This window comes from Pseudactinotalea sp. HY160, from assembly GCF_009372055.1.
In the GTDB taxonomy this organism is placed as follows: Bacteria; Actinomycetota; Actinomycetes; order Actinomycetales; family Beutenbergiaceae; genus HY158.
The window spans coordinates 1-41740 of the sequence record NZ_WHMT01000025.1 but is presented as its reverse complement, the minus strand read 5'-3'; the positions used below and the strand labels follow the sequence as shown (position 1 = coordinate 41740).

Here is a 41740-nt window from a genome sequence, read left to right as displayed (position 1 = left end):
CGCTCCAAACGAGCCGGCATGCACTGGACCATCGCCGGCCTCGCCCCCGTCCTAGCCCTACGCACCCTGCACCAGTCCAACCGAGACCAAGAACTCTGGCCCGCAACACAAACCTGACGCACACCCCCACATCCCGCCCTCCCCCTGCGCCTGTCGGCGCCCCACAGTAGGCTGAAGCCATGAACTTGAGTGATCTCGCGGCCCTTCTCGGTGCTGACGACCCGGAGTCCGGCGACTCCGAGCTGGAGGTCGCGAACGTCTCCCACAACGCCCGGTGGGTCCAGGCCGACGGCGCCTACGTGGCCATCCGTGGCGCCCGGAGCGACGGTCACTCGTTCATCCGCGAAGCACTCGGGAACGGCGCCGTGACCGTGATCGGCGAGGGCCTGCCCGAGGACGCCGAGTGCGACGTTCCGTATCTGCGCGTGGACGACGCACGCACCGCCCTCGCGGACGCCGCCACCGCGCTCGCCGGCTACCCGAGCCACGACTTCAACGCGGTCGGCGTGACCGGCACCGACGGGAAGACGACGACCACCTGGCTGATCCGGCACCTCCACCGGCACTCCGGGCTGCCCACGGGCCTGCTCTCGACGGTCGGCTACGAGCTCCCGGACGGCGAGCTCGAGCAGTTCCCCGCGCATTTCACCACCCCCGAGGCGCCCGAGTTGCAGACCATCCTCGCCGAGGAACGGGACGCCGGCGCGCACACCGTGGTCGTCGAGGCCTCCTCCCACGCGCTCGCGATGAAGCGCCTGCGCGGAGTCCAGTGGGACACGGCGGTCTGGACCAACCTGACCGCCGAGCATCTCGACTTCCACGGCACGATCCACGACTACTTCGAGGCGAAGGCGACCCTCGTGCGGGAGGCGCGCTTCGCCGTCCTCAATGCGGACGATCCCTGGACCGACAAGCTGCGGGGAGAGGCCTCCGCGGGCGAGTGGACCTACTCGGCCACGGGCGGGGATGCGGACTGGGTGGCACGCGGCATCGAGGACGAGGAGCGGGGCATCCGGTTCACGGTCGAATCCCCGCTCGGGTCGTTCTCCCTCATACTGCCGATGATCGGGCGCTTCAACGTCTCGAACGCACTCGCCGCCCTCGCGGCCGGCGCGCGCACGGGGCTGCGGGTGCCGGAGCTGGTCGCGGGCGTCGAGTCCTTCCCGGGCGTGCCGGGGCGGATGGAGATCGTGCCGAGCACGCCGGAGGACCCGCGGGTGATCGTCGACTTCGCGCACACGCCACCGTCGCTGGAGAAGGCGCTGGCGACCGTCCGGGCCACCACGGCGGGATCGCTGTGGGTGGTGATCGGCTCGGCCGGCGGCCCGCGCGACCCGTATAAGCGGGCCCCGCTCGGGGAGGTCGCGACCCGGCTGGCCGACCACGCCGTGTTCACGGAGGAGGACCACCGCGACACGCCGCTGCAGCACATCCTCACCGAGATGGCCGCCGGCGCGGGCGAGCGCACGAACTTCCACAGCATCGGCGACCGCGGCGAGGCGATCCGGTTTGCGATCTCGAGCGCCGCCCCGACCGATACGGTGGTCTTGGCCGGGAAGGGTCCGGAGCCGACCCTGGAGAGGGACAACGAAACGATTCCATGGAACGAAGTCGAGGAAGCCTCAGCCGCGCTCCGGCAGCGGCAGGAGTAGCCTGTTCTCTCGCGCCATCGCAAGGAAGGTGACCCGAATGCCCCCGGAACCGCAACCGATGAGCCCCAGCGTGGGTGAGCTCTTCACACGAATCACGACGAAACTCACGTCCCTGCTGCGCGGCGAGATCGAACTCATCAAGACCCAGCTCAAGGAGAAGGTCTCCCGGTTCGCGATGGCGATCGCGCTCTTCGCCGTGGCCGGGGTGCTCGCGCTCTACGGCCTCGGTTGGCTGTTCTTCGCGGCGTACGCGGGCATCGCGGTGGCGCTGCCGGCGTGGCTCGCCGCGCTCATCGTGGGCGGCGGGCTCCTGCTCATCGTGGGGCTGCTCGCGCTCCTGGGCAAGGGCCAGATCAGCAAGGCGAACGCTGCTCGGATCAAGGCCGGCGAGAACGTCAAGCTCGACCTCGAAGCCGTCAAGGAAGGCGTGAGCCGGTGAGTGAACAGACCGAGGAGGCCGACAAGGCCCCGAAGAAGCCCGCCCGCACCGTGGCGGAGATCGAGGCCGACCTCGCGGCCCAGCGCGCGGAACTGACCGCCGCCGTGGACGACCTGACCCGATCCCTCGATCCCCGCACCCAACTCGCGGAGTTCAAGGAGCAGGCGGCGACCGTGGTCGCCAACGCCGCCGGGCAGGCGAAGGACCTGGGCGACCGGGTCCGATCGAAGGAGCCCGGTGCCATCCGGATCGTCGGCGCGGCGGCCGCCGGGCTGCTCGCCCTCGGCGCACTCGCCGTCGTGGCACGGCGCCGCTCACGCCGAGAGTGATCTTTCTCCCGATTCCCCCGCGGTCGAGACGCCATCCGCGGGCGATCGCACCCTCGCGCCGTTTTGCGACGGATCGGGTCGAGATTTCCGGCAAAGCCGGTCAGATCGTCTCACATGCTGATATCGCGCTTGTTCACCGGTTCGCTCGGGACCCCGCGGGCGGGGTACGGTTGCACCACGACACATGACCAATTCCCGGTCCACTACGCGCCAGCGGTGTGGATCCGGCACTTAAGTGGAGGGGGTCACGCCATGGGGCGCGGCCGTCAGAAGGCGAAGCAGACGAAGGTCGCTCGGCGACTCAAGTACTACAGCCCGGAGACCGACTATCAGGCTCTCGAGCGGGAACTCACCGGCTCGAAGACACGAACCGATTATGCGGATTCGCATGAGGTCCCGCCTGCCGAGGACGACGATTGGGATGATCACTCCTCCCGATGACGCCCTGTGATCCCCCGCGGGTCACAGGGATCGCTCACGCCTTGAGGTAGACACGACCTCGAGTGCGGGATCTCGTGGAGATCAGGTCCGTCGACCTCCACGGGATCCCGCATTCGCGCGCCGTCGGGCCGCTGGGGTACCGGCGGGCATCGCCACTCACCCGGGTGCGGTCGTTCCCCTCACGCGGTGCGGTAGGCCCCCTGCATGAGCACGGCCCCGGCGTCGACGCCCTTGGTGCCGCTCACGAGGTCTCCGGCGGCGCCGTCGAGCTCGGCCGAGTCCCGCACGACTCCCAGCTCCCAGGCATCCAGGCCACGCGACCTGGCCGCGGCACGCACGCGGTCCGCCGCCTCGGCCGGCACGATCGCGACCATGCCCACGCCGAGGTTCAGGGTGTTCTCCAGGTCGCCCCACGGCACGGAGCCGAGCCGGCGCACCACGTCGAAGACCGGGGGCACGGCCCAGCCGGCCCGGTCCACCTGCGCGGTGAGGCCGGCCGGCAGCACCCGGGCCAGGTTCGCCGCGAGCCCTCCACCGGTCACGTGGGTGTAGGCGTGGACGTCCCCGCCCGCGGCGAGCGCGAGGCAGTCACTCGCGTACACCCGGGTCGGCTCGAGCAGCTCCGCCCCGAGGCTCCGCCCGAAGTCGGGCACGTGCCGGTCGAGTTCCCAGCCGGCGCTCGCCACGACCCGGCGCACGAGGGAGTAGCCGTTCGAGTGCAGCCCGGAGGAGGCGAGCGCGATGAGCACGTCCCCGGCCTCGACCCGGTGCGCACCGAGCATCTCGTCGGCCTCGACCACCCCGGTGCACGCACCGGCCACGTCGTATTCGTCGACGCCGAGCAGCCCGGGGTGCTCGGCCGTCTCCCCGCCGACCAGCGCGGTGCCCGCCACGGAGCAGGCCGCGGCGATGCCGCGCACGATGTCGGCGATCCGCTGCGGCACCACGGAGCCGCACGCGATGTAGTCGGTCATGAACAGCGGCCGCGCACCGGCGACCACGATGTCGTCGACCACCATGCCCACGAGGTCGAATCCGATCGTGTCGTGGACGTCCATGGCCTGGGCGATGGCGACCTTCGTGCCCACCCCGTCGGTCGAGGTGGCCAGCAGCGGCCGCCGGTAGCCGGTGAGCTCGGAGGCGTCCCACAGGCCGGCGAAGCCGCCGAAGCCGCCGACCACCTGCGGCGTGTGCGTGTCGCTCACCGCCTGCCGCATGAGTTCGACGGCGAGATCCCCCGCCTCGGTGTCCACCCCGGCGTCGGCGTAGGTGATCGGGTGGGCGGGCTGGCGGCTCGTCGGCTGCTGAGTCACGGGTGGTCCAGGGCTCCTTGGGCGCCGGTGGCCACGGTGAGGCTGGTCAGCCCGTCCGCGGGGTCCCCGGCCCTCGTCGAGGTGGGATGCGGGGCGATGCCCGCGGGATGGGGGATCGGGTACTCGCCCGTGAAGCAGGCGGCGCACAGCCGGTCGGGCGGGATCGTGGTGGACTCGATCATCCCGTCGATCGAGATGTGGCCGAGGGAGTCCGCGCCGAGGGAGGAGCACACCTCGGCGGTGTTGAGGCCGGTGGCGATGAGCTCGGCCCGGGTGGCGAAGTCGATCCCGTAGAAGCAGGGCCATTTGACCGGCGGGGAGGAGATGCGCACGTGCACCTCCGCGACTCCCGCCTCGCGCAGCATCCGGATGAGCGCCCGCTGGGTGTTCCCGCGCACGATCGAGTCGTCGACCACCACGAGGCGCTTGCCGCGGATCACCTCCCGCAGCGGATTGAGCTTGAGCCGGATCCCCAGCTGCCGGATCGTCTGGGACGGCTGGATGAAGGTGCGCCCCACGTACGCGTTCTTCGTCAGCCCCTGCGCGAACGGGATACCGGATTCGGTGGCGTAGCCGATGGCCGCGGGCGTGCCCGATTCGGGCACCGGGATCACCAGGTCCGCGTCGGCGGGGTGCTCGCGCGCGAGCCGTCGGCCCATCTCCACGCGGGAGGCGTTGACCGACCGGCCGGCGATCGTCGTGTCGGGGCGGGCGAGGTAGACGTATTCGAAGACGCAGCCCTTCGGGGTGGGCTCGGCGAAGTGGGTCGTGCGCAGCCCGTCCTCGCTGATCGCGATGAGCTCGCCCGGCTCCACCTCGCGCACGAACGAGGCGCCGATGATGTCGAGGGCGGCGGACTCCGAGGCCACGACCCAGCCGCGCTCGAGCCGGCCGAGCACGAGCGGGCGCACCCCGTGCCGGTCGCGGGCGGCGTAGAGGGTGTGCTCGTCCATGAACACGAGCGAGAACGCCCCCACGAGATGGGGCAGCACCTCGGCCGCCGTGTCGAAGAGGTCCGTGTGCTCCTCCCACGCGAACAGCGCGGACAGGATCGCCGTGTCGGAGGCGCAGCCGCCGGCGTAGTTGCGCACGGTCAGGTTCCGCTCGGCCGCGAGCGCGAGCAGTTCCTCGACGTTCGTGAGATTTCCGTTGTGACCGATCGCGACGGTCCCGCCGGCGGTCGGGCCGAGCATTGGCTGGGCGTTCTCCCACGTGCCCGAGCCGGCCGTCGAGTAGCGCGTGTGCCCCACGGCGATGTGCCCGCTCAGCGTCCGCAGCGACCGGTCGTCGAAGACCTGCGAGACGAGCCCGAGATCCTTGTACACGAGGATCTTCTCGCCGTCGGAGGTGGCGATTCCCGCCGACTCCTGGCCACGATGCTGGAGTGCGTAGAGCCCGAAATAGGAGAGCTGGGCCACCTCCTCACCGGGTGCCCAAACACCGAAGACGCCGCATTCGTCCTGCGGCCCCTTCTCGTTCGGGAGGAGGTCATGGGTCAATCGTCCGTCGCCGCGCGCCACAGGTGCAATGGTGCCACACCCGGCGCGAGCGTATGGACGGCGTCCCTCGCCCACGTGGGCACGTCGCCGGTCCTGTGGTGGGCGGGCGGGTCACGCGCGGACCCCGTGGAGTCTCAGCGGCGGCGGTTGTTCCGGCGGTCGAGGACCATCGCGACCACGCCGCCGACGATGGCGCCGAGCGGCACGAACACGAGGGCGAGCACGAGGGTCAGATCCGTGCGGCTGTACCCGGTGCCGCCGCCGTCCGGGACGTCGCCGATCTGGGCGAGCACGAGCGTGACGAGGGCGCCGAGCAGCACCCCCACACCGATGAACCGGCCGTACTTCGGGGTGCGTCGCACCTGGGAGCGGCGCACGTAGATGAGGTCGTCGTCCTCGCGTTCGAGGGAGCTCCCGCTGTCGGTGGGCCCGTCGGGTTGCTCGGCTGCCCCCGCTCCCCCGCGGCCCGTGGGCCCACCGGAAGCACCGGCCCGGTCAGCGGCGGCGGTCGCATCGGGCGCCGGCCCGCCGGCGCGGGACGGCCCGGATTCATCGCGACCTCGGGTCGCGTCCGAGTGCTCGGCCGTGCCGGTGTTCCGCTCGAGGCTGCTGGATTCCTCGTCGGTGAATCCGGTCGAGGTGTCAGGACGCTTCTTCTCCACAGGCCGACCGTATCCCACCGACCCCACCGATCCGGTCTCCCCGGCACGCGCGCCCGGGTGCGCCTCCCGGCTCCAGCCCGCTCCCAGGCGGGTCAGGTGGCGCTCTTGGGCCCCGGCGGTCCTCAGGCGGTCGGGATCCGCAGCGGCAGCAGGGCCCCGAGGTCCGCGCGCCGGCCCGAGGCCGCGACCCGGCCGGTGGCGAGCCCGTCGGCCCAGCCGAGGGCGCCGGTGGCCAGTTCCAGCCACGTGGCCATATCGGTCTCGACCGTGTTCGGGGGCGTGCCGCGGGTGTGCCGGGGCCCCGGGATCACCTGCACGACCCCGGCCGGCGGCACGCGCACCTCGACCGATCCACCCGGTGCGGCGTCCGCGAGCAACTCGAGGGTGTACCGCACGGCGGTGCGCTGCTGCGCCGCCGATGCCTCGCCCCGGGACCAGCACCGCAGCGCCGCGATGCCCTCGGCGGGCGAGATTCGTCGTCGTGCCACGCCCCCACCCTAGGCCGCGGCCGCGCGTGGGGCGGCCGCCACTGCGGATCGGCGAGCCCAGCGCGGATGCAGGCGGACACGGGTGCGGGCGGGGAGATGGCCTCCCCGCCCGCGTCCTAGCGGTGATTCACGCGGTCACTCGCCGCCGCCTCCCTTCACGCTGCGCCGCCGGCTCGCCAGCACCGCGGCACCGGCCGCGATGAGGGTGAGGGTGGCGAGCGCCATGAGGGCCGGATCGACACCGGTGTCGGGGAGCGCGCCCGGACCGTTGCCGTTGCCGCCGGCGTCGGCGTTGCCCTCATCGTCGGCCCCGCCACCGGCACCGGCGCCCGCGTCGATCGTGATCGCGACGGTGGCCGTGGTGCCGAGATCGTCGGAGAGCACGAGCTCGTAGCCCGAGACTCCGTCGCCGGCGACCTCCGGCAGGGTGAACGTCACGTGCGCCCGGCCCACCTCGTCGGTGCCGTCGACGATCGCATCGTCCACGTCGAAGGTGCCGAGCACCGCGTCGCCGAGGCTGACGGTCAGGCTCGCCGGCTTCGGCTCGTTCGTGGAGAACGCCCACGAGGAGACGTCGAAGGTGACCTCGTCGCCCGCGCTGTAGGTCGCGGCCGGATCGCTCACCCAGGAGACGCCCACCGCACGCTGGCGGTAGTCCGGGCTGGCGACCGTGTTCTCCTTGAACCAGTCGACCGTGGCTGCGAGGTCCGTGCGACCGGTGTCGGCGGGGTCGGCTCCCTCGGCCAGGACGGTGAAGTTGTCGCCGCCGGCCATGAGGAAGGAGTTCCCGATCACCACGTACTCGCCGGCCGGGTCGAGGGGCGCGCCCTCGAACCACACCTGGGTGATGTGCTCACCCGCGGGCGCGTCCGGGTCGTAGGTGTACGTGAGCGCCTCCGAGACCCCGAGCTTGAGGAACGCCCGGGAGGCGTCCGCCGGCTGCCACTGCTGTTCGAGCACCGCGATGATCTGCTCCCCGGTGAGGGTGGCGGTCATCAGGGTGTTGGCGAACGGCTGCACCTCGGCGGCCTCCTGGTAGGTCACGAGGCCGTCGGCGTCCCCGGTCACGCCCTCCTGGGCGTCGTAGAGCAGATCCGCGCGGATCCCGCCGGGGTTCATGAACGCGATCTGGGCACCGGCCTGCTCGCCGGCCCACAGGTGCACGTCCGCGATGAAGTTGCCGATGGTCGACTCCCCGCCGCGGTTCTCCGACCCGTCGGACTGTCGGGCCCGGTTGAAGTCGGCCGTGATCTCACCGACGGGCACGGAACCGAGTTCGTCGGCCTCCTCCTGCGCCGCCGCCACGATGTCGGCGACGTTCCCGGGCATGTCGGTCACCGGGGTGCACTCGATCGGGTCGGTGCTCGTGCCGAGCGAGATCATCTCGAACTCGTTGCCCACGACCTGGCCGTTCTCCACGTTGAAGGTCAGGTGGCCGAGGTTGGCCCCGTACGAGCCGGTCTGGGTCACCCACATGCCGTCGACGTCCGTGAAGTACATCTTGTGCGTGTGGCCGGAGATGACCGCGTCGAAGCGATCGCCGGCATTGTCGAGCAACTCCCCGAACGAGGTGTCGCCGATATCCGAGAAGTCGCCGGAGGCGGCCCCGTCGTGCACGACCGGGATGATGAGATCGGCCGCGCCGTCGGCGATGAGCTGATCGGCCACCGCGTTGATCGACGCCGAGAGGTTGCGGATGTCCAGGCCCTCGATCCCGTCGGGGTTGACGAGGGAGTGCAACTCGGTGGTGATCCCGCCGATGAACGCGACCCGGATCCCGTCGACCTCCTCGATCACGTACGGCTCGTAGGCGTGGGCGGCGTCGGGGCCCGTGCCGTCGAAGATGTTCGCGGCGAGGTAGTCCCAGTCGGCGGCCGGGATGATCCGGTCGTTCAGGTCGGACTGACCCTGGTCGAATTCGTGATTGCCGATCGCCGAGGCGTCCAGCCCCATCTCGTTGAGCACGTCGATCGTGGGCTGATCCTGCTGGACCGCGGAGACGAACGTGCTCGCGCCGACATTGTCACCGCCGGAGACGAAGAGCATCTCCGGGTTGTCGGCCCGGGCGTTGTCGACGACGCAGGCCATCGCCTCGGCCCCGCCGCCGTCGTACGGGCTCGCCTCGATCCGGCCGTGGAAGTCGTTGATCGAGTAGATGTCGATCGGGCCGGTGTACGGGAGCACGAACGCCGGGACATCCACCCCGACGATCGCCGGGTTGTGGTCGGAGGACCGGAAGGGGTTGTCGCCCTGGAACAGGTCGCTCTCGGTGTAGTTGTACCGCGAGTACTCGCCCAGCACCGACTCCTCGGCGTTGATCGCCCAGATGTCGGAGCCCGTGACCCGGTCCATGGCCGAGTCGTTGGCGAGCACGTGGTCGAGCGAGCCGATCTTGCCGTCGTAGACGTAGCTCGTCTCGCCGTTGTCGATCACGTCGTAGCCGTCGTCGGCGAAGGCGAGGATCGGGTCCTCCATCGTGTAGGAGTTGAAGTCCCCGGCGAGGAAGACGTCGTCGACGCTGTGGTCCGCGGCGTAGGCATCGGAGAAGTCCGCCATCGCCTCGGCCTGGGCGACCCGGGCGTCGTTCCAGCAGCCCTCGGGCCCGGCTTCGACGCCGTCGGGGCAGCTGCCCTTGGACTTGAAGTGGCTCGCGACCACGGCGAACTCATAGTCCGGGTTCCCCACATGGGAGAACACGGCACCCTCGGGCTCACGGGCGTTGCTGAACGCCGCGGAGCCGACGAGGATCGTCGAGGTCTCCGTCTCGAGGTTGAGCGCCGCCGGCTGGTAGATGAAGGCCGGACGGATGACGTCCTGATCGTCCAGCACGGGCTGGTCGGCCGGTGCCGGCGAGGGCACGTAGTCCCACGTTCCCGCCCCGGCATCGGCATTCAGTGCCGCGACGAGCTGGGCGAGGGAGTCGTCCCGGGTGGTGCGGGTCGCATCGTTCAGGGTGGCGGCATCGTTCTCGATCTCCTGCAGCACGACCACCTCGGCGCCGAGGCCGTTGATCGCGTCGACGATCTTGCCCTCCTGCCGATCGAAGCTCGCCTCGTCCCAGGCACCCCGGGGAGCACATCCGCCTCGAACCGTGAGCGGGTTGCCCGCCCGGTCGGTGTAGGCCGTGCATCCGGGAACATCCTCACCGAGGGTGGTGAAGTAGTTGAGCACGTTGAACGTCGCGATCTGGAAGTCCCCGCCGACGTTCTGCGGCGCGGCGTTCGCGGCCCGGGTCTCCCCGCCCACGGTGCTCAGCCAGGGGGCCGCACCGATCTGCGGAGCCGTCGGCTGGAAGTTCCACTGGAAGCGGTAGTCCACGACGACCGGCTGGTCGAACTCGACGCCGACTCCGGTACGGATGTCATGCGTCGTCGCCGACAGATAGGGGACGAGGCCCGTTCCGGTCCGCTCGGACCGTCCGTCGTCGAGCGTGACGGCACGGGCCGCGTTGTCCGCGACCACGGCGGCGAACTCGGGCGTGCCCACGCGGGCGACGTCCGTCTCCTGGATGAGCGGACCGCCGTGCCCGAGCAGCAGGGAGCCGAAGCCGTTATCGCCCCAGCCGCCGAGGTCGTAGGTGTCCGAGATGACATAGCCGGTCGGGGTCACGAGCATGTTCTGGAACACGATCCGGTCGGCCTCGTCGGCCGGCATGACGAAGTCGGGGATCGGCACGACCGCCTCGAACGCCTCGTCGAGCACGGTCCCCTCGCCCGCGGCGACGGTGATTTCGCGCAGCCCGCTGTACTCGCTCAGGTCACCGGTGACCTCGACGAGGTCGCCGATCGCGACGTCGTCCACGGTGCTCGGGGAGTACACGAAGATGCCGTCCGAGGCGGTGCGCGCACTCAGGTCGGTGTCGCCGCCCGTTCCGGCGGTCTGGATCGTGTAGCCGTTGAAGCCGCCGGTCGGGTACACCGCCGTGACGACGCCGCGCGTGGTCACGTGCGGGCTGTCGGCCAGGTAGGTGTCCCAGTTCGCGTTGATGTCGCCGAGACTGCCCTCGACCGGCTCACCGGGCTCCCCGCCGCCCCCGTCGTCCGCAGCGTTGAGCACCCCCTTGCTGTTCTCGAGCGGGCCGGTCCAGACGCCGTCGATCCGCTGGAGGGATTGGCCGATCGGGGTGGAGCCCGGCTCACTCACGCCCACATCGGTCGAATCGATGCCCGCGGCCGGGCCATCACCGGCGGTGATGGATCCCTCGTAGGAGAGGAACTCGACGACATCCCCATCCGCGTCGACGAGAGCGATGCCATCGCTCTCACCGTTCTGGATACCGTTGGCCGGGTAGTCGACCACGACGACACCGGCCGCGGGGATCGGGCTCGGCAGCGCATCCGTGCCGTAGAGGATCGCCGCGTCTGGAGCATTCGACCCGTTGTAGAGCACCAGGGACCAACCGGTGAGGTCGGTGCCGACCGGCCCCTGCACCTCGACGAACTCGTCGACGTCCGTGCTGGCGTTGTCGTAGTGGAACTCGCTGATGAAGACCGAGTCCGGCTCGATCGGATCGACCATCTGCATGGGGACGGCGCCCGCGGCGCTCGTCGTGGCCGGCCCGGCGGTGGCCGGGCTGGCAAGAGCGGGTGTCACGAGCCCGAGGGTCGCCACGGCACATGTTGCTGCCATCGCGACGGACCTGGCTCGACGCACCCCCGGTGCGGTTCTAGACATGTCTTCCTTCGTCCTTGTAGGAAATGGGGGTCTACCAACGTAGGACACCCCGTCGCCCTACGGGTGGAGTTTGCGTAACGAATTTCCCGCATGGGCCCCTCGGCCGCAAGGGATGTCCGCGACTGTTCATCGAGTCGCCCGACACCGTTCAGACATGACGACGGGCGGGTGAACATGTTCACCCGTCCGTCGTGGCCCACCCAGCGTGGAGGGTCGCCCACCCGCGCGGTGGCCATCGGCCCTCACGGGGAGAAGACGGCCGGAGCGGTCGGTGAGCCGACCCCGGGGAGGCGCGCTCCGTCGTCCTAAATCACTCCCAGGGCGATCATCGCGTCGGCGACCTTCGTGAAGCCGGCGATGTTCGCACCGAGCACGTAGTTGCCGGGCTGACCGTACTCCTCGGCGGTCTGCCAGCAGCGATCGTGCAGCCCGGTCATGATCTCGGCGAGCCGGTCCTCGGTGTGCTCGAAGCTCCACGAGTCCCTGCTCGCGTTCTGCTGCATCTCGAGGGCGGAGGTGGCCACGCCGCCGGCGTTGGCCGCCTTCCCCGGGCCGTAGAGCACCCCGGCGTCCTGCAGCAGGTGGGCGCCGTCGGCCGTCGTGGGCATGTTCGCGCCCTCGGCCACGGCGATCACGCCGTTCTTCACGAGGGTGGCCGCATCCTTCTCGTCGAGCTCGTTCTGCGTGGCGCACGGGAGCACGACGTCGGCGGGCACGTTCCAGATCGACCCCTCGCGTCCCAGGTGGGAGCCCGGGCGGCGTTCGACATAGTCGGCCACCCGGCCGCGGTGGCGTTCCTTGATCTCCTTGAGCAGTTCGAGGTCGACCCCCGCCTCGTCCACGACGTAACCGGAGGAGTCGGAGAAGGCCACGACCTTCGCGCCGAGCTGGTGCGCCTTCTCGATGGCGTAGATCGCGACGTTCCCGGAGCCCGAGACCACCACGCGCTTGTCGGCGATAGTCTTTCCGGAGGTGCGCAGCATCTCCTCGGCGAAGAGCACGGCGCCGAAACCGGTGGCCTCGGTGCGCACGAGCGACCCGCCCCAGCTCAGGCCCTTGCCGGTGAGCACGCCGGACTCGTAGCGGTTGGTGATGCGCTTGTACTGGCCGAAGAGGTAGCCGATCTCGCGGCCGCCCACGCCGATGTCGCCCGCGGGCACGTCCGTGTACTCCCCGATGTGCCGGTAGAGCTCGGTCATGAACGACTGGCAGAAGCGCATGACCTCGGCGTCGGTGCGTCCGCGCGGGTCGAAGTCGGAGCCGCCCTTGCCGCCGCCGATCGGCATGCCGGTGAGGGAGTTCTTGAAGATCTGCTCGAAACCGAGGAACTTGACGATGCCGAGATAGACCGACGGGTGGAACCGCAGGCCGCCCTTGTACGGGCCGAGCGCGGAGTTGAATTCGACGCGGAAGCCCCGGTTGATCTGCACCTGGCCGGTGTCGTCGACCCAGGGAACGCGGAAGATGATCTGGCGCTCCGGCTCGCACAGCCGCTGGAGCACGGCGGCGTCCGTGTACTCCGGCTTCTTTCGGAGCACCGGACCCAGAGACTCGAAGACCTCTCGGACGGCCTGGTGGAACTCGACCTCGCCGGGATTGCGGCGGAGTACGAGCTCGTAGACCTTGCTCAAGCCAGCTTCCATGGGATATCCCTCCTTCTGTGCTGCGCGGGACTCTGGAACCAACGCGTGTTCAGCGTTCACAGAATAAACCGTGGAAGACTCCCTGTAGACCACTTGTCCACGGAATGATCAGACTCCCTTGACCCTCCCATGACCTTCGGGGCGGCGCGATCGAGCGGGGAGGATCGGCCACCCACTGCCTGGACCGGCATCGCACCCGGCCCGATGCACGCCCGGCGCGCGCTCGGTCAGCCGAAGATTCGCTCGAGCACGCCCTCGTTCGCGGCACGGAGCTCGGCCACGGTGAGGCGGAACTGCCCCTGGACCTCGAGGGCCGGGTCGCCGCCGGCGTCGTCGGTCACGCCGACGCGCAGGGCCGGGAAACCGCGGGCGCTGCACATGTCCGTGAACCGCACCTCCTCGGTCCGCGGCACCGCCACGAGCGCGCGCGCCGCCGACTCGGAGAACAGGGCGGTCGGGGCGTCGAGCCCGTCGCGGGCGAGGAGCTCGTCGAGCACGATCCGGGCGCCCACACCGTGGCGCAGGACGCCGTCGACGAGGGCCTGGATGAGGCCCCCGCTCGAGAGGTCGTGGGCCGAGTCGACCAGGCCGTCGCGGGAGGCCGCGATGAGGATCTCGGCGAGCTCCTTCTCGGCGGCGAAGTCGACCGCCGGCGGGCGCCCACCCAGATGCGTATGGACGGCGCGCGCCCACTCCGAGCCGGAGAGCTCCTCGGCCGTCGTGCCGAGCAGGTAGAGGGCGAGCCCCTCGGACTGCCAGCCGGACGGGGTCGCGCGGGTGACGTCGTCGAGCACCCCGAGCATCGCCACCACCGGGGTCGGGTGGATCGAGGCGTCGATGTGGCCCGGACCGACCCCCTCGGACTTCGTGGAGTTGTACAGGGAGACGTTCCCGCCAGTCACGGGCACACCGAGTTCGGCGCAGCCGTCGGCCAGGCCCGTGATCGACTGCACGAGCTGCCACATCGCATCCGGGTCCTCGGGGGAGCCGAAGTTGAGGCAGTCGGAGATCGCGAGCGGCTGGGCCCCGACACACGCCACGTTCCGGTAGGCCTCGGCGAGCGCGAGCTGGGCGCCGGCATAGGGGTCGAGCTTGGCGAACCGGCCGTTCGCGTCGGTGGCGAGCGCCACGCCGAGCCCGGTCTCCTCGTCCACGCGGACGACGCCCGCATCGTCGGGCATCGCGAGCGCGGTGTTGCCCTGCACGTACCGGTCGTATTGGCTCGTGACCCACGACTTGGAGGCGAGGTTCGGCGAGGAGATGAGCGTGAGCACCTGCTCGCGGAGCTCGTCGGGGCCCGCGGCACGCGGCAGGTCCTCGGCCCGGTCGGCGCCCAGGCCGTCCTGCCAGGCGGGCTTGGCGTAGGGGCGGTCGTAGACGGGGGTTCCCTCGCCCGCGACCGTGCCCGGGTCGACGTCGACGATCCGCCGCCCGTGGTGGTCGATCGTGAGCCGACCGGTGTCGGTCACCTCGCCGATGACCGCGGTCTCGACCTCCCAGCGACCCGTGATGGCGAGGAACTCGGTGAGCTTGGCCGGAGAGACGACCGCCATCATCCGCTCCTGCGACTCGCTCATGAGGATCTCGCCGGCGGTCAGGGTCGGGTCGCGCAGCAGCACGGTCTCGAGGTCGACGTGCATGCCGCCGTCGCCGTTCGCGGCGAGCTCGGACGTGGCGCAGGAGATGCCGGCGGCTCCCAGGTCCTGGATCGCCTCGACCACGCCCGCGGCGTACAGCTCGAGGCAGCACTCGATGAGCAGCTTCTCCATGAACGGGTCGCCGACCTGCACGCTCGGCCGCTTCGAGGGCTTGTCCGCGTCGAAGGACTGGGACGACAGGATCGAGGCCCCGCCGATGCCGTCGCCGCCGGTGCGGGCCCCGAAGAGCACCACCTTGTTGCCCGCGCCCGAGGCGTTCGCCAGGTGGATGTCCTCGTGCCGGAGGGCACCGACGCACAGGGCGTTGACGAGCGGATTGCGCTGGTAGGCGGGGTCGAACTCGGTCTCGCCGCCGATATTTGGCAGGCCGAGGCTGTTCCCGTAGCCGCCGACGCCCGCGACGACGCCGTGGACGATCCGCTGGGTGTCGGGGTGGTCGACGTCGCCGAAGCGCAGTTGATCCATGACGGCGATCGGGCGCGCGCCCATCGAGATGATGTCGCGCACGATGCCGCCGACCCCGGTCGCGGCGCCCTGATATGGCTCGACGAAGGAGGGGCTGTTGTGGGACTCGACCTTGAACGTGACCGCCCAGCCGTCGCCGATGTCGACGACGCCGGCGTTCTGGCCGATTCCCACGAGGAGCTTCTCGCGCATCTCGTCGGTGGTCTTCTTCCCGAACTGGGCCAGGTGCCGCTTCGAGGACTTGTACGAGCAGTGCTCGGACCACATGACCGAGTACATCGCCAGCTCTGCGGCGGTCGGGCGGCGCCCGAGCAACTCGCGGATCTGCTGGTACTCCCCCTCGGCCAGGCCGAGTTCGCCGTAGGGCTGCGGCTGGTCGGGGGTGTTCGCGGCGTCGGCGACGGTGTCGATCTGGGAGTCGACCTCGCGATCGGTTCGGGGGTCAACGGCTGGGTCGATGCTGGGCACGATCTTCCTCACTGGCAACGGCGGACGACGGTCCCAATCTACCGGGCCGCACCGACGTGCCCGGCCCGCGTCTCACCGTTCACCGTTCCACTCGGTCCGCTCTACGTGCGCTGCCCGCCTCGGCCCGCTCTGCCCACTCAGCTCGCCTGGAAGGCCTCGATCCGCTCGAGCGCCTCCGTGACCGCTTCGGCGCCGGCGGCGAAGGAGAGCCGCACGAACTCACGGCCGTCGACCCGGTCGAAGTCGGTGCCGGGCACGAGCGCGACCCCGTGCGTCTCGAGCAGCGCCGCGCACCACGCCTCCGAGTCCTCGTACTGCCCGAGCGGCACTCCGGCGTAGAGGTAGAAGGCCCCATCGGCCGGGGCGATCGGATCCCAGCCGAGGCGCCGGGCGCCGGCGAGCGCGATCTCCCGCACCCGCGCGAGCTCGGCCACGCGGGTATCGGCCTCCGCGTACGAGGCGCGCCGGAAGGCGGCGACGGCGGCGGCCTGCGCGGGAGCCGGCGGGCACAGGGCGATGTTTCCGGCGAGGGCGTCCACGGGGGCGCGCAGCCGCTCGGGCAGTATGAGCCAACCGACCCGCCAACCGGTCATCCCCCAGTACTTCGAGAACGAGGACACGACGATCGCGTCCGGCTCGAGCGCGAGCGCGCACACGCCCTTGGGCCGCTCCGGATCCCCGGAGGCCTCGGGGCTGCCGTGCCCATAGGTGATGCCGTGATAGATCTCGTCGGAGACGATCTGCACGCCCCGCCTGCGGCTCCACTCGACCAGGGCCGCCATCCGGGCCACGTCGATCATCGTGCCCGTGGGATTCGCGGGCGAGGCGAGGACCAGGCCGGCGAGCTCACCCGAGGCGGCCACGGCGTCGTCCAGAAGCGTGGGAGTGGGCTGGAAGCCGACCTCCGGCCCGCAGTCGAGCTCGACCACCTCGCATCCGAGCGCCGTGAGCAGGTTGCGGTAGGCGGGGTAGCCCGGCCGGGCGAGCGCGACCCGGTCACCGGGATTGAACGCGGCGAGGAACGCGAGCAGGAACCCGCCGGAGGAGCCGGTCGTCACGGCGACGGCCTCGGTCGGCACCCGCAGTCCGTACCAGAGGCGGTAGTGGGCGGCGATCTCCTCCCGCAACTCCTCGATGCCGAGGGCCGGGGTATAGGAGAACTCGGCCTGGGCGCGGTGCAGCTGGGCGGCTCGCCGGTGCACCGCCCCGGGCGCCCCACCCGCGGGCTCACCGGCGCACAGCGAGATGACGGAACGCCCCTCGGCGCGCAACTGGGCCACGCGGTGCAGGATGCGCATGACCTCGAACGGGGGTACCTGGGCGCGGGCCGAGGCCTGCCGGGAAGTGCTCACCCGCCTAGGATACGAACAACCGCCACACCGACCGACGGGAGCATCGATGCTCGAGGTAGTCACGTCCGCCGTGATGAGGACCAATTCCGTGGTGATCTCCCACGGCGACGACGTCATCGTGGTCGACCCCGCCTGGACGACCGCCGAGTTGGACCGGCTGGCCGCGCACCTGCGCGGCCGCAGGGTCGTATGCGGCTGGTCGACCCACGCCCACCACGACCACATGCTCTGGCACCCCGGCCTGGGCGCGGGCCCCCGGTACGCCACGCCCGCGGCCGCCCGGCTCGCGCTCGAGCACCAGCCGAAGCTGCAGCAGGCCGCCACGGCGCACGTGTCCTGGGAACTCGTGCCCCTTGTCGGCCGGGTCGAGGTGTACGAGGGGCGGACCCTCGACTGGGACGGGCCGCGCGTGGAGATCGTGACCCACGACGGGCACTCCCCCGGGCACGGCGCGCTGTGGCTGCCGGCCGAGCGCGTGCTCGTCGCGGGCGACATGCTCTCCGACGTCGAGATCCCGCTGCTCGCCGAGACCGGCCCGGCGGCCTACCGCGAGGGCCTCGCCCGCCTCGAGCCGTACGTGCGCGCGGCACTCGAGGTCGTTCCCGGGCATGGCGGGCGCTGCACGAGCGGGGTGGCCGACTCGCCGATCGCGCGGTGGGAGGCGGACCTGGCCTACCTCGACGCGGTCGAGGCCGGTCGGGGTCACGACGACCCACGGCTCGGCGCCGGTCCGGCCTGGCTCTGGGATGCCCACACGGAGAACCTGCTCGCGGCCGGCCGGCGGCCCTGACCCCTCCGGGCTGCCACGGATTCCCGCGGGGTGCCCCGCGTCGCCGTCGTGCCCACCACCGGGCCTCTGCCCTTCTATCCCGGGTGATCTCGGCGGGTCTACGCTCGACAGTGGTTGGAGGAGTGATGAAGGTAGCGATCATCGGGGCCGGCGTCTCGGGCAGGGCGATCGCGCGGGAGCTGACCGGGCGCGGGGTCGACGCCCGGACGTACTCCCGCTCCAGCGGATTCGACGTGACGCAGGCCGGCACCGCCGCTCGCATCCCCGCGGTCGACGCCGTCGTCGAGGCCACCGGCACGGTCGCGATGGGCGGTCGCGCCGCCGGGGAGTTCTTCACCGCCTCGACCCGGACCGCGGCGGCGGTGGCGCGGGCCTCGGGGGCCCGGCACGTGCTGCTCTCGATCCTGCACTGCGACGCCCCGGCCGTGCGCGGCTTCGGCTACTACGCGGCGAAGGCGGCCCAGGAGCGGGTGGCGCGACAGGAGAGCGAGAACCTGACGATCGTGCGCACCACCCAGTGGTTCGAGTTCGCGCGCCAGACGCTCGCGCGGTCCCGGATCGGGCCGCTGGCGTTCGTGCCCGCGATGCTCGTCCAGCCGATCGCCGTCGACACGGTGGCCGGCGTGATCGCCGACGTGGCGACCGGCGCCCGCACCGGCCCACTGCACGAGATCGCCGGTCCCGAGGTGATGACCCTGCGCGCCCTCGTCGGCCGGTTGCCGGCGCCCGTCGACGGGGAGCATCTGCTGCGCGTGCCGGTTCCGCTGCCCGGCCGGTTCGGCCGCGCGTTCCGCACCGGCGCGCTCATCGCGGCCGCCGACACCGAGATCCTCGGTCCCACGCTCGCGGAGTGGCTGGCCACGCAGGCCGATTGAGCGACGCCGCTCCCGCCGGGAGACCAGTGCGCGCCGGCGACCCGTCTCACCCGGTCTCGACGCCGGCCCGCGCGAGGCGAGCGGGCGTCGTCCTTGATCAGGCGGAGCGCGCCCGGACGTGCTTCTCGAGGATCGGCTCCCCGCCCGAGGCCCGCAGCCGCCGCTGGTACTGGCGCGCCTCGGACTGGCGCTCCGCCTCGACGCCGGTCCCGATCGGGGCGCCGATGTGGGCGGGGCTGTAGCCGAACGCGTCGACGAGGTCGAGGGCGTGGTCGCGCAGGCGCGGCAGCAGCCGGTTGATATAGGCGGTCACGGCGGCGGCCCGCTGGGCGGAGAGGCGCCCGTGGATGAGGTACCAGTCGAGGTGCTCCTCGATGAGACCGAGCCCGAACAGGTCGCGCAGCCAGGTCATCACCTTCCGGGTCGCGGGGTCGGCGATCCCGTTGAGGGCCTCGGTGAACGCCTCCCACTGGAGCAGTTCCCCGTGTGCGCGCGCGGCCGCGATGAGCGCGTCCTGGTGGGAGTTGAACATCGCGGCCGCCTCCGCCGCGGGGGCGCCGGAGACGGTGCGCAGGTCGCCCGCGATCTCGGCGATCATCGCCTCGACCCGGTCCTCGAGCAGTTCGCGCTGCACGCCCGCGTCGCGCACCTCGTTGACCGACCGGGCCGCCGAGCCCCAGTCCTGCATCGACTGGGCCGCGCGCCGCAGCGGGGTGCGGTGCAGGGTCATGTCGGCGGCGCGGTCCGCGACATACCGGACGGCGCCCGCCACGTCCATCGTCGCCATCGCCCGGCCGTAGTCGGTGAGCAGGCGCTTGCCCACGAGCTGGAGGAGCACGTTGTTGTCGCCCTCGAACGTGACGTAGACGTCCATGTCGGCGCGCAGGCCCGTGAGCCGGTTCTCGGTCATGTAGCCCGCCCCGCCGCATGCCTCGCGGCACTCCTGCGTGACCTCGAGCGCGAGCCAGGTACTCAGCGGCTTCGAGGCGGCCGCGAGGGTCTCCACGTCCTGCCGGTCCTCGTCCGTGTCGTGGATCCCGGCGAACACGTCGTGGAACCGCTCGAGCAGCTGGTTGTGCATGAACTGGGCCGCGTAGGTGCGCGCGACGAGCGGCAGGAGCCGGCGCTGGTGGCGCTGGTAGTCGAGCAGCACGGTCTCGCTGTTGTCGTCGGCGCCGGCGAATTGACGACGCTCGCTGCCGTACCGTACGGCCGTCGCCAGGGCCATCTTCGCGGCCACCGTCGCGGCCCCGGAGAGTGAGACGCGGCCCTGGACGAGGGTGCCGAGCATCGTGAAGAACCGGCGGCCCGGGCTGGCGATCGGCGAGCTGTAGGTGCCGTCCGGGGCGACGTCCCCGTAGCGGTTGAGCAGGTTCCGGCGGGGCACGCGCACGTGATCGAATGCGAGCCGGCCGTTGTCGATGCCGTTGAGCCCGCCCTTGAGCCCGTCGTCCTCCGCCTGGACGCCGGGGAGCAGGTCGCCGACCGTGCCGTCGGCGGCGAGCTGCCGGATCGGGACGTAGAACGCGTGGACCCCGTGGTTGACTCCGGCGGTGACGAGCTGGGCGAAGACGACCGCGGCGGCCCCGTGGACCGCGGCGTTGCCGAGGAACTCCTTCCACGCCGCCCGGAACGGGGTGTGGAGCACGAATTCCTGCGCGGCCGGGTCGTAGGTGGCAGTCGTGCCGAGGGAGGCGACGTCGGATCCGTGGCCGATCTCGGTCATGGCGAACGCCCCGGGCACCCGCAGGCTCATGATGTCCGGCAACAGGCGGTCGTGGTGCTCCGCCGTGCCGAGATGGAGCACCGCGGAGCCGAACAGGCCCCACTGCACGCCCGCCTTGATCTGCATCGACGGGTCCGCGACGGCGAATTCCTCGAAGCCGGCGATGTTGCCGCCGTGGTTGTCCTCGCCGCCGAGGTGCGTGGGGAACGCCCGGGCCACGAGCCCCCGGTCCACGAGTTCGTGCAGCTGGTCGAGCACGCGTTCGCGGTAGTCGTCGAGCGGCTGCCCCTCGATCTTGCGCAGGGACTCCCCGAGGCAGACGTCGCGGATCTCGCGGCGCTGGTCGGCCCAGCGCCCGTCGAGCAGGTCGGACAGCTCCCGATGGTCGAGGTGGTCGAGGCGGGCGGTCCGCGGCTCAGGCATGGTCGGCTCCATTCGAGAGGCTCGAGGGGGTCGAGGTGGACGAGGGGACCGAGGGGGTCGAGGGGACCGAGGGTGCCGGCGGCTGGGCGGTCCCCCACCACAGCCACGCGGTGATGTGATCGGTCAGCTGCTCGGGACTGCTGCGGTAGCGGGTCGGCTCGGCGAGCCAGGCCTCCCCGGCTCCGCGCACGAATCCGACCATGCCGGCGGCCCACATGTCGGCCAGCCCCGCGTCGTGCCCGGCGCCCGCGAGGAGGGTCGCGAGCGGCTCCGCCACGAACGCCGTGACCCGCGACAGGAAGGTCTGCATCGCCGACGGCTGGGAGTCCGGATGGGTCACGAAGCGGTACACGTTCGGGGAGTGGGTGAGCATCTCGACGTAGACGCGCACCATCGCGGCGACCTGGTCGCGCGGGGCCGGGGACTCCTGCGCCGCGCTGGCGAGCGCGTCGGCGAACTCGTCGAGCACGTCGATCCCGACGGCCGCCCGCAGACCCGTCTTGTCCGTGAAGTAGCGGTAGACGATCGATTTCGAGGTGCCCATGGCCGCGGCCATCTCGTCCATGGACAGGTCGGGCCCGCGGTGGTGCACGGCCCGGCGGGCGGCGCGGCAGAGGTCGGCGCGCCGCTCGGCGCGGTGCGTGGCCCAGCGGGTGGAGCGGCCATCGCGGTCGGCATCGGTGACGAGGTTCACAGACCGAGAGTATCAGGTACCAGCGGTCCCATGAAGGTGCCGGGCGGGCGCCGACGCATCGTCGACGGCCTGTGGACACGCGCCCCGTGAGACGCGCCGTCCCGAACCTCGGACCGGCCCGCGCGCTATGCACATCCTGTGGATAACCGTGTGGACAACTTGTGCACGCAGATGGTCGGGCGTCTAGAGGTCAGGCCGGACGGCAACCGGTGGCGCGGCGTAGGGTGGGCTGTTCCGAGAACCGAACCGCGGGGGTAGTCCGTGAGAATTCGATCAGTCGCCGCCGGCCTCCTCGGGGCGAGCCTGAGCCTCGGGGCGACCCTGACGCTCGCCGCATGCACCGAGACCAGTGGACCCGAGCCCGGGCCGAGCACGCCCGAGACCGCGCAGGCACCGGTGCCCGCGGCCGTCGCGCAGTTGCCGGACGAGCCGTACACGGTCGTCGCCGCGTCGGGATCAGACTCCGACGACCCCGAGGAACCCGAGGAGCCCGATCAGCCCGATGCAGCCGCCGAGGCCGCCGCGATCGAGGCGGCACTCGCCTCGAGCCGGCTCCTCTTCGCCTCCGCCGAGGTCGCGCTCCTCGCCCCGGCCGGCGATCCGGTCGCGACCCTGCGCGCCGGGGCGACCGCCGCCGCGCTCGGGGCGCCGCTCCTCCTCACCCCGCAGGCGGGCACGTCGGCCCCCGAGCAGGACGGCGGCACCTCGCCCACCGAGCCCAGCGGGCCCAGCGGGCCCAGCGGGTCCACCGAGCCCAGCGGGTCCACCGGGTCCACCGGGTCCACGGAATCCACGGAGGCCACGGAGGCCACGGAGGCCACGGAGTCCACGGAGTCCACGGAGTCCACGGAATCCACCGAGCTTGCTGACCTCGCAGCGGAGCTCGATCGACTCGGGGCCGGTTCGCTCCTCACGTTCGGCCAGGCCTTCGGTGTGGCGACCGCCGCCCTCGGAGACGGTCGGAGCATCGCGGCCGCGCCGACCGACACCGGCGAGCTCGCCGCCACGCTCGGCCTCGACCTGAGCGAACCGGCACCGGGCGACGCCGACCCGGCCCCCGCCGATGGCCTGGCGGCCCTGACGACCCTCGCCTCCCTCGAGGAGGGCGAGGTGCCGGCGGCCGGGCCGGGCGCGAGCAACCAGGCCGCCGATCCGACGAACACAGCCGGCCAGAACGACAAGACCCATCCGAGCGGCCGGGCCGACCTGAACGGCCCGGCCGACCTGCCCGCACTCCTTCCCGGCGAGCGCGTCGACGGGCTCGAGGTGCTTGTCGACGACGATCCGGCCCAGGTGGGCGCGCTCGCCAACGCCCGGGCCGCGGGCGCCGCGGTGGCGATCGTGCCCGGCGACCCCCGGGGATCGGCGGCACGGATCAGCGCCCTGGGGGAGGCCGCCGCCGTCGTCGGCTTCGGCGACGGCTACGGCGACACCGAGACGTTCGCGTGGCAGGTCGCGACCGCCGCCACGGGAGTCGAGCTGCCCGGCGGGGGTCAGCTCGTGTTCGATCACAAGCGCTACGTCGCCCTGTACGGCAGCCCTCATTCCGACCAGCTCGGGATCCTCGGCCATCAGGACCTGCCGCACACCATCGACCTGGCGGCCGACTACGCCGCGAAGTACGAGGGCCTGACCGACGAGGCGATCGTGCCCGCACTCGAGGTGATCGTCACCGTGGCCTCGGGTTCCGCGGGCGGCGACGGCAACTACTCGAACGAGTGGCCCGCCGAGGACTACCTGCCGATGATCGAGGCGGCCGCGGAGGCCGGACAGTACGTCGTGCTCGACTTCCAGCCCGGCCGCACGAACTTCCTCGACCAGGTCCGCGACTACTCCGAACTCCTCACCCACCCGAACGTCGGGATCGCGCTCGATCCGGAGTGGCGCCTGAAGAAGGACCAGGTGCACCTGCGCCAGATCGGGACCGTGACCGCCGCCGAGGTCAACTCGGTGATCGACTACGTCGCCGACTTCGTGCGCGAGCGCGACCTCCCCCAGAAGATGGTCGTGCTCCACCAGTTCCAGCGCCGGATGGTCTCCGACCGCGCCGACCTCGACCTGAGCCGCTCCGAGGTGGCCGTGCTCGTCCACGCCGACGGCCATGGCACGCCCGGGGCCAAGCTCGCCACGTGGGAGAACATCCGGTCCGGCGCCCAGCCCGGCCTGCACTGGGGCTGGAAGAACTTCCTCGAGCGGGACACCCCGATGCTCACGCCCGCGCAGACGTACGCGATCGACCCGACCCCGGACTTCGTCAGCTACCAGTGACCCGGTTCACAGACCGCCGGTACCGGGTACCATCGGTCTCAGGAATACCCGGAGTGCCCCGAGCGAGTGAGGAACGCCATGTCAGTTGTCACCCCACCGAGGCGCGCAGCGATCCTCGGCGGAAATCGGATCCCGTTCGGCAAGGCCGGGGGCGCCTACGCCGGCGCCTCGAACCTCGACCTGCTCACCGCCGCGCTCGACGGGCTCATCGCCCGCTTCTCCCTCCAGGGCGAGCGCCTCGGCGACGTGAGCGCGGGCGCGGTGCTCAAGCACAGCCGCGACTTCAACCTCACCCGTGAGGCGGTGCTCGGCACGACCCTCGACCCGCACACCTCGGCCTTCGACGTGCAACGCGCCTGCGCCACGAGCATGGAGGCGGCCTGGTCGGTCGCCAACAAGATCGCCCTGGGCCAGATCGAATCCGGGATCGCCGGGGGCGTCGACTCCACCTCGGATGCGCCGATCGTCGTGAGCGACCGGCTCCGCCGCGCCCTGCTCAAGCTCTCCCGCGCGACGACCCTCGGCCGGCGCGCCCGGGTCCTCGCCACGATCTCCCCGCGGGACCTCGCCCCCGTGGCCCCGAGCGTGAACGAGCCGCGCACCCACCTGAGCATGGGCGAGCACCAGGCGCTCACCACCGCAGCCAAGGCCATCACCCGCGCGGACCAGGACCAGCTCGCCCTCGACTCCCACCGCCACCTCGCCGCCGCCTACGAGCGCGGCCTCTTCGACTCCCTACTCACCCCCTACCGCGGCCTCACCCGCGACGAATCGCTCCGGGTGGACACGTCGATGGAGAAGCTCGCGACGCTCTCCCCCGTCTTCGGCACGTCGGGCGAGGACCCGTCGATGACCGCCGGGAACTCGACCCCGCTCTCGGACGGCGCGGCGACCGTTCTGCTCGCGAGCGAGGCCTGGGCGCAGGCGCGGGGCCTGCCCGCCCTCGCCTACGTCGTCGACGCCGAGGCGGCCGCGGTCGACTTCGTGCACGGGTCCGAGGGTCTGCTCATGGGCGGGGCCTACGCCGTGCCGCGGCTGCTGCACCGCGCCGGGCTCACCCTCGCCGACTTCGACTTCGTCGAGATCCACGAGGCCTTCGCCTCGACCGTGCTCGCCACGATCGGGGCCTGGGCCGACGAGGACTTCAACCGGCGCGCCTTCGATGCCCCGGCGCTCGGTGAGCTGGACCGCAGCCGGCTCAACGTCGCCGGCTCCTCCCTCGCCGCCGGCCACCCGTTCGCGGCCACCGGCGCCCGCATCCTCGCCACGCTCGCGACCCTACTCGCCGAACGCAAGGCCACGGGCCCAGGCGCGCCCGATCGGCCCGTGCGCGGGCTCATCTCCGTCTGCGCGGCGGGCGGTCAGGCCACTGCGATGATCGTCGAGGCGGCATGAGCGACACGTACCTCGACCTCGTCAACTCCGGTCCGGCCGCGAAGCTCGCCAAGGCCCTCGGCCTCCCCCGCCCCGTGCCGCTGCGCCGGCAGGGATTCGACGCCGGCCCCGCGCGGCCCGCGGCCGACGGCCCGGTCGTCGTGCTCGGCTCCGGCGACGACGCGGACTCGGTCGCGACCATGCTGCTCGACCGGGGCCTCGACGTGCGCCGCACGGCCCCGCAGGACGGCTCGCCCCGCGTGGCCGCGATCGTGCCGGTGTTCACCGCGTTGTCCGCCCCGCAGGAGGCCGGGGAGACCACCCTCGCGATCGGCGGGATGCTCCGCTCGCTCGCTCCGCACGGCCGGATCGTCTCGATCTCCCGCGATCCCGCCGACGCCCAGGGCGACGCGGCTCCCACGTGGGCCGCCGCCCAGGGCGGGGTGGCCGGCATGCTCCGCTCGCTGGCGAAGGAGCTGCGCGCCGGCGCGACCGCGAACGGGATCGTGCTCGCCGCCGGCGCCTACACCGACTCCCCCTCGGTGTCCGCCACGCTCGCCTTCCTCCTGTCCACCCGCTCGGCGTTCGTCGACGGCCAGCTGCTCGAGGTGTCCACCGGCCGGGGGCACGAGCCTGCGGACGACGCCCTCCCCCTCGCCGGGCGCGTCGCCGTGGTCACGGGCGCGGCCCGGGGCATCGGCGAGGCGATCGCGCGCGTGCTCGCCCGCGATGGGGCCCACGTCATCGGCGTCGACGTGACGGCCGCCGGGGAGTCGCTCGCCGCCGTGATGAACCGGATCGGGGGCACCGCGCTCCAGCTCGACATCACCTCCCCCGAGGCGGGTCGGCGGATCGCGGACCTGGCGAGCGCTCGCTACGGGAGGCTCGACATCGTCGTCCACAATGCCGGGGTGCTACGCGACAAGCTGCTCGCGAACATGAGCGCCGAGCAATGGGATGCCGTCATCGGCGTGAACATCGCCGCACAGCTCGCGATGAACGAGCACCTGCTCACGCGCACCGACCTCGCCCCGGACGGGCTGCGGCTCGCCGCGCTCGCCTCGACCTCGGGGATCGCCGGCAACCGCGGCCAGACGAACTACGGCTATTCGAAGGCGGCCGTCATCGCGATGACCGAGGCGCTCGCGCCGCGGCTGGCGGGCACCGGCGGCACCGCGAACGCCGTGGCCCCGGGGTTCATCGAGACCGACATGACCGCGAAGATCCCGCCGATCCCGCGGCAGATCGCCCGGCGCGTCAACTCCCTCCAGCAGGGCGGCCGGCCGATCGACGTGGCCGAGGCGGTCGCGTTCCTCGTCTCGCCGGGCGCGGGCGGCATCACGGGGCAGACGCTGCGGGTGTGCGGGCAGAACCTCGTGGGGCGGTGACGGCCGGTGGACACGAACGGCCGGACCGGCACACCCGGGACGGGCGGCGCGAGTGACACCGTGCTCCCGGCGCTGCCGAGCCTCGCCTCCCTCTACGGCGGGGCGCTCGGGCGCTCGGCGCGCGCGGCGATGCTGCGCACCGACCGGCCGCAGCTGCTGCCGAACGTGGTCTACCGCGTGGACGACGTCGGCGTGGATCCCGCGCGACTCACCCGCTACCAGCACCTGGTGGGCGAGTCGGGCCGGGACGTGCTGCCGGCCGGGTTCGTGCACGTGCTCGGCTTCCCGCTCGCGGTGCAGGTGATGGCCCGGCACGACTTCCCGCTGCCGCTGCTGGGGATGGTCCACATCGCCAACCGCGTGGAGGTCGCCCGACCGCTCGACCTGACCGACGCGCTCACGGTGCGGGCGTGGTCGCGGAACCGGCGGCCGCATCACCGGGGCACGCAGGTCGATCTCGTGGTCGAGGTGACCGAGACGGGCGACACCGATCCCCAGCCCGCGTGGCGCGGCGTCTCGACCTACCTGGCCAAGGGCGTGCGGCTCGAGGGTCTCGAGGCGGCGCCGGAGCCCGTGCGTCAGGCGCCGGGCGAGCTCCCGGTGACGGCCCGTTGGGAGCTCGGGGCGGGGGTCGGCCGCGAATACGCCAGGGTCTCCGGCGACGTCAACCCGATCCACCTCTCGTCGCTGTCGGCCAAGGCGTTCGGGTTCCCGCGGGCGATCGCGCACGGCATGTACACCGCCTCCCGGGCGCTCGCGCTCGTGGGTCCGCGCCGGGGCGAGTCGTTCGCGTGGACGACCGAGTTCGCCGCTCCCGTGCTCCTGCCCGGCCGGGTCGAGGTGAACGTGACCGAGACCCCGGACGGGTTCACCTACGCGGGGTGGGGCCGGAAACCGAACTTCACGGGCGCCGTCCATAGGCTTCGACCGCACTGAGGGTGCCGGCGCCGACGACCCGGCGGGCGTCGGCACTCGACCTCAGGCCCGAACGCGCCCGGTTCAGGTCGGCAGGTCACCTGGATTCGACGGTGAGCAGATCACCGGAGATCGCATCGACCACAAGCCGCTCATCCAGAGACGCATTCAGGTGGACCTCGAGCAGATCCTGGCAGTCGCCGCTGCCCGAGCCACCGAAGGTCCGTGTCGAGACGACGGCCACACGGACCGCCTCATCATCCTCCTCCAGGAGGTCGACCTCAGGGCCCTCGTTGCAGGTGTCGACCACGAGACCGAGGACCTCTGGTTCGAGGAGGCTCGCTTGAACCACAGGCACCCGGGCACGCCAGGCGACGCCAACGGTCAACACGTACGTGCCTGCAACCACGAGGCCGATGACTAGCAGGCCGGCCGAGCCCCACCACAGCCGTCTACGTCGCCGCCGTGGGCCGGTGTCGCCCGTTCGAGATGGAGGAGACATCAGTTCGTCGCGATGTAGATCCCGAGGGCGTTGTCGATCCGGTCGGCGCGCGCGAGTGCAGACCATAGGCAGTATTGCCCCAAGAGATCGGGCCACCGCTGTCACCACCGGCCGCGAGACGTTCTCCGTGACCCCTGCCCGTGACACCGGGACCTCCTGGCGCGTGCTCACTCCATGACGACGAGGAAGTACTCGTCCTCGCCCGCACAGGCGGACGGAACGTCGAAGGAGTCGTGTGGCGGCTGGAAACCGCCGCCGAACGCGACCCCGTCCCCCGGGGCGAGACGGCCCGGGCGGGGATCCTCGACGTCGAAGACGGGAATGGCCACGGATCCGTCGAGTTCGCTCTCGACCGCCAGGCAGCCGTCGCGATCGACGATCCGCCCCTCGAGCAGCGCGCCGTCGCCGACACCCGGCGTGCCTCCGCCCGAACGGGGAACCTGCAGCCCGTTCGGCAACTCGGTGCCGCCCGCCGAGGACGCCTGGCAACCGGCCGCGACGAGGACGAGTGCGGCCGCCGTGAGGAGCCGGCGCGCCCACCCGATCGGAATGACGCTGACGACCATGGCGACTCCTTCGCCGTAGTGCTCGGTCCGGTCAGGCTACGCGAGGCGTGGTCGGCCGCGGGCCGAGCCCACCTAACGATCCGGACACGACGACGCGGACGAACGGACCGCGGCACCTAGGAGCGGCGGATCTCGTCGACGCCGAGGTTGGCGAGTTGGTCGGCCCGCTCGTTGCCGGGGTCGCCGGCGTGGCCCTTGACCCAGGTCCAGTGCACGTCGTGGAGCTCGACGAGCTTCTCGAGCTCGCGCCACAGCTCGGCGTTCTTGACCGGCTGCTTCGAGGCGGTGCGCCAGCCGTTCCGCTTCCAGCCGTGGATCCACTTCGTCATGCCGTTCATGACGTAGGAGGAGTCGATGTGCAGCTCGACCCGGCTCGGCCTCGTGAGGGACTCGAGGCCGCGGATGACGGCGCTCAGCTCCATCCGGTTGTTCGTGGTCACGGCCTCGCCGCCGAAGAGTTCCTTCGTGTGCCCGCCGTAGCGCATGAGCACCCCCCAGCCGCCGGGGCCGGGGTTGCCCTTGCAGGCGCCGTCGGTCCACATCCGAACCGAGGGCGTGGCCTCGGATCCGGACGGGGCGGGACCGTCCGGATCGAGCGCCGAGGGGGCCGGTTCGCTCACGCGTGGGCGAGGAGGGAGTCGAGGACCGAGGTGAACACCCGCAGCCCGTCGGTGCCCGGGCCGAAGCCGGGCTCGATCGCGTGCTCGGGGTGGGGCATGAGGCCCACGACGTTCCCGGCGGCGTTCGTGATGCCCGCAATGTCGTTCCGGGAGCCGTTCGGGTTGTCGACGTAGCGGAAGACCACGCGGCCCTCGCCCTCGAGCTCGGCGAGGGTCGCCTCGTCCGCGATGAACTGGCCCTCCTGGTTCTTCAGCGGCACCACGAATTCGTCGCCGAGCGTGAAGTCGCGGGTCCACGGGGTGTCCGCGTTGTCGATGCGCAGGCGCTGGTCGCGGCACAGGAAGGAGAGCTTCTCGTTGTTGACCATGGCCCCGGCGAGCAGCCCGGCCTCGCACAGGATCTGGAAGCCGTTGCAGATGCCGAGCACGGGCAGGCCGCCGCGGGCCGCATCGATCACCGAGCCCATGATCGGGGTGAGGCTGCTGAGCGCGCCGGCCCGGAGGTAGTCGCCGTAGGAGAAGCCGCCGGGCAGCACCACGGCGTCGACCCCGGCGAGGCCGGAGTCGGCGTGCCACAGGTTCACGGCCTCGGCGCCGGCGAAGCGCGCGGCGCGGGCGGCGTCGCGATCGTCCAGCGTGCCGGGGAAGGTGATGACCCCGATGCGGGCCGTCACTGCTCGACCTGCTCGTACACCGCGACCACGTCCTCGATCACGGGGTTGGAGAGCACCTCTTCCGCGGCGCGACGGGCGGTGGCGAGCAGTTCCTCGGTCACCTCGCCGGCGACCTCGAGCTCGAACCGCTTCCCCTGGCGAACCGAGGCGAAATCGGCGAAGCCGAGGCGGGGCAGCGACCCGGCGACCGCCTTCCCCTGCGGGTCCAGAATCTCCGGCTTCGGCATGACCTCGACGATCAGACGGGGCATTGAGGGCTCCTGCGTTATGCGTTTTCGGTGGGCGCGCCCAGCCTACCGCCGCGGGCTACGGGGGCGGGCTCGTCGTCCATGCTCCGAGCCGTTGGAGCCGAACCGCCTACGCTGGGCGCATGTTCCCTTCGCTGCGGCCGGGCGACGCCCCGGTGACGACGACGTCCGGCGGGCTTCGGATCACGAAGATCGCCGTGGACTACGCCATGAACAACAACGCCTACCTGCTCGAATGCGTGCGCAGTGGCGAGCGGGCGCTCATCGACGCCGCGGCCGAACCCGACGTCCTGCTCGAGCTGATCGGGCTCGGCGCGCTCGCGACCGTGGTCACGACGCATGCGCACTGGGATCACCACCGCGCGCTCGCGGCGGTCGTGCGGGCGACGGACGCCGCGGTCGTCGCGGGCGCGGCGGATGCGGCGGAGATCACGGCCCAGACCTCGGTCATCGTGGATCGGGCGGTCACCGGCGGTGACGTGGTCATGGTCGGCGAGGTGCCGCTGGCGGTCGTGAGTCTCGTGGGCCACACGCCCGGGTCGATCGCGCTCGTGCACCGGCCACGCGGCGCCGCGCCCCACGCGTTCACCGGCGACTCGCTCTTCCCGGGCGGGGTCGGCAACACCCATGGGGACCCGGCGGCGTTCGCCTCGCTGCTCGCGGGCGTGCGCGCCACGCTGTTCGATGCGCTGCCCGACGAGACCGTGGTCCATCCCGGGCACGGCGACGACACGACCCTCGGGGCCGAGCGCGGATCCCTGGACGAGTGGGAGCGACGCGGCTGGTAGGGCTGTGCGCCGGTCGCGGGCTGCTAGCGACCTCGGCGCGCGAGCGTGAGGACGACGGTCGCACCGGCGAGCGCGGCCAGGCACGCCGTCCGCCGGGCGTGCGGCCCGGGCCTCGCCTCGCCGAGCACGCCGCCGACGCCGCGGCCGGCCATGACGGCACCGACGCCGAGGTTCGACATGAGGGAGGCGACGCTCAGGTTGCTCGCGATGCTCAGCAGCGAGAGCGAGGACCCGATCGAGCACACCGAACCGGCCGATCCGACCGACCCGATCGAGAGCACCGACCCCCGGCTCCCGATGCTCAGGAACGAATCCTCCGACCACAGTGACCAACGTGACATGCCTCCAGGATGCGCCATGCTCGTCGCGCTGAGAAGCCGAACGGTGGATTCGGCACCCCGATCCGGTCGCCGAGGGGCCGAATCCACCGTTCGCCGGCCCGGGAAGCCTTAGAGGGGAAGGGGTGAGCCCGTGATGCGCTCGTACGCCTCGAGGTAGCGGGCGCGGGTCGCCTCGACCACGCCGGCGGGAAGCTCCGGCGGCGGGGTCTCGCTCGCGCGGTCCCAGCCCGAGTCGCGGGTGAGCCAGTCGCGCACGTACTGCTTGTCGAAGGAGGGCTGAGCACGGCCCACCTGCCACTGATCCGCGGGCCAGTAGCGGGACGAGTCTGGCGTGAGCACCTCGTCGCCGAGGAGCAGGGAACCGGTGGCGTCCATCCCGAACTCGAACTTGGTGTCCGCCAGGAGGATGCCCCGCTCGGCCGAGATCTCGGCCGCACGCGTATAGACGGCGAGCGTCACCTCCCGCAGCCGGCTCGCCAGCTCCTCGCCCACCCGGGCGGAGACGACCTCGAAGGACACGTTCTCGTCGTGGTCCCCCACGGCGGCCTTCGACGCGGGGGTGAAGATCGGCTCGGGAAGGCGAGCGCCGTCGTCCAGACCCTCCGGCAAAGCGACCCCGCACACGCTCGACGTGGCGCGGTACTCGACCAGGCCGGAGCCGGTGAGGTAGCCGCGGGCGACGCATTCGATCGGCACCATGTCGAGGCGGCGGCAGATCATCGCGCGCCCGGCCACGGCGGCCGGCACGTCGAGGCTGAGGAGGTGGTTGCCGATGATCGGCTCCATCCGCTCGAACCACCACGTGCTCAACGCCGTGAGCACGACGCCCTTGCCCGGGATCTCGGTCGGAAGGATGACGTCATAGGCGCTGATGCGGTCGGAGGCGACGACGAGCACGACGTCCGCGGGACCGTCGGTCGGCTCGTACAGATCGCGGACCTTGCCGGAGTACACGTGCCGCCAGCCGGGCAGTTGAGGAGCTGTCACGTACAGGATTCTGCCACCGGTGAGCCAGTACGATCGACCGCATGCCCGCAGCCGACCCCGCCCTCATCGGCGCCCTCGCCGCGGCCGTCCGGTCCCAGGCGGACGCGCAGCCCGCCGGTGGAGCGGGCGAGGCGGTCTCGGCGGAGTGGTCGCAGGCGGGCTCCGACCACGCCGGACGGTTGTACACCCCCGCGGGGAGGCACCCCCTCGGTGACGACGCGGTCGAGGCGTTCGGCCGGCTCCGCGAGGCGATGACCTCCCCCGCGCGGGGCGCCTGGCTCAGCGCCCGGATCGACGTGCCCGCCGACGGCCCCGCCGAATTCACGGCGAACTTCGGGCAGCGCCCCTGGTGGAACGCGGCGGGCCCCTCGATGCTCGTGCCCGAAGATCCCGGGCTCGCGCCCCACCCGCCGGCGGAGCACTGGCTCGCCGAGCTGATGCGGCACCCGCGCTCGCGGGAACACTGGCCCACCTGGCTGCCGTGGCAGGATCCGCTGGCCGAATACGCGCGGCTGCGCGAGGCACTCGACCGGGCGGGGGTGCCGCGCGGCGCGGTGCGCCTGCCGGGCGAGGTCCACCCGTACTTCGAGGGCGCCGTGGTGGTCCGGCCGATCGGGCATGCCGTGGCCACGGCGGAGTTGACGGACTACGGCCAGTCCGTGCGGCTGGGCGACGGCACCCCGGCGCAGATGTGCCGTCTGGTGTGGGAGTACGTGATGTCTCCCCTCCCGCCTCCGCTGCCGCTGCCCGCCCCCGATGCGGCCGCCCGGATGCAGGCGGCGGCCCCCGCGCTCTCCGCGCTGGCGGCCCGCATCCGGGCGGCCGGGCCCGGCGGCATCGCGACCGATCTGGCCCCCGGACTCCTCTTCGACCGGATCGGCACGCTCGACGGGCTCTACTTCTACGGTTGGCAGGCTCCGGTCGAGTCCCGGTCGCTGCCCTCGACGGCGACGGGCGTGGGGGCCGCCCGCGTCGTGTTCATCTCCCGGCTCGCGGTTCCGGTGCAGGCCGAACTCGTGCCGCCGTGGTTCGGCCGGCCCGGCGGGGCGCTGCGACTGCGGGCCCTGGACGAGCGGACGACGGTGCGCGGCCTCGTGCGCGGCGGGGCGCTCGTTCCGGTGCGACTCGCGTGAGGTGAGGGGCGGCGGGAAGGATCGGCCACCTCCGCGGGAGATCGACCACCTCCTCGCGGGAGCGTGACCTCCCCCGCGAGGAGGTCACCGCGAGCCCGGGGAGCGGCTGCAGCGCGTTGGATTCTCATTGATCGCGATCCCCCGGGCGTGACATTCTTGAGGCTCCCACCTCCCCGCCCTCGAGGACCGATCGTGTCACTGACCACCAGCCCGCTCACCATCGATCACGCCGGCGAATGGGCGAGCCTGCGCCGCCGGATCAATGAGGTGAGCGGCCTGCTGTGGAAGCCGACGGAGCAGGAGATGGTCGAGGCCCTCGCCCCGAGCTCCACGTTCGACCCGGCCCGCCAGACATGGGGGATGTGGTCCGGGGGCGCACTCGTCGCGTTCGCCACGGTCGCGGTGCGTGATCACCCGCGCCACGACGGTATCAACGCGGCCTACATCGATTCGGGGGTGCACCCGGATCTGCGCGGCCGAGGGATCTCCAGTGCGCTGCTCGAACTCGCCGAGCCGGTCGCCATCGAGCTCGCGACGGCCCGACTTCCGGCCGTGCCACTGGTGCTCACCGCGGTCGCGAGCTCGACCGATCAGCCGAGCATCGACCTCCTGGTCGATCACGACTATTCGGCCGTCCGCTACTTCTTCGAGATGTCGCACGACCTGAGCGGTGAGGCGAACGAGGACTCCCGCACCCGGGAGTTCACGCCGGCCGACTCGGAGGCGACCCGGCTCGCGCACAACGACGCCTTCCGCACGCACTGGGGATCCGGGCCCGCGTCCGCGGAGAAGTGGAACCAGTTCATGACCTCGGCCGGCTTCCGCCCGGACCTGTCACGGATCGTGGAACGCGACGGCGAGGTGCTCGCCTACGGCATGGTCTCGAGCACCGTGCCCGGGGAGGCCTACCTGGAGCTCGTGGGCACCCGCGCCGCGGCGCAGGGCAACGGGCTCGGCCGCGCGGTGCTCAACTCCGTGGTGGCGGCCGTGCGCTCGGCCGGCGGCTTCACCACCCTCGGTCTCGACGTCGACGCCGACAACCCCTCGGGTGCCGGCAAGTTCTACGGCTCGGCCGGATTCGTGAATGCGGCCCGCACGATCACCTACGAGAAGCCGGCGCGGTAGGCCGGCCCCTCGGGATCGGCCTCCGTGCTCGGCCGGCTGCTGCGGCTGGGTACCCGCAGCGCGACCCCACCTGGTCGAAAGGACCCAGATCGGGCGGGCCCTGGAGCTGGGTACGTTCAGCCCCCTCCTGCAGGGGCGAAGGGACCCAGGTCCGCCACCCCCTGGAGCTGGGTACCCGCAGCGCGACCCCACAAGGTCCAAAGGACCCAGGTCGGGCGGCTCCCCGTCAGACGACCTGGGCGGCGATGTCGGTGCGGTACTGCATCCCCGGCCAGTCGATCTCGGCCACGCCCGCATAGGCGGCGGCACGGGCCGCGGCCAGGTCCGCACCGGTACCGACGACCGAGAGCACGCGCCCGCCCGCCGAGCGCACGCTGTCGGCCTCGCCGCCCGCGGTACCTGCGTCGGCACCATCAGCACCATCAGCGCCGTCAGACGCCGTTCCGGCGTGCAGCACGTGCACGCCCGGCAGCGACTCGGCGCGCTCGATCCCGCTGATCACGTCGCCCGTGCGGGGCGCATCGGGATAGCCGGGACTGGCGAGCACGACGGTGACGGCGGCCCCGTCCGCCCACCGCAGCGGTTCGATATCGCCGAGCGTGCCGGTGGCGGCGGCGAGCAGTGGGCCCGCGAGCGGGGTGAGCAGCCGGGCGAGCACGACCTGGGTCTCCGGATCCCCGAACCGGGCGTTGAACTCGATCACCCGCAGGCCCCGCGAGGTGAGCGCCAGCCCGCAGTAGAGCAGTCCCACGAACGGGGTGCCGCGGCGCGCCAACTCCTGCACCGTGGGCAGGGCGACCCGCTCCACCACCTGCTCGGTCAGGTCGTCCGGGGCCCACGGCAGCGGCGAGTAGGCGCCCATGCCGCCGGTGTTGGGCCCGGCGTCGCCGTCCAGCAGCCGCTTGAAGTCCTGCGCCGGCGCGAGCGGGACGACCGTCACACCGTCGGAGAGGCAGAACAGCGAGATCTCGGGCCCGTCGAGGAACTCCTCGATCACGACCCCGCCCTCGAGGCAGCCGCGCGCATGCTCGAGTGCCGCGTCGTGGTCGGAGGTCACCACGACCCCCTTGCCGGCCGCGAGCCCGTCGTCCTTGACCACGTGCGGGGCGCCGAAGGCATCGAGGGCATCGCGGGCCTCCTCCTCGCTCGTGCACACCCGCGCCATGGCGGTGGGCACCCCGGCCGCGGCCATCACGTCCTTGGCGAAGGCCTTCGACCCCTCGAGCCGCGCGGCTGCCCCATCCGGGCCGAACACGGGAAAGCCCGCGGCGCGGACGGCGTCGGCGACGCCTGCCACGAGCGGGGCCTCCGGGCCGATGATCACGAGGTCGGGGCGCACCTGCTCGGCGAGCGCGGCGACGTCGTCGGGCGAGTTCGCGTCCACGGGCACCGCACGGGCCTGCGCGGCGATGCCCGGGTTCCCCGGGGCCGCGACGATCTCGGTGACCGAGGGGTCTCGCGTCAGGGCGTGGACGAGGGCGTGCTCACGGGCGCCGGAACCGATGACCAGGATTCTCACGAGCACCAAGGGTAGTCGCTGGTGTCTCATTTCCTGGACTACGTGTCAGGCTCTGAGACCTCCCGACGCCCGCTCGCACCCGCCCCCGCTCGTCGGCCACGCTGCTCGCCATGACAACCACGACGATCGACCTTCCCGACCTCGCCAAGCAGACCACTGAGCAGCTCGCTGCGGGGGCACCGGCCCGGGTCGGCTTCCGCACGGAATCCCGCCTCACCCCCGGCACGAACACGGCGGTGGACATCACCGCCGGCCGGCACGAGTTCACCATCGACGAGCCGCCGGCCCTCGGGGGCGAGGACACCGGCGCCAACCCGGTCGAGCACCTGCTCGCCGCACTCTCGGCCTGCCAGGTGATCACCGTGCGGGTCTGGGCGGCCAAGCTCGGCCTCACGGTCGACACGGTCGCGGTGGACGCCCACGGCACCCTCGACCTGCGCGGCTTCTTCGGGGTCGACCCCGCCGTCCGCGCCGGCTTCCAGGACATCGAGCTCGACCTGACCCTCACCGGTCCGGAGACCGAGGAGGCCTACGCGGAGCTCATCCGGGTGGTCGAGGCCCAGTGCCCCGTGCTCGACAATCTCACGGCCGGCGTACCCGTGACCACCCGCGCGCACGTCGCCGCGGCGGCCTGACCCACCGGGCAGGTCAGCCGGGCGGGCCGGCCAGGCAGGTGGGCCGAGCAGGCCGGCCGAGCAGGCCGGCCGAGCAGGTCAGCCGAGCAGGTCGTGCCGCACGATCGTGGCCTCGCGGTCCGGACCGACCCCGATCGAGGACATCCGGCAGCCGCTCATCTCCTCGAGCGCGAGCACGTAGTCGCGGGCCGCGGCGGGCAGGTCGTCGAAGGAGCGCACCCCGGAGATGTCCTCGGACCAGCCCGGGAGCTCCTCGTAGATCGGCTTCGCGTGGTGGAAGGCGGTCTGGTCGACCGGCATCTCGTCGTGGCGCACGCCGTCGACGTCATAGGCCACGCACACCGGGATCGTCTGGTGCCCGGTGAGCACGTCGAGCTTGGTGAGCACGAAGTCGGTCAGCCCGTTGACGCGGCTCGCATACCGGGCGATCACGGCGTCGTACCAGCCGGTGCGGCGCGGGCGCCCCGTGGTCACGCCGAACTCGCCCCCGCTGTTGCGCAGGAGGTCGCCCATCTCGTCGTGGAGTTCGGTGGGGAAGGGCCCCTCGCCCACCCGCGTGGTGTAGGCCTTGATCACGCCGACCACTCGGTCGATGCGCGTGGGCCCGATGCCCGACCCGGTGCACGCCCCGGCGGCGGTGGCCGAGGAGGACGTGACGAACGGGTACGTGCCGTGGTCGACGTCGAGCATCGTGGCCTGTCCGGCCTCGAACACCACGTTCTTGCCGGCGTCGAGGGCCTCGTTCAGCACGAGCGAGGTGTCGGCGACCATCGGCCGCACCCGGTCGGCGAAGGCGAGCAGTTCGTCGACGACCTCGTCGACGACGGAGGCGCGCCGGTTGTAGATCTTGACCAGGATCTGGTTCTTCTGGTCGAGGGCGCCCTCGACCTTCTCGCGCAGGATGCCCTCGTCGAAGATGTCGGAGATGCGGATGCCGACCCGGTTCATCTTGTCGGCGTACGTGGGCCCGATGCCGCGCCCCGTCGTGCCGATCTGCCGCTTGCCGAGGAACCGTTCGGTCACCTTGTCGAGCGTGCGATTGTATGAGGGGATCACGTGCGCCGACGAGGAGACGAGCAGCCGGGAGGTGTCGACGCCCCGGGAGTTGAGGCCCTCGAGCTCGGAGAAGAGCACCTCGAGATCGACCACCACTCCGTTCCCGATGACCGGCGTGCAGCCGGGCGAGAGGATCCCCGAGGGGAGCAGGTGGAGCGCGTACTTCTGGTCGCCCACCACCACGGTGTGGCCGGCGTTGTTCCCGCCGTTGAACTTGACCACGTAGTCGACGCGCGAGCCGAGCTGATCGGTGGCCTTCCCCTTGCCCTCGTCGCCCCACTGTGCCCCGAGCACCACTACTGCCGGCATTGATCTTCCCTTCCGGGCGGGAAGATGGAGGTGGCTCCCGCCTGGGACAGCGTAGCCGACGGGGCCGACACCCCTGTTGGGATATCGGCCCCGCCGGCCTCGAGCGTCGGGTTCGTCCTACTTATGGACGACGCCCGCTCGCCTCAGCGTCCAGGCGCGCGCCAGCACGCCCGCACCGATGAGGGCGAGCACCGCGAGGAGCGTCGCCCCCACCGGCGCACCGGTGTCGGGCAGCGGATCGGCGCCGGGGTCGGGCGCGTCGGCGCCGTCGGAGCCATCGGTGCCGTCGCCACCGTTAGTGCCGTCGGAACCATCAGCGCCAGCAGCGCTGTCAGTGCCATCAGTGCCATCGGTGCCGTCAGAGCCGTCAGAGCCGTCCGAACCATCGGAACCATCGCTGCCGTCGGAACCGTCGCTGCCGTCAGAGCCGTCGGAACCGTCGCTGCCGTCAGAACCGGCGCTGTCGTCCGAGCCGTCAGCGCCGTCAGAACCATCGGAACCATCGCTGCCGTCAGAACCGGCGCTGTCGTCCGAGCCGTCAGCGCCGTCCGAACCATCGGAACCATCGGTGCCGTCGGTGCCGTCAGAACCATCGCTGCCGTCGGAACCGTCCGAACCATCGCTGCCATCGGAACCATCGGTGCCGTCCGAGCCGTCCGAGCCGTCCGAGCTGTCAGAGCCGTCGGAACCGCCGTCGGCCGGTTCGACCACGACCGAGACCCGGAGGGTCTCCGGCTCGAACGCCGCCGGCGCGAACGCGGGGGTGTCGAGGCCGCTGCTCACGGTGAGCACGCCCTCATGGGTTCCGGCCTCCTCGAAGCGGGCCGAGGTGGACAGGACCCACGCCCCGTCCTGGCCTGCGACCGTGACTGGGGACGTGTCCCCGGTGCTCCACTCGATCGTGCCCTCGACGGGCACCGCGCCGTCCGCCGGCGCCGGGCCGGAGATCACCGACACGCCCGCGCGGGCGAGGTCCGCGGTCAGGTCCTCCCCCGGCGTGGCGGCCAGGTCCCCGTCGACCAGCCCGGTCAGCTCGAGTTCGGCTCGGAGCGGATCGGAGACCGACGGGATCCGGTCTGCGGGGGCCGTTCCCCAGGTGAGCCCCTCGGGGCTCTCGCTCAGCGTGAACTCGAGCCGGGCGCCGTCCTGAAGCTCGCTCACATCCACCCACGTCGCGGAGTGATCCACGCCGTCGACGGTGAGGGAGGAGATGTAGCGCGGCTCGCTCGAGCTCGCCCCGGGAGCGGCGATCTCGATCGTCGCACCGTTGTCGAGCGTCACGGTCGCCGCCTCGACCCGCGGCGCGTTGAGCGCCATGATCCCCGAGCCGGGCTGCACCGGGTAGATGCCGAGGGAGGCGAGCACGTACCAGGAGGACATGGTGCCGAGGTCGCCGTTGCCGACTCCGCCGCCCGGGGTGTTCGGGAACCGGTTGAGCTGGGAGGCGAGCACGTCGCCCGCCTTGGCGGGCTGGCCGACGTAGTTGTACAGCCACGGCGTTCCGAGCATGGGCTCGTTGCCGGGGTTGTAGCCGATGCTCGAGTAGTAGTCGCTGCCGCCGCGGGCCCACGTCGACGGCGAGGCGCCCGGGTTCTCCCGCAGGGCGGGGATGTTCACGTAGTAGTCGAGCCGCTCGACGAACGACTCCTCACCGCCCATGGCCTCGATGAGGCCGGTCACGTCCTGGGGAACCATCCACTGGTAGTGCCAGGGCGTGCCCTCGTGGAAGCCGCTCTGCTGCACGCTCGACTTCTCGGGGGCGGAGACGAACTCACCCGCGGGGGTCACGGCGTTGACGACACCGGTGAATCCGCCGGTGAGGGAGACCTCGGGGTTCCACAGCCTCGCCCAGTTCGTGCCGCGCTCGAGGAACGCGTCCGCGTCGGCATCGTGCCCGGTGCGGTAGGCGGCCGCGCCGATCGCGGCGTCCGAGTGGGCGAACTCCATGGTCGCCGAGCCGCCGTGGCGGTACTCCTCGTACTCCTGGCCGAGGCCCGGCTCGTTCTCGAAGTAGAACGGGATGTGGCCGTTCTCGAGGTAGAACTCGGCGCTCTGACGCCCGGGGGAGTCGACGTCGGCGGGCGGCGCGGTCGTGGCGTTCTCGACCAGGTAGTCCCAGAACTCCTCGGCGATGTCGTCCGGCACGGTCCCGAGCGCGAAGTTCTCCGCGACCCAGGGGCTGGCCGGGTCGCCGGCCATCACCGTGGTCTCGACCATGTCGAGCGACCAGCGGGGAAGCCAGCCGCCCTCGACGCGGGCCCGGTACATCGACCGGGCGATGTCGGTGGCGCGGTCGTGCTCGAACAGCCCGTGCACCGTGGCCTGGGTCCGGTAGGTGTCCCACAGGGAGAAGCGCTGGTAGTAGGTCCAGCCGTCGGCCTGGTGCACCTCGGCGTCGAGGCCGCGGTAGCGCCCGTCGACGTCGCTGCCGATGATCGGCGACAGGAGGCTCTTGTACGCCTGGGTGTAGAAGATCGGCAGCTGGTCCTCGTCGGGCATCGTGACGTCGAAGCGGCCGAGCGCCTCGTTCCACGCGCCGACGGCCTGCGCGTGGGCCTCGTCGAAGGTGACGCGCTCGCCGCCGGAGACGCCCTCGGCCTCGCGGTTGGCGCGGGCCCCGTCGAGGTCGACGAAGGAGACCCCGACCGTCAGCTCCACCGTGTCGTCGGTGCTCGTGTCGAACGTCGCCACTGCGCCGTTGTTCCCGCCGGCGACCTCACTCGACTCACTGCCGGCGTTGTAGCCGCCGTCGTTGCCCCATGTTCCGACGCTCTCGGCGTCACGGTCGAAGGTGGCGCTGAAGTAGTAGGTGGTCTTCGGGGTGCCCCAGCAGAAGCCGCTCGTGGTGAGCTGCCCCTCGACGGTGCGGTCGTCGACCCAGGTGATGCTGCTCTCGTGGGTCGAGTTGAGGGTCTGGCCCACGTTGATCGAGACGTGACCGCTGTCCCCCTCGCCGAACGTGTAACGGTGCACGCCCGTGCGCTCGGTGGCGGTGAGTTCGGCGGTCACGTCGTTCTCGAGGAGGGCCGTGTAGTAGCCGGCGCTCGCCCGCTCGGTCTCCGCCTGGTTCTTCAGGCCGAGGAAGCGCTTGGTGGTGATCGGCACCTCGGTCGTGCTCGGGGTGACGAGCACCTCCCCGGCGGCCGGGCAGCCCGCGCTGTTGACGTGGCGGTGGCTGAAGCCCCACACCCGGCCGGCGCGGTTGCTGTAGGAGGTCGATCCGTACGTGCTCGTGTTGTCCGGGCTCAGCTGCACCATCCCGAACGGGACGACGGCGCCCGGGTAGGCGTTGCCCTCGTCCTCCGTGCCCACGAACGGGTTGACGAGGCCCGCGTAGTCCCCGTCGCCGACCGTGGCCGCGCTCGTCGCCGGCGCAAGCACCACGCCCGCGACGCCGGTGGCGGCCAGGCCGAGGGCCGCGATCACTGCGAGTCCGCGCCGCCGGATACCGGCGCCCGGCGGGCTCGATTCGGAATATGAATAACCCACTACTGATCTCTCCTCAACACTGAGCCTGGATCCACCGTGCTGGTTTGAGTCTGGGTGGCGTGGGCGCATGAGAATGCCCTTCTGACCTGGGATAATGCGTGTTGTCAACGCACGCAGTCCCAAAAAAGAAGGGCATCTCGTAGATGCAACTATCTCATGTCTCCTCGGTACGGTTCGACGATCCGAATCTGGTCGGCGTGGCGGGTCTTGTC

34 protein-coding genes are annotated in these 41740 nt (G+C 71.7%); 14 read left to right on the top strand and 20 right to left on the bottom strand.

Translation table 11 applies throughout. The annotated features are described in order from the left end of the window. Window positions 1–179 precede the first annotated feature (179 nt). From GCG21_RS15060 to GCG21_RS15045, 4 genes are all read left to right on the top strand, one after another. Window positions 180–1652 (top strand): UDP-N-acetylmuramoyl-L-alanyl-D-glutamate--2,6-diaminopimelate ligase, encoded by a 1473-nt coding sequence (locus GCG21_RS15060; protein ID WP_152910494.1) that lies wholly within the window; start codon window positions 180–182, stop codon window positions 1650–1652. A gap of 70 nt (window positions 1653–1722) precedes the next feature. Continuing rightward, complete coding sequence (locus GCG21_RS15055) at window positions 1723–2091, top strand: phage holin family protein (RefSeq protein ID WP_194165131.1); 369 nt, start codon at window positions 1723–1725, stop codon at window positions 2089–2091. Continuing rightward, entirely contained in the window at window positions 2088–2420 is a 333-nt protein-coding gene (locus GCG21_RS15050; protein ID WP_152910492.1) for a DUF3618 domain-containing protein, read from the top strand. The genes GCG21_RS15055 and GCG21_RS15050 overlap by 4 nt, the downstream gene beginning before the upstream one ends. A gap of 252 nt (window positions 2421–2672) precedes the next feature. Next, window positions 2673–2861 (top strand): DUF3073 domain-containing protein, encoded by a 189-nt coding sequence (locus tag GCG21_RS15045; protein ID WP_152910491.1) that lies wholly within the window; start codon window positions 2673–2675, stop codon window positions 2859–2861. A gap of 179 nt (window positions 2862–3040) precedes the next feature. Here the strand turns inward: GCG21_RS15045 and purM are convergent, their stop codons facing one another. From purM to GCG21_RS15005, 8 genes are all read right to left on the bottom strand, one after another. After that, window positions 3041–4174 carry a phosphoribosylformylglycinamidine cyclo-ligase gene (gene purM, locus GCG21_RS15040; RefSeq protein WP_370517554.1) on the bottom strand — a complete coding sequence of 378 codons (1134 nt, stop codon included), beginning with the start codon at window positions 4172–4174 and terminating at the stop codon, window positions 3041–3043. Then, window positions 4171–5703, bottom strand: coding sequence for an amidophosphoribosyltransferase (gene purF, locus GCG21_RS15035; protein WP_153878900.1), 1533 nt, complete (start codon window positions 5701–5703; stop codon window positions 4171–4173). Before purF ends, purM begins: the two co-directional genes overlap by 4 nt. Window positions 5704–5807: 104 nt before the next feature. Further along, a complete protein-coding gene (locus tag GCG21_RS15030) occupies window positions 5808–6335 on the bottom strand; it encodes a hypothetical protein (protein ID WP_152910489.1) in 528 nt (175 codons plus the stop codon). A 122-nt stretch (window positions 6336–6457) separates the two neighbouring features. Then, entirely contained in the window at window positions 6458–6823 is a 366-nt protein-coding gene (locus tag GCG21_RS15025; protein WP_370517553.1) for a sterol carrier family protein, read from the bottom strand. 135 nt (window positions 6824–6958) lie between these two features. Beyond that, window positions 6959–11452: an ExeM/NucH family extracellular endonuclease gene (locus tag GCG21_RS15020; protein WP_194165130.1), complete on the bottom strand. Its 4494-nt coding sequence runs from the start codon at window positions 11450–11452 to the stop codon at window positions 6959–6961. Between the two features lie 350 nt (window positions 11453–11802). Continuing rightward, window positions 11803–13140, bottom strand: coding sequence for an NADP-specific glutamate dehydrogenase (gene gdhA / locus GCG21_RS15015; RefSeq protein ID WP_152910487.1), 1338 nt, complete (start codon window positions 13138–13140; stop codon window positions 11803–11805). A gap of 227 nt (window positions 13141–13367) precedes the next feature. Continuing rightward, window positions 13368–15731, bottom strand: a complete 2364-nt coding sequence (gene purL, locus GCG21_RS15010; RefSeq protein ID WP_370517552.1) for a phosphoribosylformylglycinamidine synthase subunit PurL — start codon at window positions 15729–15731, stop codon at window positions 13368–13370. A gap of 137 nt (window positions 15732–15868) precedes the next feature. Beyond that, the gene (locus GCG21_RS15005) at window positions 15869–17083 is read right to left on the bottom strand and encodes a pyridoxal phosphate-dependent aminotransferase (RefSeq protein WP_370517551.1); all 1215 of its coding nucleotides are present in this window, start codon (window positions 17081–17083) and stop codon (window positions 15869–15871) included. A 73-nt stretch (window positions 17084–17156) separates the two neighbouring features. Between GCG21_RS15005 and GCG21_RS15000 the strand changes: the two genes are divergently transcribed. Next, window positions 17157–17873, top strand: a complete 717-nt coding sequence (locus GCG21_RS15000; RefSeq protein ID WP_227993932.1) for an MBL fold metallo-hydrolase — start codon at window positions 17157–17159, stop codon at window positions 17871–17873. Between the two features lie 125 nt (window positions 17874–17998). After that, window positions 17999–18748, top strand: a complete 750-nt coding sequence (locus GCG21_RS14995; RefSeq protein ID WP_152910483.1) for an SDR family oxidoreductase — start codon at window positions 17999–18001, stop codon at window positions 18746–18748. 97 nt (window positions 18749–18845) lie between these two features. Here GCG21_RS14995 and GCG21_RS14990 read toward each other — a convergent pair whose 3' ends face one another. Both GCG21_RS14990 and GCG21_RS14985 read right to left on the bottom strand, forming a co-directional pair. Continuing rightward, complete coding sequence (locus GCG21_RS14990; protein WP_152910482.1) at window positions 18846–20909, bottom strand: acyl-CoA dehydrogenase; 2064 nt, start codon at window positions 20907–20909, stop codon at window positions 18846–18848. Beyond that, window positions 20890–21591: a TetR/AcrR family transcriptional regulator gene (locus GCG21_RS14985; protein ID WP_153878908.1), complete on the bottom strand. Its 702-nt coding sequence runs from the start codon at window positions 21589–21591 to the stop codon at window positions 20890–20892. The genes GCG21_RS14990 and GCG21_RS14985 overlap by 20 nt, the downstream gene beginning before the upstream one ends. A 261-nt stretch (window positions 21592–21852) precedes the next feature. Here GCG21_RS14985 and GCG21_RS16410 point away from each other — a divergent pair, with 261 nt between their 5' ends. The 4 genes from GCG21_RS16410 to GCG21_RS14965 all read left to right on the top strand — a co-directional run bounded on the left by GCG21_RS16410 (window position 21853) and on the right by GCG21_RS14965 (window position 27557). Further along, on the top strand, window positions 21853–23859 hold the full coding sequence (locus GCG21_RS16410) for a hypothetical protein (RefSeq protein WP_194165128.1): 2007 nt from the start codon (window positions 21853–21855) through the stop codon (window positions 23857–23859). A 78-nt stretch (window positions 23860–23937) separates the two neighbouring features. Then, window positions 23938–25254, top strand: coding sequence for an acetyl-CoA C-acetyltransferase (locus GCG21_RS14975; RefSeq protein WP_152910481.1), 1317 nt, complete (start codon window positions 23938–23940; stop codon window positions 25252–25254). Further along, entirely contained in the window at window positions 25251–26621 is a 1371-nt protein-coding gene (locus GCG21_RS14970; protein ID WP_152910480.1) for a 3-oxoacyl-ACP reductase, read from the top strand. Before GCG21_RS14975 ends, GCG21_RS14970 begins: the two co-directional genes overlap by 4 nt. Before the next feature lie 6 nt (window positions 26622–26627). Then, the gene (locus GCG21_RS14965) at window positions 26628–27557 is read left to right on the top strand and encodes a MaoC family dehydratase (RefSeq protein WP_370517550.1); all 930 of its coding nucleotides are present in this window, start codon (window positions 26628–26630) and stop codon (window positions 27555–27557) included. A 76-nt stretch (window positions 27558–27633) separates the two neighbouring features. Here the strand turns inward: GCG21_RS14965 and GCG21_RS14960 are convergent, their stop codons facing one another. The 5 genes from GCG21_RS14960 to purS form a co-directional block, all read right to left on the bottom strand. After that, entirely contained in the window at window positions 27634–27945 is a 312-nt protein-coding gene (locus GCG21_RS14960) for a hypothetical protein (RefSeq protein WP_152910479.1), read from the bottom strand. Window positions 27946–28205: 260 nt separating this feature from the next. Then, window positions 28206–28604, bottom strand: a complete 399-nt coding sequence (locus GCG21_RS14955; protein ID WP_152910478.1) for a hypothetical protein — start codon at window positions 28602–28604, stop codon at window positions 28206–28208. 116 nt (window positions 28605–28720) lie between these two features. After that, window positions 28721–29146: a ribonuclease HI gene (gene rnhA, locus GCG21_RS14950; RefSeq protein WP_152910496.1), complete on the bottom strand. Its 426-nt coding sequence runs from the start codon at window positions 29144–29146 to the stop codon at window positions 28721–28723. Window positions 29147–29220: 74 nt separating this feature from the next. Further along, complete coding sequence (purQ, locus tag GCG21_RS14945) at window positions 29221–29898, bottom strand: phosphoribosylformylglycinamidine synthase subunit PurQ (protein WP_153878915.1); 678 nt, start codon at window positions 29896–29898, stop codon at window positions 29221–29223. Next, window positions 29895–30149, bottom strand: a complete 255-nt coding sequence (purS, locus tag GCG21_RS14940) for a phosphoribosylformylglycinamidine synthase subunit PurS (RefSeq protein WP_152910477.1) — start codon at window positions 30147–30149, stop codon at window positions 29895–29897. The genes purQ and purS overlap by 4 nt, the downstream gene beginning before the upstream one ends. A gap of 119 nt (window positions 30150–30268) precedes the next feature. Between purS and GCG21_RS14935 the strand changes: the two genes are divergently transcribed. After that, complete coding sequence (locus GCG21_RS14935; RefSeq protein ID WP_152910476.1) at window positions 30269–30934, top strand: MBL fold metallo-hydrolase; 666 nt, start codon at window positions 30269–30271, stop codon at window positions 30932–30934. Between the two features lie 23 nt (window positions 30935–30957). On the opposite strand, the gene GCG21_RS14930 is transcribed toward GCG21_RS14935, so the two are convergent. Together GCG21_RS14930 and GCG21_RS14925 are read right to left on the bottom strand one after the other, a co-directional pair. After that, window positions 30958–31275 carry a hypothetical protein gene (locus tag GCG21_RS14930; protein ID WP_227993927.1) on the bottom strand — a complete coding sequence of 106 codons (318 nt, stop codon included), beginning with the start codon at window positions 31273–31275 and terminating at the stop codon, window positions 30958–30960. Window positions 31276–31383: 108 nt separating this feature from the next. After that, window positions 31384–32262, bottom strand: coding sequence for a phosphoribosylaminoimidazolesuccinocarboxamide synthase (locus GCG21_RS14925; RefSeq protein ID WP_228759994.1), 879 nt, complete (start codon window positions 32260–32262; stop codon window positions 31384–31386). A gap of 41 nt (window positions 32263–32303) precedes the next feature. Between GCG21_RS14925 and GCG21_RS14920 the strand changes: the two genes are divergently transcribed. Beyond that, the gene (locus tag GCG21_RS14920; RefSeq protein WP_152910473.1) at window positions 32304–33395 is read left to right on the top strand and encodes a glycohydrolase toxin TNT-related protein; all 1092 of its coding nucleotides are present in this window, start codon (window positions 32304–32306) and stop codon (window positions 33393–33395) included. Between the two features lie 192 nt (window positions 33396–33587). Continuing rightward, window positions 33588–34520 carry a GNAT family N-acetyltransferase gene (locus GCG21_RS14915; protein ID WP_152910472.1) on the top strand — a complete coding sequence of 311 codons (933 nt, stop codon included), beginning with the start codon at window positions 33588–33590 and terminating at the stop codon, window positions 34518–34520. 226 nt (window positions 34521–34746) lie between these two features. Here GCG21_RS14915 and purD read toward each other — a convergent pair whose 3' ends face one another. Beyond that, a complete protein-coding gene (gene purD, locus GCG21_RS14910; protein WP_370517549.1) occupies window positions 34747–36039 on the bottom strand; it encodes a phosphoribosylamine--glycine ligase in 1293 nt (430 codons plus the stop codon). A 110-nt stretch (window positions 36040–36149) separates the two neighbouring features. Between purD and GCG21_RS14905 the strand changes: the two genes are divergently transcribed. Beyond that, a complete protein-coding gene (locus tag GCG21_RS14905) occupies window positions 36150–36674 on the top strand; it encodes an OsmC family protein (protein WP_152910470.1) in 525 nt (174 codons plus the stop codon). A gap of 78 nt (window positions 36675–36752) precedes the next feature. Here GCG21_RS14905 and GCG21_RS14900 read toward each other — a convergent pair whose 3' ends face one another. Both GCG21_RS14900 and GCG21_RS14895 read right to left on the bottom strand, forming a co-directional pair. Next, a complete protein-coding gene (locus GCG21_RS14900; protein ID WP_152910469.1) occupies window positions 36753–38039 on the bottom strand; it encodes an adenylosuccinate synthase in 1287 nt (428 codons plus the stop codon). 117 nt (window positions 38040–38156) lie between these two features. Continuing rightward, window positions 38157–41528, bottom strand: a complete 3372-nt coding sequence (locus GCG21_RS14895; RefSeq protein WP_194165127.1) for a GH92 family glycosyl hydrolase — start codon at window positions 41526–41528, stop codon at window positions 38157–38159. Between the last annotated feature and the right edge of the window lie 212 nt (window positions 41529–41740).

Bases quoted from the DNA above. Each gene is read 5' to 3' on its own strand.
- GCG21_RS15060 (WP_152910494.1), top strand. From the start codon at position 180: ATGAACTTGAGTGATCTCGCGGCCCTTCTCGGTGCTGACGACCCGGAG.
- GCG21_RS14970 (WP_152910480.1), top strand. From the start codon at position 25,251: ATGAGCGACACGTACCTCGACCTCGTCAACTCCGGTCCGGCCGCGAAG.
- GCG21_RS14990 (WP_152910482.1), bottom strand. From the start codon at position 20,909: ATGGAGCCGACCATGCCTGAGCCGCGGACCGCCCGCCTCGACCACCTC.
- GCG21_RS14930 (WP_227993927.1), bottom strand. From the start codon at position 31,275: ATGTCACGTTGGTCACTGTGGTCGGAGGATTCGTTCCTGAGCATCGGG.
- purS (WP_152910477.1), bottom strand. From the start codon at position 30,149: ATGCCCCGTCTGATCGTCGAGGTCATGCCGAAGCCGGAGATTCTGGAC.
- GCG21_RS15020 (WP_194165130.1), bottom strand. From the start codon at position 11,452: ATGGCAGCAACATGTGCCGTGGCGACCCTCGGGCTCGTGACACCCGCT.
- GCG21_RS14905 (WP_152910470.1), top strand. From the start codon at position 36,150: ATGACAACCACGACGATCGACCTTCCCGACCTCGCCAAGCAGACCACT.
- GCG21_RS14935 (WP_152910476.1), top strand. From the start codon at position 30,269: ATGTTCCCTTCGCTGCGGCCGGGCGACGCCCCGGTGACGACGACGTCC.
- GCG21_RS14955 (WP_152910478.1), bottom strand. From the start codon at position 28,604: ATGGTCGTCAGCGTCATTCCGATCGGGTGGGCGCGCCGGCTCCTCACG.
- GCG21_RS14975 (WP_152910481.1), top strand. From the start codon at position 23,938: ATGTCAGTTGTCACCCCACCGAGGCGCGCAGCGATCCTCGGCGGAAAT.
- GCG21_RS14995 (WP_152910483.1), top strand. From the start codon at position 17,999: ATGAAGGTAGCGATCATCGGGGCCGGCGTCTCGGGCAGGGCGATCGCG.
- GCG21_RS14920 (WP_152910473.1), top strand. From the start codon at position 32,304: ATGCCCGCAGCCGACCCCGCCCTCATCGGCGCCCTCGCCGCGGCCGTC.
- GCG21_RS15045 (WP_152910491.1), top strand. From the start codon at position 2,673: ATGGGGCGCGGCCGTCAGAAGGCGAAGCAGACGAAGGTCGCTCGGCGA.
- rnhA (WP_152910496.1), bottom strand. From the start codon at position 29,146: ATGTGGACCGACGGCGCCTGCAAGGGCAACCCCGGCCCCGGCGGCTGG.
- gdhA (WP_152910487.1), bottom strand. From the start codon at position 13,140: ATGGAAGCTGGCTTGAGCAAGGTCTACGAGCTCGTACTCCGCCGCAAT.
- GCG21_RS15000 (WP_227993932.1), top strand. From the start codon at position 17,157: ATGAGGACCAATTCCGTGGTGATCTCCCACGGCGACGACGTCATCGTG.
- GCG21_RS14900 (WP_152910469.1), bottom strand. From the start codon at position 38,039: ATGCCGGCAGTAGTGGTGCTCGGGGCACAGTGGGGCGACGAGGGCAAG.